A 55,389-nucleotide genomic window follows, 5' to 3' on the forward strand; every position below is an offset into this window, starting at 1 on the left:
GTGGAAGAAGCGGAACCTTCTGGACAAGCGCGGTAACAAGACGCGCAACTTCACCTGATCCATGCGCACTGTTCTGAACATTTCCAAGCATGACGCAACCGGACGGAGATTCAACAATCTGGATGCCCGTCCGGGCTTTCTTGCGCATAATTGGGACGCGAAGTTTGCCTGCTGGACACCTCGCACGGAACCGGAGGAATACGTTCAGCAGGCAGGTTCGAGCTTGACCCGCAACATGACGCCGATGCTGTCGAAGCTGGGGCGTCGTACCGGCAACGTGAACGGCTATTACCGCAACGCATCGGCGATCACGAATCTCGATTTCTATCGGGAGGCCGATCTGCTGCACTTTCATATCGTCCACGAGGAATTCCTGTCGGTGCGCGACTGGGTCGAGATCGCCGCTGACAAGCCGCTGGTCTGGACTTGGCATGACCCTTACATGCTAAGCGGTCACTGCATTTATTCACTGGATTGCAACGGCTTCGAATCCGGCTGTATCCGCTGCCCGAATCTCAATTATCATTTTCCGATCAAGCGGGATCGCAGTGCACGCAATCTCGAGGAAAAGCTCGCGGCGGTGAAGAAGCTCGATCCGATGGTGATTCTGGCGTCGGAATACATGCGTGAGCTGGTGGCGCGCTCGGTATACGAAAACCAGATCCGCGTTCGCGTGGTGCCGTTCGGCGTCGAAATGGGCTCGGGGCTCAGCCAGGCCGACGCCAAGCGGGCGTTGGGCATTCCGGAAGGTAATATCGTGGTCGGGTTCCGGGCCGTGTATTCGGAATACAAGGGGATGACGCTGATCCTCGCCGCGCTGCGCCGGTTGTCGGCGCGTTATCCGGGCCTGCCGATCACCGTGATCGCTTTCCAGGAGACGGGCTGTTGTCGTGGCCTGTCCAGCCGTTATCAGATCATCGACACGGGCTGGATCAAGGACGCGGAGATCGCCACGTATTACAGCGCGATGGACTACTTCTTCATGCCGTCGAAGGCGGAAGCGTTCGGGCTGATGGCCATCGAGGCGATGGCTGCCGGCGCGACGCCGATCGTGACGGTCGGCACCGCGTTGCCTGCGCTGGTCGGTGCGCCGATCTACGGCCTGTGCAGCGAGCATTCTGACGACGCGTATGCGGATGTCGTCGAGACGGCCGTTCTTCGCGCGGATCGCAATGCCGAAGGGCGTGCGGCTCGCCAGCAGTTTGCGCGTGACCATTACAGCATGGATGTTTTCTGCAAAGAACTCTCCGGAATTTACGATGAAGAAGTTGAGTATTCCCATAGTGTCCGACGTGCCGCCTGATTCCAGCTATACGGCTGGGCAGGTGTTGCACCGGATCATGTCGTCGATACCCGACGCCCGATTCGAATTCTTCTGGGTCAATCACTCTGGTCTTCCGGGGCACATCGCCGTTCCGGAGAATTGCATGATCGCCCGCGTGTTCGGCTTCCAGCTGGGCGGCATCTGGCTGCGGATCGCCCGCCTGACGAAGCGACTCGGCGAGCGTTCGGCGCTGCTGCACCGTCTCGGGCTCGTCGTGCGCATGATGATGTGGATGACCAAGACGGTGTTGATCGGCGTGCGGCTCGGCCTCAACCTCCGCAATTCGCCGTCGCGCGTGGTCTGGTTCGTCGTGCAGGGCGAGAAGACCGTGCTGTGCTATACGGTCGCCGCGTGGGTGTCCGGCAAGCAATTCATCGTTCACCAGTGGGATCCGCTCGCGTGGTGGATGACGCACCGTGGCCATCCGCGGCAGCTTCACGGCCTGATGCGCAGGCTGCTCGACCGGCTCGAGCGGCGCGCGGTCCTGAACGTGGTGCCGAGCGACGCGTGGAAAGCGCGGCTGACGAGCGAAGGCAAGCACAGCATCCGTATCGACAACTTCTTCGACGATCCCGTCGACGACACGCAGGATCTCGTCCTGCTGTCCGATCCGAAGGCGGTGCATGCGGTGTTCGTCGGTCAGTTCTATTCGAATGCGGAACTGGATGCGTTGCTGAACCTGCTGTCGCGCACGTTGCTCGCGATGGGCAAGTCGCTGGTGCTGCATTATTTCGGCTACGGTAATCCGTCCACGACGAATCCTGGCTATCAGCTGATCGCGCATGGCGCGCTGCCGCGCGACGAACTCGTCACGCGAATCGCGAAATGGGATCTCGCGTTGCTGCCGTATCCGACGGAAGAGCGCTTCATCGAGACGTCCACGCTGTCGTTCCCGTCGAAGTCGCGCGTCTACCTCGCGGCCGGCCTGCCGATCATGTCGTGGGCCCGGGAAGGCGCTTCGCCGGACGTGTTCTATCGCGAGCACTACGGCGCGCATTATCACAACGGCTCGGTCGCGGAAGGGAGCGACGCATTCATCCGGTCGATCATGGAGGCCACGCCCGCGCACCGGCGGCAGCGCCATGAAGCGGCGCGGAAGATCCTCGGCGAGCAATTCTCGTATTCATCCGAACTCGTTCCATTTCGTGACTTTCTGGTGCAACACGTATGAGCAACATGACCCTGGAATCCCTGGTTGTAGAAAACAAGATCCTGAAGAATCAGGCCAACCAGCTTCGATACTTCCTCGGTGGCTCGCGGATCGACGTCCGGACGGTGAACGATGTCGAATACGGGCAGACGCTCCATTGCAGTCATGACGCGCTGCATCGCGTGGCGACCAGCCTGCTGAAGCCGGCGGATGTCTGCCTCGACATCGGGCCGGGCGTGCGCCCGCAACGGATGCTCGACTGCTCGGTCCATGTGCTCGTCGAACCGCATCGCCCGTATGCCGAGAAGCTCGTTGCCAGCTACCCCGACAAGGTCGTGTATTGCGTCGACGGTCTCGAATACTTCAAGGGCGCGCTCGACAAGAGCACGGACACGGTCTTCATGCTCGACGTGATCGAGCACCTGGAAAAGGAAGACGGCCAGAAGCTGCTGGACCAGGCGCTGCGGGTCGCGCGCAAGCAGGTCGTGATCTTCACGCCGCTGGGCTTCATGCCGCAGCACTACACGGAATCCGTGTCGTGGGAGGGCGTTCCGCATTCGGAGCTGCAGAATCACCGGTCGGGCTGGGAGCCGCACGAGTTCGACAACGCGATGCACGTGGTGTGCGAGAACTATCACTCGTCGGGTTCGAAGGTGTACGGCGCGTTCTACTCGATCATCGACGCATCGGTGGAGCGCCAACCGCGGCTCGTGCTGATTTCCGACGGCGTGCCGAACGACTTCGCGTTCCAGGATGGCGACGTCATCATCGCGGACGTGATGTTCTCGGAGCTCAGCTGGAAGATCAATTACGTGCCCAAGCGCAACATGATCGTCGTGCCGCTCCAACTGATCGCCGAAGAAAGCCTGACGCCGCCCGAGATCCTGCGCAACTCGATCATCAACTTCGGTGCGCTCGAAAACTACCTGCGCCGTTTCGACAATGTCGTCGCGGTCGGCGCGTCGGCGGAGGTCGTGCTGCAACGCCACCGCAACGGCTGGTCCTGATCCGGATCAACGACCCGCGCCGCGCACCGGTTATCGTTTGACGAATCGGTGTGCCGCGCGCGGCGTCGGCGGGCCGGGCGCTGCTGCGGACCTGAATCGGGGTTCGAGCACCTTTCTTCAACGTGCTGGCCCGCTGCGATACCGCGCGTGATGAAGCGCCGGAACGCGTTTTAAATTAGGGCTCTATCCTCTATACTGCGGTGCCCACGTGATGTTGCATTTTGTAGCATCCGGGGGTTGCCAATGATGAGAGACTTCCGTTTTGCGATACAAGTCGCAATACGCGGTCGCGCACCAGCTTGCCGGCGGCCGTACCGCCCAGCGCAATCGGGGCGGGTCGAGGCCCGACATGCCGACACATCGCGTTCCCGAGCCGTCGTCGCGGCACCCAAGACCGGGCCGCTGGCCGACGGCGCATGCGCCCGATCGAGCATCGGCCCGGGAGCGCCTGAACATACAAGCTTGGAACGCCTTGCCAATCGTGACTGACACGCTTTCTACCTCGCCTGTGGCCCGAAACGCCGCACCCCAGTCGGCCACAGTCGTGGTCGTCGTGCCCGTGTACCGGGATTGTGAATTGACGCGAGCGTGCCTGGCATCCGCGATGCCGGCCGTGATGCGCCATCCCGATGCCCGGCTCGTCGCCATCAACGACGCATCGCCGGATGCCGACATGGACGACACGCTGGCGAGCGAGGCGCGGCGGTGGGGCGAGAAACTCGTGGTGCTTCGCAACGAAGTCAACCTGGGTTTCGTGAAGACGGCCAATCGCGGCATTCGCCACGATGCCCGGGCGGACGTCATCCTGCTGAACAACGACGTGATCCTGCCGGATCAGTGGCTCGAACGGATCGTCGAGGACGCGCAGGCGCTCACCGATGCGGGCACCGTGACGCCGCTGTCGAACAACACCACGATTTCGTCGTTCCCCAATTTTGTCGCCGACAACGCGAGCCCGCTGCAGCTCGATCTCGATAGCATCGACGAAGCCTTCCGCACGGTGCGCCTGAACCCTGTCGACGCGCCGACCGGCGTCGGATTCTGCATGTACATCAAACGCCGGTGCCTGGACGAGGTCGGCGAGCTGGACGAACAGTCATTCGGCACCGGCTACGGCGAAGAGAACGACTTTTGCCAGCGCGCGCTGCACAAGGGCTGGAAAAGCTATATCTCGCCCAATCTCTACGTCCACCATCGCGGGGGTGTGAGTTTCGGCGATCAGCGAACGACGCGCATCCGCCATGCGGATCAGACGCTCGATCGCCGTTATCCGAACTACCACGCCGACGTTCAGACCTTCGTGGCGAAGGACGAGCTGCGCGCTGCCCGGCTGCAACGCTATGTCGACCTGATGCGTGTCCGCGGGCTTCCGGTCGTGCTGCACGTGTCGCATGGCCTGGGCGGCGGCGTCGAGCAGCACATCAAGGATCTGGCGCAGCGCAGTGAAGGGCGGCTCGTGTCGCTCGTGCTCCGGCCGGAAGACGGCGGGCGGCTCGTGTCGATCGGCGCGTGGGATGCCGATTCGTCGATGCGCATCTCGGTCGACGCGCAGCAGGGCTTCGCGTTGCTGGTGCCGTTCCTGAAGGCGGTCGGGGTCGATCTGGTCCATTACCACCATGTGCTCGGCTTGTCCGGCGACTACCTGTCGCTCGGCGCGTCGCTGGGTGCCCGCCAGATTTTCACGGTGCACGACTTCTATCTGGTCAACGGCAATCCGACGCTGACGGACGAGCGCGGCATGTTCGATCCCGCCGAACTGGACAAGGCACACAACCCGCTGTACCCGTTACCGAAGGGCATCACCCTCGATGCGTGGCGCGAACGGTATCGCGGCTTCCTGGCCGCGTGCGAGCGGGTGATCTTTCCGTCGCATTCGACGTTCGCGCTGTTCGGGCGCTTCTTCGAGATCCGCCAGCCGCTGCTGGCCTACCATCCCGAGGACCTGGCGCAGCAAGACCTGCCGCAGCGGCCCTTCGTCCGCAAGGAAAAGTACACGATCGGGGTGCTCGGCGCGCTGAGCCGTGAGAAGGGGGCCGACCTGCTCGAAGCCGCGGCCGCGCTGGCGGCGTCCCGGCAGTCGAAGGCCGCGTTCACGTTGATCGGCTATGCGTATCGTCCGCTCCAGGGCGTCAGGACCACCGGACCCTACGACAGCGCGCGCATCGGCGAGTTGATCGACAGCGAGTCGTGCGACCTGATCGCGTTCCCGGCACAGTGGCCCGAGACTTACAGCTACACGCTCAGCTCCGCGCTGGCCAGCGGGCTGCCGATTGTCGCACCGGGCATCGGCGCGTTTCCCGAGCGCGTTGCCGGGCGCGAGCAGACGGCGCTGTTTCCGCATCCGCCGACGGCCGACGCATTCCTGTCGGCTATCGAGACGCTGCTGACCACACTCGAGCAAGGCGGGCCGTCGCGCGCGCCGGGGTTTGACGGTGAGCTGCCGTCCGCGGACCACTACGAGCAGCGGTACGTGCACGACGCGGGCCCGGCCAGAGGGCAGGCGGATCGCACGGAGCTGGTCGCGGCGCTCGATGCGTTGCTGGCCGTGCAGGAAATCGTCGTCCAGGGCGTGCGCGAACGTGTCCTGCGGGTTCTGTGGGGCATTTATACGAATCCGCGTACGCAAGCGGTCTCGCGGCTGATCCCGCACCGGTTAAAACGTGCGGTCAAGCGTTTGCTGTCGAAGCGACCGTTGCACGAAGTGATTCGGCGCTGATGATCGTTTGAGTTTTCGTCATGCCGGACACCATGTTTGACGGCGCGATATTGCGCCGCGACATGCCGGCCTGCATTGCGTTTCAAGCGTCTCGTCGTGTTTTGCGCCGAGGCGCGGTTCGATCGGTGCCGTGGCACGGGGCGGTGTCTTGGAGTGCCGGGTCGTTGACGGCATAATGGTCGCCGTGTGACCACCTCGGCGTGCCCGCCATGCTGGCGTAGCGCGCGGTTTTTCGATCGGCCGGTATTTGTTCGGCGCTGTTCGACGTCATGGGCCCGGGTGGCCGGTGCGTCGGCGAGGCAGCGCCGCAAAATTTCTTCGAGGTCTCGTCGATGTTTCGTTTCAAGGCGTCGTGGCAGTCGTTGAGCGCTTTTCTGTTCGACCTGATTGCGGTTGCAGGCGCTTGGCTGACTGCTTACGTAGTTCGATTCAACGGAATCGTCCCCGCCGACTTTCTTACGGGCGCGTTCGACGCGCTCGCGTGGGTGCTGCCAATCTACGGGCTGATGTTCCATTGTTTCGGCCTGTATCGCGGGCTGTGGGTATTCGCGAGCCTGCCGGATCTCCTGCGCATTTCGAAAGCCGTGATCGGCGGCGGCCTGATCGTCATGATCGGCGCCGTGATGCTGCAGCCGACGCCCATCATTCCCCGTTCCGCGCTCGTGCTGTCGCCCGTGCTGCTGTTCCTGGCCATGGGCGGCGCGCGCGCACTGTATCGCGCGAGCAAGGAGTTCTACCTGTACGGCGGGCTCGTCGGCAAAGGCAAGCCGGTGCTCGTGCTGGGCGCCGGGACGGCCGGTGCCAGCCTCGCGCGCGAACTGTCGCGCTCGGGCGAGTGGCGGCTGGTCGGCCTGCTCGATGACGACCCGGCCAAGCGCGGGCGTGAAATTTACGGTTACAAGGTGCTTGGCGCGATCGGTGAATTGAATCACTGGGCCGAGTTCACCAAGGCGGAGCACGCGATCATCGCGCTGCCTTCCACACCGGTCGAGGTGCAGCGCCGGGTTGCGACGCTGTGCGTGCGCGCCGGCGTGAAGGCAATGGTGCTTCCGGCGCTGACCGCACTGATGCCGGGGCAGGGCTTTCTGTCGCAGGTCCGGAACATCGATCTCGAAGACTTGCTCGGCCGCGATGCGGTGACGATCGATACGCCGCACGTCGAGGCGCTGCTGCACGGCAGGGTCGTGATGGTGACGGGGGCGGGCGGCTCGATCGGCTCCGAACTGTGCCGGCAGATCCTGCGTTTCTCGCCGGCGCAACTGATCGCGTTCGACCTGTCCGAGTACGCGATGTACCGGCTGACGGAGGAGTTGCGCGAGCGCTTCCCCGATCAGCAGGTCGTGCCGATCATCGGCGATGCGAAGGATTCGCTGCTGCTCGATCAGTTGATGTCGCGCCATGCGCCGCATATCGTGTTCCATGCGGCCGCGTACAAGCATGTGCCGCTGATGGAGGAGCACAACGCGTGGCAGGCGCTGCGCAACAACGTGCTCGGAACCTATCGCGTCGCGCGCGCGGCGATTCGCCACGACGTGCGCCACTTCGTGCTGATCTCGACCGACAAGGCCGTCAACCCGACCAACGTGATGGGCGCAAGCAAGCGTCTCGCCGAGATGGCCTGCCAGGCCCTTCAGCAGACGAGCCATCGCACACAGTTCGAAACCGTGCGGTTCGGCAACGTGCTAGGCAGCGCGGGCAGCGTGATTCCGAAGTTCCAGCAGCAGATCTCGAAGGGCGGCCCGGTGACGGTCACGCACCCGGAGATCACGCGATTCTTCATGACGATCCCGGAGGCGTCGCAGCTCGTGCTGCAGGCATCGAGCATGGGGCGCGGCGGTGAGATCTTCATCCTCGACATGGGGCAGCCGGTGAAGATCGTGGATCTCGCCCGCGACCTGATTCGCCTGTACGGTTTCTCGGAAGAGCAGATCCGCATCGAGTTCACCGGGTTGCGTCCCGGCGAAAAGCTCTATGAGGAACTGCTCGCGGACGACGAGACGACCACCCGCACGCCGCACCCGAAGCTGCGGACCGCGCGTGCGCGCGAGGTGCCGGACAACCTGCTCGACGAACTGCTGCCGTGGCTGATGCAGCATCGCGTGCTGAGCGACGACGAAGTGCGGCGCGATTTGCGGCGATGGGTCGCCGAATACCAGTCGTCCAGCGCACCGCTCCTGCAGAGCGTACCCACGCGTGCCGCGTCGCGAGGTTGACGATCGGCCGGGAAAGTCGTGATGCGCCGGCAGCCGCGCATTGTCGAACGCGCATCGCACATGACGACGCGACCTGCACGCAACGCGGTGCAGGTCGCGTTTTTCTTTGGCGGGTGTCCGCGGCGGCGCGTGCTCAGATCACGGCGCGAAGCGGCCGGCGGAGTGGCGGAATCCAGCGCAGGAACGCAATGATCGCGAGCGCCGTGCCGAAGATCAGCAGCGTGGCCAGCACCGGATCGATCAACGGCCATCCGGTCAACTGGAGCAGTCCGAAGCGTTTCGCAAACGGATCGATCAGGAACGGATGCAGACCGTAGACGCCGAGCGTGCATCCGGAGACGGTATTCAGCAACGGCGACGACTGGCCCGCGGTCATGCCCATGAACGCATGGAACAGGCCGCATGCGGCCGCGATGACGAGCGGCGACAGGTAAAGCTGGAAGAAGGGGTTGGGTATCCCGTGGACGCGTGATTCCCAGATCGTCGCAAACACGGTGGCCACCACGGAGGCGGCGAAGACCGACAGGCCCGCGGCAACGTTCCCCTTCAGGTCGGCAAGATACGCACCGAGAACCAGGAAGCCTGCATACATCCCGTAGTACGACGCATCGTATACGCTCCCGGTCCCCCATTTGGCGATCAGGTCATCCTCGCGCCCGGCGAACAGTGCATGCAGGGTCGGGTAGAGCGAGGCGGTCAGGAACCACACGGCCAGCAGCCACAGTCGTTCGGATGGCGATGCGTTCTGATAGAAGCGGCGCATGGCCGGCACGACCAGGTAGATGCCGAAGATCACGTAGAAGAACCACAAGTGAAACATCGTCGGCCCGGCGACGATCGCGCGAAGCCAGTTCCCGGTGTGCACGTTGTTGAAGCTGAGCCACCATAGATAGAACGTGGACCAGAACACGAGCGGGGGAATCACGCGTAGTACCCGCTTCGACAGGAACATGCCGAGCGGTTCGGATTTCCGCAGCAGGTTGGCGCCGGAAATCATGAAGAAAATCGGCACGCACGCGCGTGACAGCGATTCGTACCAGTTCGATGCACTCCACGCGGCGCCGTATTTCACGAAGCTTTCACTGGAGACGTGCAACAGCACGACCAGAAAGCAGGCAGCTACGCGCAATGCGTCTACTCGTCTATCCATCCCGATAGTGTCTCCGCGCCCTCGGGCGTCGTGTCAGCGGGTCATGTTAGACGATGTCAGGTATTTGTGGGATTGTGGAAATCCACCATTCTCAGGTGCGTCGCAGTACGGACGATCAGCGATGCCGGTGCTTGCGCACCACCATCCACCGCGGCGCACGGAACCGCACGATGCTCAGATAGAGCCACACGTAGGTCAACGCGAACAGCACGACGAACACGAACAGGTGCACCGTATGCCGCCAGAACAGCGTCGCGGGTATCACCGCGACGAGGCACAGCAGCCACAGGTACGGCGACGTCAGCGAATTGCGGCGCGTCAGGTCGTGCGCGTGCTTCGTGCCGACGGCCCAGCGCATCAGCCGCTTGTACACGAGCATGTGCAGGTGCACGCCGTCCGGAATGCCGGGCGACATCCCGCGGATGAATTTCTTCCGGTAGATCGAAAAGCAGGTCTCGAAGATCGGGTACATGAACAGCAGCACCGGGTACCACGCGGACACCTCGCGGTTGCGCATCACGAGCAAGATCGCGAGCTCCGCAAGCATGAAGCCGATGAAATACGCGCCACCGTCGCCGAGGAAGATCAGCCCGGCCGGGAAGTTCCACAGGAAGAAGCCGAGCACGGCGCCCATCATGATGATCGACGCGGACATGACGACCGGATCGCCGACCTGGAACGCGACGTATGCGAGCGACGCGAACATCATGAAGCTGACCATCGACGCGAGCCCGTTGAAGCCGTCGATGATGTTGACTGCATTCGCGAGCGCCGCGACCGCGAGCACGGTGACGAACGCCGAAATGGCGACATAGCCGAGCAGGAAGTCGAGCGGCGGCACGCTGATGCGCGTGACCGCGATGTTCATCAGCCAGAACGCGAGCGCGGCCGCGCCCATCGTACAGAGCAGCCGCGCGCGCGGCGACACGCGCTTGGTCAGGTCCTCGACGAGGCCGGACAGGAAGGCTGGCAGCCCGCAGGCCACGATGCCGAGAATGCTGCCGGCGATCGTCGGGTAGCGCTGCGTGAGCAGCAGCGCCGATGCGACGACGCCCGCGAGGATCCCGATGCCCCCGACCCGCGGCACGGGCCGCACGTGGAATTTCTGCACGCCGGCCAGGTCGCTGTCGATCGAGAATTTCTCGTGAAGGTGCGCGTAGCGCACGATGAACAGCGTGACGAGCAGGGAGACGATGAAGCCGGACGCGAAGCTGAGCATGGGATCGCTCGAAAAATGGACAGCGGATTATACAAAACCGCGCGGGTTCCCCTCCTGCCATCGCCAGTGATCGGCACACATTTCCTCGATACCGAGCGCGGCACGCCAGCCGATGATGTCGGCCGCGGCCTGCGGATTCGCATAGCACTCGGCGATGTCGCCCGGGCGGCGCGCGACGAGCTCGTACGGCACCGGGCGGCCCGACGCCTTCTCGAACGCGCGGACGACTTCCAGCACGCTGTAGCCTTGGCCCGTGCCGAGGTTCACGACGAAGCTCGCGTCGCGCTTCGCGAGCGCGTCGAGCGCGGCGATGTGCCCCTTCGCGAGATCGACGACGTGGATGTAGTCGCGCACGCCGGTGCCGTCCGGCGTCGGGTAGTCGGAGCCGAACACGCGCAGCGTTTCCAGCTTGCCGACCGCGACCTGCGCGACATACGGCATCAGGTTGTTCGGGATGCCGGCCGGGTCCTCGCCGATCAGCCCGCTTGCGTGCGCGCCGACCGGGTTGAAGTAGCGCAGCGTCGCGATTCGCCACGACGGATCGGAAACCTCGAGATCGCGCAGGATCTGCTCGGCGATCAGCTTCGACTGGCCGTACGGATTCGTCGCGGACAGCGGGAACGATTCGTCGATCGGCGAGCGCTCGGGCACGCCGTATACGGTCGCGGACGAGCTGAACACGAACTGCCTGACGTTGCGCTCGCGCATGACCTTGAGCACGGCGAGCAGGCCGCCGAGGTTGTTCTGGTAGTACTCGAGCGGCTTCGCGACCGATTCGCCGACGGCCTTGAGCGCCGCGAAATGAATCGTGCCGGTGATCGGGTGTGCGTCGAACACCTTGGCGAGCGCGGCTTCGTCGCACACGTCGACCTGATGGAACGCGGGCGACTTGCCCGTGATCCGCTCGATGCGGCGCACGGATTCGGCCTTGCTGTTGACGAGGTTGTCGACGATCACGACATCGTAGCCGTTGTCGAGCAGCTCGACGGCGGTGTGCGAGCCGATGTAGCCCGCGCCGCCGGTAACGAGGATGGTGCCTTTAGCGGTCATTGCTGATGCGCTCCTTCAGAGTGTGAACCCGGTCAACGAATGGATGGTTTCCCTGTAGCGCTCGACGACCTGTTGCTCGTCGAACTCCGCCACGACCTTTTGCCGGCCGCGTGCGCCCATCGCCACCCGGCCTTCCGGTCCGAGCGCGATCATGCGATTCAGTTGCTCCGCGAGGCTCGCGCTGTCGCGCACGCGGCACAGATAGCCCGTTTCGCCGTCTGCGACGACGTCCCGGCAGCCCGGCACGTCGGTCGCGACGATCGGGCGGCCCATTGCCGACGCTTCCATCAGCGTGCGCGGTACACCTTCGCGGTACGACGGCAGCACGACGCAGTCGGCCGCCGCGATATGGGGGCGCACGTCGTGCGCCTCGCCGAGATACTCGACGACGCCTTCGCCGACCCACGCATCGACATCCGCGCGGCCGATCGCGCTCGGATTGTCGACGCCGAGCGGCCCGAGCAGCTGGAAGCGCGCGTTCGGGAAGCGCGCGCGCACGATGCGTGCGGCCTCCACGTATTCGCGCACGCCCTTGTCCCACAGCAGGCGGCCGATCAGGATGAAGACGGGCGCGTCGCCGGCGGGCAGCGGCACGGGCGCGAACTGTTCGAGATCGACGCCTTCGCCGTGCAGCAGCCGTGCACGATCGGGATGCGCGAGCAACTGCTCGTCGGTGAAGGTCGCGAGATCGTCGCGATTCAGGAACCACACTTCACGCGGGAAGCGGAACGCGAACCGGTACAGGCGCTTCGCGACGCTCGCCGCGCGGCTTTTCTGGATGAAGACGTAGCCGAGCCCGGTCGTCACCGCGATCGACGGCACGCGTGCGAGCCACGCGGCGACCGAGCCGTAGATGTTCGGCTTGATCGTGTAATGGAACACGAGATCGGGCTGCAGCGCGCGGTAATGACGCACCAGCGCGGCGAGCGTGCCGAGATCCTCGCGCGGGCTCGTGCCTTTCGATGCAACCGCGAGCGGCACGTAGCGGCAGCCCATCTGCTCGAGCAACGGCACCGTGCGGTCGTGCGGCGCAATCACGAGAACCTCGGCGCCGCGCGCGACGAGCGCACGGATCAGCCCGTGGCGATACGTGTGGATCGCCCAGGCCGTGTTGCAGACGAGCGCGATGCGCAGCGGGGAGGTGGCGGACATGAAAAAAAGAATAAATAAAGCGTCGTAAATGCCGGATACGCCGAATGAAAGGGCGTCACGCGGACGGCCGGGCGGCGAACAGCGTCTGCTTGATCCGCTGCAACGTCCGGTACGGCGTCACGAAATGCAGCAGGTTCTTGGCGAGGCCGGCCCAGTCGTACGGGTTCAGCACGTTGAAGTGGCTCAGCAGCAGCGTGAGCGTCGACACCAGCTGACGCCGGCGCTTGGTCGCACTGATCCCGCCCTCGTTCAATTCGTAATAGAGGCCGAGTTCCGGCAGGTTCGCGCAATCGTAGCGTTGCATTAACCGTAAAAAAAGATCGAGATCCTCGGCCGCACGGTATTTCGCACGATAGTTCCCCACTTCCCGCACGGCGTCGATGCGCAGCATGACCGACGGGTGCACGAGCGGCGAGCGCAGGAAGCGCGTGCGGCGCAGCGTGCGCGGATCGGCGGGCGGCGTCAGCATGAAGCGCGGCTCGCCGGCGCGCGACACGACCTGGGTCCACATGCCGACGCAGGCCACGCGCGGATGGGCGCCGAGATACGCACGCTCCTTCGCAAGGCGCTGCGGCGCGGCGAGATCGCCGGCGTCGATGCGCGCCGCATAGCGGAAGCCGCGTGCGGCGAGTGCGTCGATGCCGGCCGCGAGCGCGCGCTCGATGCCGCCGTTCTGCGGCATGCGCAGCACGTCGATCGTGAGGCCGGGCAGGTCGGGCGCGACGATCGGCGGCGTGCTGCCGTCATCGACGATCAGCACGTGCACGGGCGTGTCCTCGCGAAACGATGCGAGGGTCCGAACGACGTCGTCGTGCCCGTTGTAGGCCGGCATCAGCACGGCCACATCGTCGAGCGGGGGCGGGCAATCAGGGGACGTCATGGTCGCAGCTTGAAACGGATGTAATAAAAATTAACGGCGGCGGCGGCCAGATAGCCGGCCGCCAGCCCGACGAGCGCGCCGTACAGGCCGAGCCGCGGGATCGCGAACAGGTTGACGAGTGCGGCGATCGCGAGCGCGAGCAGCCATTTCGACAGCAACACGAATTTTGCTTGATATTTGAGAACGATAAGATTGCCTATCGCCTCGATGCCGGCCGGCACCGACAACCAGACCGCCCAGCGAAAGATGTCGACCGACGCCTCGTAGCCGTGGCCGAACACCTTGCCGACGATCAGCGGCGCGGCGGCGTCGAGCACGAGCGCGCCGGCCGTCATCAGGCAGGCCGTCATCGCGATCAGCCGGACGATGTTGCGGCGCAGCCGCGCGACGTCCGACACGCGGTAGACGAAGGCGGGCGCGATCGTCTGCGCGAGCATCAGCGCGAGCGTGATCCAGTTCTCGTTGAGCTGCTGCGCGGCCGAGTAGCGGCCGAGATCGGCGAACGACACGTGACGCTCGAGCATCAGGCGGTCGAGCTTCAGGAACAGGTACATGCAGATGAGGCCGAGCCAGAACACGGTGCCGGCCGACGCAAAGTGCCTGAACAGCGGCTTGTCGAACGTCCAGCCGAGCGCGCCGCCGTTACGATGCCGGTAGTACAGCATCAGCGCGAGGCCGATCGCGGCGGCCTCGAGCGCCCACAGCCACGCGAAGCGGGCGGGGCCCGCGGCCGCGCGGACCAGCAGCCAGACGAGCAGCGCCTTCGCCAGCGCGGTGACCATGCTGGTGACGAGCTGCGGCTTGCTGTAGGTCATGCTCTGCAGCCACGCGTTGATGACGCCGACGAAGGGTTCGCGGAACACCATCGTGACCGCGAGGCCCGCGAGCATCGCGCCGACCAGCGGATCGAACGCGCCCGCGGCAATCGCGATCCAGGTCGCGACGAGCGCGGCGGCGGAGACGGCGATGCGCAGCGCGAACGCGCTGCCGAGCACCGCGCCGAGCTGGGCGGGCGGGCGCTGGACGATGGTCGGGACGAGGATTTCCGCGCCGCACACCCAGGTGAGCGGCGCCAGTACCAGGAGAAGCGTATTCGCATACTGCCATTTGCCGAACACATCCGGCCCGAAATAACGGGCCAGCAGGCCGCTGATCGCGATCGCGACGCCGATCTGCGTCAGCCGTTCGAGCCCCAGCCAGACGAGATTCGCGACGGCTTTCGCGACATCCGGGTTGCCGAAGCGCTTCAGCATGCGCGGCAGCGGCATGCGCGCAAGGCGGCCGGCAGGGCGCCGGGGGGCAGCAGGTTGGCGGGACGGCTAGGCATTAAAATGGGCGGTATGCGCGTCATCAAAACCCGCGATTATAAGTGGGATCGGGGTGGCTCCCGCCGTTCCGCACCAACGGTTACGCCCCATGCCGGGCCAGCATGTATCATGCGCGGCACCGGCGAGCGGCGGCCAGGCAAGCCAGACAATTTTCCATGCACGCAACTGAGAGAAGAGAATCGATGATCTCCCAATCCATCTTCAAGGCATATGACATTCGTGGCGTGGTCGGCAAGACGCTCGACACCGACACCGCGCGCGGGATCGGCCGGGCATTCGGCAGCGAAGTGCGCGCGCAGGGCGGCGATGCGGTGGTCGTCGCGCGCGACGGCCGCCTGTCCGGGCCGGACCTCGTCGGCGCGCTGGCCGACGGCCTGCGTGCGGCGGGCGTCGACGTCGTCGACGTCGGCATGGTGCCCACGCCGGTCGGCTATTTCGCGGCGAACGTCCCGCTCGCGCTGAAGGGCGGCGAGCGTCGCGTCGATTCGTGCATCGTCGTCACGGGCAGCCACAACCCGCCCGACTACAACGGCTTCAAGATGGTGCTGCGCGGCGCGGCGATCTACGGCGAGCAGATCCAGGCGCTGTACCAACGCATCGTCGACGAGCGCTTCGAGACGGGCAGCGGCTCGTACGAGCAGTTCGACGTGGCTGATCAATACATCGCGCGCATCGTCGGCGACATCAAGCCGGCCCGCCCGATGAAGCTCGTCGTCGACGCCGGCAACGGCGTGGCAGGCCCGCTCGCGACGCGCCTGTTCAAGGCGCTCGGCTGCGAGCTCGTCGAGCGCTTCACCGACATCGACGGTACGTTCCCGAACCACCACCCCGATCCCGCCCACCCGGAAAACCTGCAGGACGTGATCCAGGCGCTGAAGGACACCGACGCCGAGATCGGCTTCGCGTTCGACGGCGACGGCGACCGCCTCGGCGTCGTCACGAAGGACGGCCAGATCATCTATCCGGACCGCCAGCTGATGCTGTTCGCGGAAGAGGTGCTGTCGCGCAACCCGGGCGCGCAGATCATCTATGACGTGAAGTGCACGCGCCACCTCGCGCAATGGGTGAAGTCGAAGGGCGGCGAGCCGCTGATGTGGAAGACGGGCCACTCGCTCGTGAAGGCGAAGCTGCGCGAGACGGGTGCGCCGCTCGCCGGTGAAATGAGCGGCCACGTGTTCTTCAAGGATCGCTGGTACGGCTTCGACGACGGTCTCTACACGGGCGCACGCCTGCTCGAGATCATCGCGAAGACGGCCGATCCGAGCGCGCTGCTGAACGGGCTGCCGGACGCGATGAGCACGCCCGAACTGCAGCTGTGGCTCGACGAAGGCGAGAACTTCCGCCTGATCGACAAGCTGCAGAAAGAGGCGAAGTTCGACGGCGCCGAGGAAGTCGTGACGATCGACGGCCTGCGTGTCGAGTACCCGGACGGCTTCGGCCTCGCGCGTTCGTCGAACACGACGCCGGTCGTCGTGATGCGTTTCGAATCCGAGACGCAGGAAGGGCTCAAGCGCATCCAGGAGGACTTCCGCCGCGTGCTGACGGCCGCGAAGCCGGACGTCAAGCTGCCGTTCTGAGCCTCGGCGGCCTGCGGGCCGCCAACGGCGCGATGGTGAGTCCGATCGTCGCGCCACCCCCGAAAAGCGGCGCACGCTACACGCGTGCGGCCGCTTTTTGTCTGTCTGGGCCTCCGGGCGCGATAAAATCGCTCCTTTCTGCTTGTCGCCGGCTGCCTGCCGGCGTTTTTTCAGCGTGCAAAAGATCCTGATCGTGCGCGTGTCGTCGCTGGGCGACGTCGTGCACAACATGCCGGTGATCGCCGATATCCGGCGCCGCCACCCCGATGCGCAGATCGACTGGCTCGTCGAGGAAAGCTTCGTCGACCTGGTCAAGCTCGTCGACGGCGTGCGCAACGTGCTGCCGTTTTCGCTGCGCCGCTGGCGCAAGAAGCCGTTCTCGGGCGCCACGTGGCGCGAGATCCGCGCCTTCCACCGGCGTCTCGCGGCCGAGCAGTACGACCTCGTGATCGACTGCCAGGGCCTCATCAAGACGGCCTGGGTCGCGAGCTGGGCGCGCGGCCCGCTCGTCGGGCTCGGCAACCGCACCGACGGCGCCGGCTACGAGTGGCCCGTGCGTTTCTTCTATCGCAAGCGCGTGCCGATCGCGCCGCGCACGCACGTCGTCGAGCGCTCGCGGCAACTCGTCGCGGCCGCGCTGGGCGACCCGGTGCCGACGCCGGCCGATCCGGTCGACTTCGGCCTCGATACGCGCGCGGCGGCGCTCGCGGTGGCCGCGCTCGGCCTGAACCTGCCGGTGCCGTACGTGGTGTTCGTCCATGCGACGTCGCGCGCCGACAAGCAGTGGCCGGACGCCGCGTGGATCGAGCTCGGCCAGGCACTCGTGCGGCGCGGCGCGTCGCTCGTGCTGCCGTGGGGCAACGACGCGGAGCGCGCGACCAGCGAGCGGCTCGCGAAGGAGTTCGGCGCGGCGGCGATCGTGCCGCCGCGGCTGTCGCTGCCGGCCGTGGTCGGGCTGATCGACGGCGCGGCCGCCACCGTCGGGGTTGATACAGGTCTGGTTCACATCGCGGCCGCGCTGAAGCGGCCGACGGTCGAACTGTACAATTTCGCGACGGCCTGGCGGACCGGCGGCTACTGGTCGCCGAACGTCGTCAATCTCGGCACGGCGGGGCAACCCCCGTCGATCGCGCAAGTGAAGTCGGCGCTCGCGGGCTTCGGTCTCCTGTAACGCTGTCACACGCGCGAACCCACGCGAACCGAACATGAGCGAATCCCAGATCATCGAAGTCCCGTCCGCCGACTGGAGCGGACACAACCTGTCGGCGCCGCGCGAGCAGCTGCTGGCCGCCGTCGAGGAAGGCAAGGTGCTGTATTTCCCGCACCTGCGCTTCGCGATCGAAGGCGGCGAGGAAGCGCTGCTCGATCCGGCGCTCGCCGATCCGAAACGCAAGAACATCAGCCTCGCGCCGAACGGCGGCGCGCTCGCCGGCGTGCTCGGCGACAGCGTTACGCAGTCGGCGGTGCGCGCGCTGGTCGCGCGCTTCCAGCAGCAGGCCGGCACGCTCGTCGACGGCCTCTTTCCCGAGTATCGCGGCAAGCTGCGCGTCGCACCGACGAGCCTGCGGCTGATGCAGGTCGAGACGCGCCAGACGTCGTGGCGCAAGGACGACAGCCGGCTGCACGTCGATGCGTTCCCGTCGCGGCCCAACTACGGCGAGCGCATCCTGCGCGTGTTCACGAACGTGAACCCGGCCGGCGTGCCGCGCGTGTGGCGCGTCGGCGAGCCGTTCGAGGACGTCGCGAAACGCTTCCTGCCGCACATCAAGCCGCAGTTGCCGGGTGCCGCATGGCTGCTGAACCTGCTGCACGTGACGAAGTCGCCGCGCAGCGCGTACGACCACCTGATGCTGAACCTGCACGACAGCATGAAGGCCGATCTCGACTACCAGAAGACGAGCCCGCAGGAGACGATGCCGTTTCCGCCGGGCTGCGTGTGGATATGTTTCTCGGATCAGACTTCGCACGCTGTGATGTCCGGCCAGTTCATGCTCGAACAGACCTTCTTCCTGCCGGTGGATGCGATGGTCCGCCGCGAATGCGCGCCGCTCGGCATTCTCGAACGCCTGAAGGGCAGGGCGCTGGTTTGAGCGCGCCTCTTCTCCGAAGCAACACGAGGGCCGCTGCATGCTGAGGGTGATCTATCGCGCGCTGTGGTGGCTCGTCGCACCGATCGCCGTCATCCGGCTTTACGTGCGCTCGCGCAAGGAGCGCGGCTATCGCGAACACATCGGCGAACGTTTCGGCCACGTGGCGGGCCGCTCGCGCGACGACCGCGCGCCGCTGATCTGGGTGCATGCGGTATCGGTCGGCGAGACGCGCGCGGCGCAGCCGCTGATCGACGCGCTGATGCACGCGCGCCCCGATGCGCGCATCCTGCTCACGCACATGACGCCGAGCGGGCGTGCGACCGGCGAACAGATCTTCGGCGATCGCGTGCTGCGCTGCTACCTGCCGTACGACATGCCCGGCGCGGTGCGGCGCTTCCTGCGCGCGTGGCGGCCGACGCTCGGCCTCGTGATGGAAACCGAGGTGTGGCCGACGCTGATCGACGAGTGCCGCCGCGCGGACGTGCCGCTGGTGCTGACCAATGCGCGCATGTCGGCGCGTTCGTTCCGGCGCGCGGGGAAGTTCGGCGCGGCGACGCACGACGTGTTCGGCGGCTTCTCGCGCGTGCTCGCGCAGAGCCCGGCCGATGCGGAGCGGCTGACGTCACTCGGCGCGCGCAACGTGGCCGTGCTCGGCAACCTGAAGTTCGACATGACGACGCCGCCGGAACTCGCGGCGCGCGGCCATGCATGGCGCGACGCGATCGGTTCGCGGCCGGTGTGGGTCGCCGCGAGCACGCGCGAGAACGAGGAGGCGCTGGTGCTCGAGGCATTCGCGGCGATGCGCACGCCCGGCGCGCTGCTGGTGCTCGTGCCGCGCCATCCGCAGCGTTTTGCCGAGGTCGAGGCGCTCGTCGAGCGCAGCGGGCTCAAGTGCGTGCGACGCTCCGTCTGGGCGGCCGACACGACGGCGCTCGCGGCCGGCCGGCCGGCCGCCGGGTCGCTGCCGGACGACGTGACGGTGCTGCTCGGCGATTCGATGGGCGAACTCGGCGCGTATTACGCGGCCGCCGACATCGCGTTCATCGGCGGCAGCCTGTTGCCGCTCGGCGGCCAGAACCTGATCGAAGCGTGCGCGGTCGGCGTGCCGGTGCTGATCGGGAAGCACGTGTTCAACTTCACGCAGGCGACCGCCGACGCGGTCGCGGCCGGCGCGGCGCTGCAGGTCGAGGATCCGCTCGATCTCGCGCACGTGCTCGACGCGCTGTTCGCCGACAAGGCGCGCCGCATTGCGATGGGCGCGGCCGGCGCGGCATTCGCGTCGCGTCACCGCGGCGCGACCGCACGCACGGTCGACGTGCTCGCGGCCCTGCTGCCGCCCGCCGAGCGTGGCGTGCGCGCGCGGCAGGACGCGCAGGACACGTCCGACGAATAGACAAAGGCGGCGCAATGCCGCCGGGAGTACGCGTGGCGGCACCGTAGGGCGCCGCCGCGCCGCTCAGATCGTCAGCAAACCCTTCTTCTCGATGAACGCGATCACGTCCGCGACGCCTTCGAGCGCCTTCAGGTTCGTCATCACGTAAGGCCGTTCGCCGCGCATCTTCTTCGTGTCGGACGCCATCACGTCGAGGTTCGCACCGACCAGCGGCGCGAGATCCGTCTTGTTGATCACGAGCAGGTCGGACTTCGTGATGCCGGGGCCGCCCTTGCGCGGAATCTTCTCGCCGCCCGCGACGTCGATCACGTAGATCGTCAGGTCCGACAGCTCGGGGCTGAAGGTCGCCGCGAGGTTGTCGCCGCCCGATTCGATGAACACGATGTCGGCATCGGGAAAGCGCGACAGCATCCGGTCGACGGCCTCGAGGTTGATCGACGCGTCCTCGCGGATCGCCGTGTGCGGGCAGCCGCCCGTCTCGACGCCCATGATGCGTTCCTCGGGCAGCGCGCCCGCGACCGTCAGCAGCCGCTGGTCTTCCTTCGTATAGATGTCGTTGGTGATCGCGACGAGGTCGTACTTGTCGCGCATCGCCTTGCACAGCATTTCGAGCAGCGTGGTCTTGCCGGAGCCGACGGGGCCGCCGATGCCGACGCGCAGCGGCGGCAGTTTCTTCGTGCGGCGGGCGGAGGAGGGAGCAGGTGCGTTCATGGCGGGTAGCGTCGGGTTCAGGAGCGGAACAACCGCGAATACTGGGTTTCGTGCCGCGCGGACAGGATGCCGAGCTGCGGCGCGAACGTGTTGACGGCGTCGGGCGGCGTCGCGAGCGCGCGGCGCACGGCCGCGTCGATCGCGCCGCGCAGCGCAACGATGATGCGTTGCCCGGCGAGCTGGCCGAGCGGTACGGCCTTCAGCGCGGCGGATGTCTGGTTCTCGACCCAGCCGAATGCGTATGCGGCGAGCACCGCGTCGGCGCTCGCGTCGTGCGCGGCGGCTGCGTACGCGAACGCAGTGGGGAGCGCGATCGGCTTGATCGTTGCGAGTGTCGCGCGGCGCGCGGCATCGCCCCATTCGAGCGACGCGCAGAGCTGCGCGAGCGACCAGCCCATCTGTTCGGTCTCGCGTCGCAGTTCCGCCGATTCGCGGCTCGCGATGAACCACGCATTTTCGGCGGCGAGCGCCGGTGCGTCGTGCGCGTGCCAGCGCGCGAGCTGGTGCGCGAGGAACGGCAGCTCGCCGTGCGCGAGCACGTCGGTCAGGCCGCTCGCGATCCAGTCGCGCGCGGTATCCGCGTCGTGGATCAGGTTCGCGTCGAGCGCCGCTTCCAACCCCTGCGAATAGCTGAACGCACCGATCGGCAGCGCCGGCGACGCAAGGTGCAGCAGCGCGACGAGTTCAGTGGTGGTCATGGCCGTGCGCGCAACCGGGACCATGCTGATGATCGTGATCGTGATCGTGATCGTGATCGTGATCGTGATCGTGCGAATGCGAGTGGCCGTGATGCTCGCCGAACACCTGCTGCGCGATCGCGTAATCCTCGGCGAACGTCGCATCGTGCCCGTGCTTGTGGCCGCCGCCGTACGCGCCGGCTTCCGGCTGGAACGGTGCAAGGGTCTCCTCGACCTGCGTGCCGAGCCGGCGCAGCATGTCCGCGAGCACCGGATCGGCTTCGAGCTTCAGGTAGCCGTCGCCGATCTCGACCGGCGTGTGACGGTTGCCGAGGTGGTACGCGGCGCGCATCAGCGTGAGCGGATCGGCGGCGCGCACGCGCAGCACGGTCTCGGGCGCCGCGGCAACGCGCACGAGTGCGCCGTCGTCGGCGACGAGCACGTCGCCGTCGCGCAGGATCGTGCCGCGCGGCAGCAGGACCGCGACGTCCTCGCCGGTGTCGAGCGTCGCCGCGAGGCGGCTCTTGCAGCGGGCGTCATAGGCGAGCGTGAGCGTCGGTGCGCGCGCGACGAGCGACGCGGCGAGTTTCACGTTCGGGGCAATGCGTTTGTCGAGGGTGCGCATGAATCGAAGACCGGCAATCGGATCAGAACAGGAAATAGCGCTGCGCCATCGGCAGCACCGTGGCTGGCTCGCAGGTGAGCAACTGGCCGTCGGCGATCACGTCGTAGGTTTCGGGATCAACGCTGATCGACGGGCGCCACGCGTTGTGGATCATGTCGGCCTTCGTCACGTTGCGGCAGTTGCGCACGGGCACGATCCGCTTCGCGAGGCCGTAGCGTTCCGCGATGCCCGCATCGGCGGCCATCTGCGACACGAAGGTCAGCGACGTGCGCGCGAGCGCACCGCCGCGGGTGGCGAACATCTCGCGATAGTGGACCGGCTGCGGCGTCGGGATCGACGCGTTCGGGTCGCCCATCTGCGCCATCGCGATCATCCCGCCCTTCAGGATCATCGACGGCTTGATCCCGAAGAACGCAGGCTCCCACAGCACGAGGTCGGCCCACTTGCCGGGCTCGATCGAGCCGACTTCGTGCGCAATGCCGTGCGTGAGCGCCGGGTTGATCGTGTACTTCGCGACGTAGCGCTTCGCGCGGAAGTTGTCGTTGCGCGTGCTGTCTTCCGGCAGCGCGCCGCGCTGCACCTTCATCTTGTGCGCGGTCTGCCAGGTGCGGATGATCACCTCGCCGACGCGGCCCATCGCCTGCGAATCGGACGACAGCATCGACAGCGCGCCGAGATCGTGCAGGATGTCCTCGGCCGCGATCGTCTCGCGGCGGATCCGCGATTCCGCGAACGCGAGATCCTCGGCGATCGACGGATCGAGGTGATGGCACACCATCAGCATGTCGAGATGTTCGTCGAGCGTGTTGATCGTGTACGGGCGCGTCGGGTTGGTCGACGACGGCAGCACGTTCGCCTCGCCGCACACCTTCAGGATGTCGGGCGCATGGCCGCCGCCCGCACCTTCGGTGTGGTACGTGTGGATCGTGCGGCCCTTGAATGCGGCGACCGTCGATTCGACGAAGCCGCCTTCGTTCAGCGTGTCGGTGTGGATCGCGACCTGCGTGTCGGTGTCGTCGGCGACGGAAAGACAGTTGTCGATCGCGGCGGGCGTCGTGCCCCAGTCCTCGTGCAGCTTCAGCCCAATCGCACCGGCCGCGATCTGCTCGACGAGCGGCTGCGGCAGGCTCGCGTTGCCCTTGCCGAGAAAGCCGAGGTTGATTGGCCAGCCGTCAGCGGCCTGCAGCATCCGCTCCATGTGCCACGGGCCCGGCGTGCAGGTCGTCGCGTTGGTGCCGGTGGCCGGCCCCGTGCCCCCGCCGAGCATCGTCGTGATGCCGGACGCGAGTGCCTCGTCGATCTGCTGCGGGCTGATGAAGTGGATGTGCGTGTCGATGCCGCCGGCCGTTACGATCAACCCTTCGCCGGCGATCACCTCGGTCGCGGCGCCGATCGCGATCGTCACGCCCGGCTGGATGTCGGGATTGCCGGCCTTGCCGATTGCGGCGATGCGGCCGTGCTTGATCGCGATGTCGGCCTTCACGATGCCCCAGTGATCGAGGATCACCGCGTTCGTGATGACCGTGTCGGGCACGTCGGCGGCGACACGCTGCGACTGGCCCATGCCGTCGCGGATCACTTTCCCGCCGCCGAATTTCACTTCCTCGCCGTAGGTCGTGAAGTCGCGTTCGATCTCGATCAGCAGTTCGGTATCGGCGAGCCGGACGCGGTCGCCCGTCGTCGGCCCGAACATTTCCGCGTACGCGCGGCGGCTCAAGCGTAGTGTCATGTTGCTGTTCCTGAAGAGCGGGGCGCGGCTTACAGCGGCCCCATCACCTTGCCCTGAAAACCGTAGACGGCGCGATCGCCCGCGAGGGCGACCAGTTCGACGGTGCGCGTCTGGCCGGGCTCGAAGCGCACCGCGGTGCCGGCCGCGATGTTCAGGCGAAAGCCGCGCGCGGCCGCGCGATCGAACGACAGTGCGTCGTTGACTTCGAAGAAGTGGTAGTGCGAGCCGACCTGCACCGGGCGGTCGCCGGTGTTCGCGACGACGAGCGTCAGCGTCGCGCGGCCCGCGTTCAGTTCGTGTTCGCCGTCGTCGGTGAGGATTTCGCCGGGGATCATGCGGGGCCTCACGGAATCGGGTGATGGACGGTCACGAGCTTCGTGCCGTCGGGGAAGGTCGCCTCGACCTGGATGTCGGGAATCATCTCCGGCACGCCGTCCATCACGTCGTCGCGCGTGAGCAGCGTCGTGCCGTAATGCATCACCTCGGCGACCGTCTTTCCGTCGCGCGCGGCTTCCATCAGCGCGGCGGTGATGAAGGCGACCGCCTCCGGATAGTTGAGCTTCAGGCCGCGTGCGCGACGGCGCTCGGCCAGCAGCGCCGCCGTGAAGATCAGCAGCTTGTCCTTCTCGCGGGGAGTCAGTTTCATGAAGGCAAACGTTCAGGAAAACGTAATTTTTATCGGTGCGTGCGCAATGGCGCGAACGCGCGGTTCATCGTAGCACCGCGCTGTTTTGCGTGCGCCGTGTATCGGTTATGTAAGGAGCAAGGCGCGTGCCATGTGCATGGAACGCAGTGAGATGCGCGCTCGTGGTGCGCGATGCATGGGCAACGTGCAGCGCCCGCCGCGACGCTGCGCCGAAACGGTGCGTGGCGCGACCGCGCTCAGGTTTGCCAGAGGCGCAGCGGCCGTGCGTCGACGCCGTGCACGATCGGCCGCAGATGCAGCCAGCAGTCGGTGAAGTGGCGCTGCAGCGCTTCCATCGATGTCGACAGTGCGCGAACGAGCACGACGCCCGGTGTCATGCAGGTCACGCCCGCGCGCAGCGTGGTGTCGAACGGCATCCGTGCGGCAAGCGATTCGGCGAGCGTGGCGTCGCACGCGGCGCCGGCGGCCCACAGCGTGCCGTACGCGGGAAAACCGGCGAGGCCCTGCAGCGCGCCGCGCAGCGGGTCGTGCGGATCGAGCAGCGCGCGTTCGGTCCACAGCGGCTGGCCGTCGGCATCGACAAGCGCGGAGGTCGACGCGATGCGGCCTGCCGACCAGGTTTCGCCGGCCGCCTGCCGGCCGAGCTGCGACGCGTCCCAGCCGATCGCACTGGCGCCCGCGCCGAGCTTGACCGTGAAGTCGAGCGACGCGTGCGCCGCGTCGAAGAACAGGTTGTTCTGCGGCAGCCAGTCGAGTTTCGCGTGCTCGCCGACCGTGATGCCGATGCGCTGCGTCGCGTCCAGCCCGTTCGACTTGTACCACTTGGTCGCGCCGGGTGTCGTCAGCACCGCGTGCGTGCCGTCGCCGAGCGCGATGTCGATGTCGAGCCGGTCGCCGCCCGCGACGCCGCCCGGCGGGTGGACGATCACCGCGTGGCAGATCGCATCGCCTTCCGGGTACAGCGGACGCTGCACGCGCAGCGGGCCGTCGTGCAGCCGGTGAGCGAGCGTCGTGCGCGCGCCGTGCCGCTCGAAGCCGAGTTCGAGGCGGCCGTGCCACGACTTGGCGACGGCGGGGCGGGACAGCGGGGCATGGGAATCGGGGGCGGACATCGGCGGGAAGCAGGGGACGGGCGCGGGGAACGAGGATGCTACCGCAACAATATACGCTTCGGTGCCCGCGTTGCGGGACGCGGCAACGCGGCTCTCGCGCCGTGCCGCACATCGCCGGCGTGAGCTCGACGTGTGCTGTTCGACGAGACGCCGGATTGATGGCCGGAAGCGACGCCGCTTCGCGCCACCTTGCCGGCTACACCGCGATCAGCTCGCGCACGCCGTTCGCTTCCATGTCCTGCGCGTCGCCGCCCGCGACGATCTCGCCGCGGCTCATCACCCAGTAGCGGTCGGCGATCGATTGGGCGAAGTCGTAATACTGTTCGACGAGCAGCACGGTCATCTTCGATTCGTCGACGAGCTGGCGCAGCGTGCGGCCGATGTCCTGGATGATCGACGGCTGGATGCCTTCGGTAGGCTCGTCGAGGATCAGCAACTGCGGCTCGCTCATCAGCGCGCGGCCGATCGCGAGCTGCTGCTGCTGGCCGCCCGACAGGTCGCCGCCGCGCCGCGCGCGCATGTCCTTCAGCACCGGGAACAGGTCGTAGATGCGGTCGGGCACCCTGGACGGTGCTTTCCGGCTCGCTGCACCGACGAGCAGGTTCTCCTCGACGGTCAGGCGCGGAAAGATGTCGCGGCCCTGCGGCACGTACGCGAGCCCGGCCGCGACGCGCGCATACGGCGGCATCGCGCCGAGCGCCGTGCCGCGCCACGACACGCTGCCGCTTTTCGCGGCGACGACGCCCATCAGGCAGCGCAGCAACGTGCTCTTGCCGACACCGTTGCGGCCGAGCAGCACGGTGAGCTTGCCGTCGTCGGCGGCGAGGCTCACGTTGCGCAGGATATGGCTGCCGCCGTAGTACTGGTTCAGTGCATCGATCTTCAGCATCGCATCATCGTCCAAGGTAAGACTCGATCACCGCGTCGTCGCGCTTGACCTGGTCGAGCGTGCCCTGCGCGAGTACCGCGCCCTCGGCCATCACCGTCACGCGGCCCGTGTCGCCCGCGAGCGCCGCGACGAATTCCATGTCGTGCTCGACGACCATCATCGAGCAGGTGCCGCGCAGTGTGTTCAGCAGCTCGGCGAGTTCCATCGTCTCGTGGTCGGTCATCCCGGCTGCCGGCTCGTCGAGCAGCAGCAGCGCGGGGCGCTGCATCAGCAGCATGCCGATCTCGAGCCGCTGCTTCTGCCCGTGCGACAGCTCGCCGGCCGCGCGGAACGCCTGGCTTTCGAGGCCGATCAGCGCGAGCGTCTCCTCGATCTTCGCTTGAGCGGGGCGGTCGAGCCGCGCGCGCAGCGACGCGAGCCAGCCCTTGTCGGTCTGCATCGCGAGCTCGAGGTTCTCCCACACCGGATGCTGTTCGAACACGGTCGGTTTCTGGAACTTGCGGCCGATGCCCGCGCGCGCGATCTCGGGCTCGTTCATCCGCGCGAGGTCGAGCGTCTGGCCGAGAAACACCTTGCCCGCGTCGGGACGCGTCTTGCCGGTGATCACGTCCATCATCGTCGTCTTACCCGCGCCGTTCGGGCCGATCACGCAGCGCAGCTCGCCCGCGTCGATCGCGAGCGACAGCTTCTTCAGCGCGCGGAAGCCGTCGAAGCTCACCTCGATATCCTCGAGGTAGAGGATCGTGCCGTGCGACGTGTCGATGCCGGGCGGCACCACGCGCCCCATCGATGCGGTACCGCTGACGGCCAGCAGTTCGTCCTCGGGCGGCGGCGTGAATTGGTAGAGGGCCGTTCCGTTCATGCGCGTTTCCCCTTCGCGAGCACGGTTTCGACGAGGCCCATGATCCCGCGCGGCAGCAGCAGCGGCACGAGCACGAAGATCAGGCCGAGGAAGAACAGCCAGTATTCGGCGAAGTACGCGGTAAACAGGCTCTTCGCGCCGTTCACCGCGAACGCGCCGACGATCGGCCCGATCAGCGTGCCGCGCCCGCCCACCGCGACCCAGATCGCCATCTCGATCGAGTTGCCGGGCGACATCTCGCCGGGGTTGATGATGCCGACCTGCGGCACGTACAGCGCGCCTGCGATGCCGCACAGCACGGCCGACACGGTCCACACGAACAGCTTGTACGCGAGCGGGCTGTAGCCGAGGAACATCAGACGCGTCTCGCCGTCGCGCACCGCGGTGACGACGCGCCCGAGCTTGCTCGTGACGATCGCGCGCGCGGCGATGAACGCGAGCACCAGCGTCGCGAACGTCAGCAGCAACAGCACCGTGCGCGTGCCGGGCGACGTGATCGCGAAGCCCGCGATGCGCTTGAAATCGGTGAAGCCGTTGTTGCCGCCGAAGCCGGTCTCGTTGCGATAGAACAGCAGCATCGCGGCGAATGTCATGGCCTGCGTGATGATCGACAGGTACACGCCCTTCACGCGCGAGCGGAACGTGAAGAAGCCGAACACCCACGCGAGTACGGCCGGCACGAGCACGACGAGCGCGAGCGCCCACGCGAGATGCTGGGTGCCGCTCCAGTACCACGGCAACTGGTGCCAGTCGAGGAACACCATGAAGTCGGGCAGGTCGCTGCTGTACTTGCCGTCACGGCCGATCTCGCGCATCAGGTACATGCCGATCGCGTAGCCGCCGAGCGCGAAGAACAGCCCGTGGCCGAGGCTCAGGATCCCGCAGTAGCCCCACACGAGATCGAGCGCGAGCGCGGCGATCGCATAGCACATCAGCTTGCCGGTGAGCGTCATCGCGTACGCGGACAGATGGAACGCGCTCGACTCGGGCGCGACGAGCGCGGCGAGCGGCACGCCGATGCCGATCGCGACGCACAGCGCGATCAGCGCGAGCCACGCACGCCGCGACAGCAACGCGGGGCGAGGCGGCAGGCCGAGCGCGAAGCCGTCTGCCGCGCGGGCGGCAGCGGCCGGCTTCGGCGAATCGGCGACGGGATTGGACAACGAATTGGTGAATGAAGTCACGTCAAGCCTCCGCACTGCGGCCCTTCGGGGCGAACATGCCCTGCGGACGTTTCTGGATGAACAGCACGATCATCACGAGCACCGCGATCTTCGCGAGCACGGCGCCCCAGAACGGCTCGATCGCCTTGCTCGCGAGGCCGAGCCCGAAGCCGCCGAGCACGGTGCCGGCGATCTGCCCGACCCCGCCGAGCACGACCGCCATGAACGAATCGATGATGTAGTTCTGGCCGAGGTCGGGGCCCACGTTGCCGATCTGCGACAGCGCGCAGCCGCCGAGGCCCGCGATGCCCGCGCCGAACGCGAACGCATACGCGTCGACGCGCGCGGTCTTCACGCCGACACACGCGGCCATCCGGCGGTTCTGCGTGACGGCGCGCACGAACAGGCCGAGCCGCGTCTTCGTCAGCACGGCCCACGCGATGAAGACCACCGCGAGCGCAAAGGCGAGGATCGCGAGCCGGTTGTACGGCAGGATCAGGTTCTGCATCACGGTCACGCCGCCGCTCATCCACGACGGGTTCACGACCTGCACGTTCTGCGCTCCGAACAGCATCCGCGTTGCCTGGATCAGGATCAGGCTCACGCCGAAGGTCGCGAGCAGCGTCTCGAGCGGGCGGCCGTACAGGTGCCGCAGCACGAGCCGTTCGAGCACGATGCCGATGAGCGCGGCCGTCACGAACGACACCGGCACGGCGACGAGCGGATACCAGTCGAACGCGCCGGGCGCATAGCGCTGGATCAGCGTCTGCACGACATAGGTTGCGTACGCGCCGATCATCAGGAATTCGCCGTGCGCCATGTTGATCACGCCGATCAGCCCGTACGTGATCGCGAGGCCGAGCGCGGCGAGCAGCAGCACGCTGCCCAGCGACAGGCCGGCGAACAGCGTGCCGGCAATCTCGCCGCGGCGCTGCAGCGAATGCAGTGCGTCGAGACCTTGCTGCGCGGCGTCGCGCACGCGCGCATCGGGCTCCGTATAGCTGCCGTCGGCGTTCTTCGCGACGAGCGGGCGCAACTGCTCGATCATGTCGAGGTCCTCGCGCGCGGCCACCACCTGCACGGCTTCGAGGCGCTTCGCCGGATCGGCATCGTGCAGCGCGGCGATCGCCCACAGTGCGTCGAGTCGGCGCTTCAGCGCGGGATCGGTTTCCTTTGCACGCGCGCGGTCGATCATCGGCTTGAGTGCCGGGTCGGGCGATTTCAGCAGCGCGTCGATCGCGTCGCGGCGCGCGGCGACGTCGGGCGACGCGAGCGCGAGCCCCGACAGCGCGCCCGTGATCTTCGTGCGCAGCAGGTTGTTCAGCATCACGGGCTGCGCGTCGCCGGCCGGCGTCGCGGCCTGCGTGAGCGCGTCGTGCGCGGTGTCGCCGGTCTGGATCAGCAGGCGGCCGTCACCGGTCGCGAGCGCGTCGCCGGTCGACAGCGCGTTGAGCACCGCGACGGCGCGCGGATCGGAATCGGCTGCGAGCCGTTCGACCGCGGCCGTCTTCGCGTCGAAGTCGTCGCCGGCGAGCGCGGCGGTATCGGTAGCCGTCAGCGCGAACGCGGCGCGCGGCAGCCCGCCCGCGAGGGCGGCGCACGCGACGATCGCGACGGCGGCTCGGCGAAAGCGTGTAGGCATCGGGAAATCCTGTCGGGCGTGGGGAAGCGGATGCAGGTGGCAATGCGCGCTCGCGTGCCGTTCATCACGGCAAGCGCGGCCTCCGCATCGATATCGGCACCGGCGTGCGAGCGGCACGTCGCGCGTGAAGCGCGACGTGCCGCCCTGCATCAGGCGAGCGCCGCGCGCTGCCGGCGCAGGAAGGCCGGGATCGACGTGACGATGTCCGGCTTGCCCTGGTTGCCCGCGATGAACGGGCTCCACGGTTGCGCGCGCACCGCGGTCTTGGTCTTCCACACGACGTTGAACTGCCCGTCGCCGCGGATCTCGCCGATCATCACCGGCTTGTGCAGGTGATGGTTACCGTCCATCGCGAGCGTGAAGCCCGACGGTGCGGCGACGGTCTGGCCGATCATCGCGACGCGTACCTTGTCGACGTCGGTGCTCTTCGCCTTCTCGACGGCCTGCTTCCACATGTGGATGCCGACGTAGGTCGCTTCCATCGGGTCGTTGGTCACGCGCTTCGCGCCGCCCGGCAGGTTGTTCGCCTTTACCCACGCGGCGAACTGGTCCTTGAACTTCGTGTTGGTCGGGTTCTTCACCGACATGAAGTAATTCCACGCGGCGAGGTGGCCGACGAGCGGCTTCGTGTCGATCCCGCGCAGCTCTTCCTCGCCGACCGAGAACGCGACGACCGGCACGTCGGTCGCCTTGATCCCCTGGTTGCCGAGCTCCTTGTAGAACGGCACGTTCGAGTCGCCGTTGATCGTCGAGATCACGGTCGTCTTGCCGCCTTGCGAGAAGTTCTTGATGTTCGCGACGATGGTCTGGTAGTCGCTATGGCCGAACGGCGTGTAGACCTCCTGAATGTCGGCGTCCTTCACGCCCTTCGATTTCAGGAACGCGCGCAGGATCTTGTTGGTCGTGCGCGGATACACGTAGTCGGTGCCGAGCAGGAAGAAGCGCTTCGCACCGCCGCCTTCCGCGCTCATCAGGTACTCGACGGCCGGGATCGCCTGCTGGTTCGGTGCGGCGCCCGTATAGAACACGTTGCGCGACATTTCCTCGCCTTCGTACTGCACCGGGTAGTAGAGCAGCCCGTTCAGTTCCTCGAACACCGGCAGGACGGATTTGCGCGACACCGACGTCCAGCAGCCGAACACGCACGCGACCTTGTCCTGCGTGAGCAACTGGCGCGCCTTCTCGGCGAACAGCGGCCAGTTCGACGCGGGATCGACCACGACAGGCTCGAGCTTGCGGCCCATCACGCCGCCGCTCTTGTTGATGTCGGCGATCGTCATCAGCGCGGTGTCCTTCAGCGACGTCTCCGAGATCGCCATCGTGCCCGACAGCGAGTGCAGGATGCCGACCTTGATCGGGCCGGTGCCCGCATCGGCCGCGTGTACGAACGGGCTCTTGCCCGCGAGCGCGAGTGCGCCGGCCATCGAACCGAACTTCAACAGACTGCGACGTTTCATCGGGTTCCCCTTGACGTGTTGGATATGCGTGCGCCCTGAAGGCGTCGGCCAACGGGTAACGCAAGGCATGTGCCAAGTCGTGCGGATGCACGTCCGGCGTGCCTGCGCGGGGCAGTGCGCGGCGTCGGGACGGTGCGCATGACACGTCGTGCAGCATGCGCGGTCCGTCGCGGTGCAGGGTCACGGGCGCAAATGGTGCACGTTCGGGGTTCCCCGTTCCGGTGCCTGCACCTGCACGCGGTGCGGGAACCGTCGTGCACCATGACTTCGCGCCACGCGGGCACGGCACGGCACGGCGCGGTGCCGCTGTCGGTCATCGAGACGACGCTGAAGTGATTAACCGGAGCGGAAAAGAGAAACGGGCACGCGATGCGTGCCCGTTCGGGGGATCGGTGCGACCGGCGGCAGTGTGCCGATCGGCGAGGCGGCGCGCGATGCGCCGCCGGAAAGGTCAGTAACGCGGCACGGACGGATCGACGTCGCGCGACCACGCGTCGATCCCGCCTTGCAGGTTGTACAGCTTCGTGAAGCCGCGCGATTCGAGGAACATCGCGACCTGCGCGCTGCGCATCCCGTGATGGCACACGCAGACGATTTCCGCTTCGTCGTCGAGCTCTTCGCTGCGGGCGGGAATCTGCTGCATCGGGATCGACACGCTACCGGCGATGTGCGCGGTCGCGATTTCCCACGGTTCGCGCACGTCGAGCACGACCGGGGCGGGGCGCGCCTTGTCGCCAAGCCATTCCGCGAGCATCGCGGCCGTCAGGATCTGCATGGGGGCTCCGCCGTTCAGAACTTGAAGCGCGACGGCTCGATCGCGTTGACGAGGTGGTCGATGTACGTTTCGAACACGTCGGCGACGCGGTACTGCTTGTCGTCGATGCGCGTGATGATCTGCGCCTTCATCACCGGACGGCCACCGACGAATGCCGCGAGGCGGCCGCCGACCTTCAGCTGTTCGAGCATTTCCTGCGGCACGACGGGCAGGCCGCCCGCGACGCAGATCACGTCATACGGTGCCTTGCCGGCCCAGCCGCGCGAACCGTCGCCGAGGACGACTTCCGCGTTGGTCACGCCGTCGTTGCGCAGGTTGTCTTCCGCGAACTTCGCGTTGGTCGGATCGATCTCGACGGCCGTCACGTGTTGTGCGCGGTGCGCGAACAGCGCAGCCAGGTAGCCCGAGCCGGCGCCGATGATGAGCACGTTCTCGTGCTTCTTGACCGTCAGCTCCTGCAGCACGCGCGCTTCGACGCGCGGGAACAGCATCTTGCTGTTGCCGCTCGGCAGCGGCAGTTCGAGGTCGACGAACGCGAGATCGCGGTATTCGGCCGGAACGTAGTTTTCACGCTTGACGATCGACAGCAGGCCCAGGACGTCGAGATCCAGCACGTCCCACGGCCGGATCTGTTGTTCGATCATGTTGAAACGCGCGTTTTCGATATTCATGGTGTGGTCACGCAGCCTGGTCGGCCATCAGCGGGGATAGAGAAACTTCGTGATTGTACCAAACGGGGCGGCCGCGAAGCCTTCAGGCGGCCTGCAACAGACCTTTACCCCTTGCTCTTCTTGATCTGCGCCTCGAACGCGAGGTCGAGCTTGCTCGCCTTGCGCGGCTTTTTGGGGCCGAATTCGTCGACGAACTTGACGAACTCGTCGAGCGGCAGCGGCTCGCAGCGCTTTTCGGCGGTGCCGCCGGAGCGGTCGACGAGATAGAACAGGCCGCCCGCCATCGCGACGGCCGCGAATTGCGGGTTGCCGGAGCGGGTCTTCAGGCGTTCGACCGCGTGGGTCGCTTTGGTGGTGCGCATCGTGCGGATTCTGGCGGGGCGTAAGCCCCATACTGTATCAAACCGGCCGCCCGCGCGTGACCGGCCGGGGCCCGCCGGGCTCAGACCGTGCGCGAGTAGCGCTGCTGCGGCGTCTGACCGAGATACGCGTCGAACGCCATCGCGATGTTGCGCACGACCATCCGGCCGGCCGGATGGATCGTCAGGCGGTCGGTTGCGATCGACAGCAGCCCGTCACGCTCGAACGGGCGCAGCGCGTCGAGTTCGCGCGCGAAATGATCGGCGAAGCGGATGCCGTGGGCGGCCTCGACATGCGAGAACGGCAGTTCGAGGTTGCACATCAGTTGCGTGATCACGTCGCGGCGCAGCCGGTCGTCGGGCGTGAGCCGCACGCCACGCGCGATCGGCAGCCGGCCCGCGTCGAGCGCGGCGCCGTAGGCGGGCAGGTCTTTCGCGTTCTGCGCGTAGACGTCGCCGACCTTGCCGATCGACGACACGCCGAATCCGACGAGGTCGGTGTCCGCGCGCGTGCTGTAGCCCTGGAAGTTGCGCTGTAGCGTGCCGTTCTTCTGCGCGCGCACGAGTTCGTCGGACGGCCGCGCGAAGTGGTCCATCCCGATGTACACGTAGCCGGCCGACGTCAGCATGTCGATCGCGAGGCCGAGCAGCGCGATGCGCGTTTCCGGCGGCGGCAGCGTCGCGTCGTCGATCTGACGCTGCATCTTGAACAGGTGCGGCATGTGCGCATAGCCGAACACCGACAGCCGGTCGGGCGCGAGTTCGATGATCGTTTCCAGCGTGCGCGCGAAGACGGAGACGGTCTGGTGCGGCAGCCCGTAGATCAGGTCGACACTCACCGAATGAAAACCCGTCGTGCGCGCGGCGGAGAGCAGGTCGGCCGTCATCGCGAGCGGCTGGATGCGGTTGATCGCCTGCTGCACGACCGGATCGAAATCCTGCACGCCGAGGCTCAGCCGGTTGAAGCCGATGGTGCGCAGGTGGACGAGCGTCGCGGGCGTGACCGTGCGCGGATCGATCTCGATCGAGAACTCGGCGTCGGCGTCCGGCGCGAGCGCGAAGTGCTCGCGCGTGGCCGCCATCAGCTCGGCCGTTTCGTCGTTGGACAGGAAGGTGGGCGTGCCGCCGCCCCAGTGCAGCTGCGTGACCGGGCGCGCCGGATCGAACAGCGCGGCCTGCAGCGCCATCTCGCGCTTGAGCTGGTCGAGATACGGACGCGCGCGGCGGCGGTTGTTGGTCGCGATCTTGTTGCAGCCGCAGTAGAAGCACGCGGTGTTGCAGAACGGGATGTGGAAGTACAGCGACAGCTCGCTCGACGACGCGCCGGGGTCGCTCGCCGCACGCACATAGTCGGCCGGGTCGAAATCGTCGCGGAACTGCAGCGCGGTGGGGTACGACGTATAGCGCGGCCCGTTCGCGCCGTATTTCGCGAGCAAATCGGGACGGAACAATGAGTCGGCAGAACCGGAACGCATGATGGTCTCGCGCTTTTTAGATGCTTTCGAGTATATAAACGCGCGATTCGGCTGCATTGCGTAATAACGTCGCAGCCGGGGATGGCACAATGCGGGGTGGGGCTGCCGGCACCGCGTCCGGTTGCCGCACCGTTTTTTGTTGTTCGTTCGAGAGAGCCGAGTGTCCGTCGAATTGCCTGTCCGCCCGGCGTCAGCCGTCCCGCCGCCGCATGCGTGCCGCGAGGGCTGCGGCGCGTGCTGCATCGCGCCGTCGATTTCCAGCCCGATTCCGGGCATGCCCGACGGCAAGCCGGCCGGCATGCGCTGCGTGCAGCTCGGCGACGACCTGCGCTGCCGGATCTTCGGCCGCCCCGAGCGGCCCGCGTGCTGCTCCGGGTTGCAGCCGGCCGCGGACATGTGCGGCGCGTCGCGCGACGATGCGCTCGCATGGCTCACGCGTCTCGAGGCCGCGACGCGGCCGTCGTAACCAGGAGAGTGTTCAGCATGACCGCACCTTGCGCGCCCGGCCGGCGCCGTTTTCTTGCCGCAACCGTCGGCGCCATCGGCGTGACGCTCTCGCTCGCCGCGTGCGCGTCGACGTTCCCGTTCATCCCCGATCACTACACGTTCTCGCGCGGTGACGTGCAGAAAGCTGTTGCGCGCAAGTTCCCGTACCAGAAGACGGTCGCGCAGGTCGTCGACGTGTCGCTCGCGAACCCGGCCGTCAACCTGCTGCCCGACCAGAACCGCGTGGCCGTGCAGCTCGACGCGCATTTCGTGAGCCCGTTCCTGCGTGCGCCGGTCAGCGGCAAGTTCACCGTGTCGGGCCAGCTCGCGTACGACGCGCCGAGCCGCTCGGTCGTGCTGAAGTCGCCGGCCGTCGACAGCCTCGCGCTCGACGGCGACGCGCAGATGTACGCGCAACAGGTCGGCGCGGCCGCCGGCCTGCTCGCGACGCAGTTGCTGACCAACTATCCGATCTACACGTTCAAGCCCGAACAACTGCAATTTGCCGGGGTGAACTACGAACCCGGTACAATTACGATTCTTACAAACGGCATACGTGTGGCGATCGTCGAAAAGTGACGACGAACCGCGCTCGGCCGGAGGGGGGCCGCGCGCGGAAGAGTGGCCCATTCATTCGACCATTTCGGAGTTGGGCCACGGATGGACTGGATCCTGATCTGCAAGGCTTTGATCCTCGGCGTCGTCGAGGGGCTGACGGAATTCCTGCCGGTGTCGAGCACCGGTCACCTGATCGTCGCGGGCAGCTTCCTGAATTTCAACGATTCGCACGCGAAGACTTTCGACGTCGTGATCCAGTTCGGTGCGATCCTCGCGGTCTGCTGGGAATACCGGCAACGGATCGCATCGATCGTGTCCGGGCTGCCTAGCCGGCCCGATGCGCGGCGCTTCACGCTGAACGTCGTGATCGCGACGATTCCCGCGATCGCGCTCGGCCTGCTGCTCGAGAAGAAGATCAAAGCGGTGCTGTTCTCGCCGGTCCCCGTCGCGTTTGCGCTCGTCGTGGGCGGCGCGATCATCCTGTGGGCCGAGGCGCGGCAGCGCGAGCGCAGCGAGCCGCCGCGCGTGGTGTCGGTCGATGCGCTGACACCGCTCGATGCGCTGAAGGTCGGCATCGCGCAGTGTTTTGCGCTGATTCCCGGCATGTCGCGCTCGGGTTCGACGATCATCGGCGGAATGCTGTTCGGCCTCGACCGGCGTGTTGCCACCGAATTCTCGTTCTTCCTCGCGATCCCGATCATCTTCGGCGCGACGCTCTATGAAACCGTCAAGGACTGGCACGCGTTCACCGTCGATTCGCTCGGCCTGTTCGCGCTTGGCCTCGTCGCGGCGTTCGTCAGCGCGTTCGTGTGCGTGCGCTGGCTGCTGCGCTATGTCGCGACGCACGATTTCACGGTGTTTGCGTGGTACCGGATCGCGTTCGGGCTGTTCGTTTTGCTGGTCGGGTATAGCGGTTGGCTGAACTGGGCGTGACGCGAACAAGAAGGCTGCCCCGCCTCGCATGAAAAAAGCCCGATCGGCAGAGGCCGGTCGGGCTTTTTCTTGTCCGGAGCGGGGCGGCGTATGCCGCCGCGAGAGGGATCAGCCTGCGCGCTTGCGGAACACCAGGTCCCACACGCCGTGGCCGAGCCGCAGCCCGCGCCGTTCGAACTTCGTCACCGGGCGGTAGTCGGGGCGCGGTGCGTAGTCGGCGGCCGTGTTTTCGAGCGTCGGCTCCGCGCCGAGCACATCGAGCATCTGTTCCGCGTAGTTCTGCCAGTCGGTCGCGCAGTGAATGTACGCGCCCGGCTTCAGGCGCGACGCGAGATGCGCGACGAGCGGCGGCTGGATCAGCCGGCGCTTGTGGTGGCGCGCCTTGTGCCACGGGTCGGGGAAGAAGATGTGCACGCCGTCGAGGCTTTCCGGCGCGAGCATGTGCTCGAGCACCTCGACCGCGTCGTGCTGGATGATGCGGATGTTCGACAGATCCTGCTCGCCGATCAGCTTCAGCAGCGCGCCGACGCCCGGCTCGTGCACCTCGACGCCGAGGAAGTCGTCGCCGGGGCGGTTCGCGGCGATTTCCGCGGTCGATGCACCCATGCCGAAGCCGATCTCGAGGATGCGCGGAGCGCTGCGGCCGAACACTGCGTTCCAGTCGGGCAGCTCCGGCGTATAGGGCACCACGAAGCGCGGGCCGAGTTCGTCCATCGCGCGGCGCTGGCCGGTCGACACGCGCCCGGCGCGCGTCACGAAGCTGCGGATGCGGCGGTGGTGCAGCGGATTGACTGCGTCAGTGCCTTCGGCGGCTTCGTCGGGAATGGCGTCGTCGTGCGGCGGCAGGCCGGCTTCGTTCGGATCGTCGTGCATCATCGGTGACAGAGAAAGGCTCGGTTGCGGGCGAGGGCCCGTTGCGCGCAGCAGTGCGCCGGGGGAACCGGCACATGGTACAAAAAAGCCGCCTTCGACGAGGCGGCTTATGCGCAGGCTGCGATGCAGCCGGAAAGTGGAGCGGGCGATGGGAATCGAACCCACGTCATCAGCTTGGGAAGCTGAGGTAATGGCCATTATACGACGCCCGCAGAACGCGCAATTCTACAGGGTTTGGCCGAGATGTGGCAAGTGGGCTGTTTTGGCCCCGCTGACTTCGAGGTCGGCACGACGCGAGGGAGGTGCGGTGGCGCCGCCGGGAATGGTCTCCAAAAAGGGTTCGGCCGGAAGTGACCCATCGGCGCAACGCTGAGCCGGACGAACCGGCGGCGCGCCCGCCCGCAAGCCGGTGTCGAAAATAGACGAGTCGGTGTCGGAAGCATGCAAGCCCCGCCGACGCTTTCGAACTAACGTGACAGGCCTCTTATACGATCGTTAGTCTGGAGCCGACATGTCCGATTTCATCACCGTTCTGCGCAAAACCTGCCCGACCCCCGTCCTTGACGCGACCAAGTGGAAGCGCATCGGCGGCGATCCGCACACCGTGAACCTGAACGCCTACCTCTCGAAGGACGGCAGCAAGATCATGGGTACCTGGATCTGTACGCCGGGCAAGTTCGAAGTGAACTACGAGAAATGGGAGTACTGCCACTTCCTCGACGGCTACTGCATCATCACGCCGGAAGGCGAGGAGGCGGTGCACCTGAAAGCCGGCGACGTGTTCGTGATCGAACCCGGCATGAAAGGGACGTGGGAAGTGGTGGAAACGGTGCGCAAGTACTTCGTGTTCGCCTGAGCGAGTCGATCGGTTCGGCCTGCGCAAAGGCACCGGTCGTGCAGACGCATTGAGCCGCCCCCTTCAGCCGATACCAACGAGCCGGGATTGCCGCCGGGATGACCCGCGAGGGATTCCGGCTCAATAGAATTCGTTCCGGTTCGGAAACAACTCGCCGAGCGTGGTCGCACGTTCGGCCGGCTCCGCCATCCCGCCGATCGCGCCGGGTGCTTGCCGTTCACGATAGGCGCTCGGCGACATACCGTACGCGCGCCGGAACTCACGCCCCAGATGCGACGCATCGGCAAATCCGCAGGCTGCCGCGATTTCGGAAATGTTCTTGTCCAGATGCATCAGCATCCATGCGGCCGTGCGAATCCGGATCGCCCGGTAGCAGGCGGCCGGCCCGCCACCGGTCGCTTCCCTGAACAGCCGTTCCAACTGTCTCGATGAAACGTCCAGCCGGCGCGCCAGCTCGTCGATCGTAATCGAGTGGCTGATGTGTTGCTCCATCAGCAGGATCGCGCGCTTCACCTTCGGATGCGCGTTGGGCGCGACGCCGGGCGGATGCGGTTGCGGCGCGCTGACCGTTTCGCGCCCGTCAACCAGCAGGATCCGGAGCGCCTTGTAGACGATCGACGGCTCGATGTGCCGCACCAGGATCGCGGCCGCGACGTCGATCGACGCGCGCCCGCCGGAGCAGGTCACGCGCCGTCCATCCAGCACGTAGAGGCGATCGGACACCACGAGCTTCGCATCGACGGACGGAAACCGCTCGATGAAGTCCCAGTAGTGAAACCAGCTGATGCAGATCCGGTGTCCGGCCATCACGCCCGCACGTGCCAGCGCGAACGCACCGGTGCAGATGCCGACCAGCATCGCGCCGGCCGAGGCGGCCGCGCGAATGAATTCCAGCGTGGCCGCGTCGGGTTCCGAGCGGACATGCAGGAGCCCGCCCACGACGACCACGTAGTCGTATTCCTGACGCGCATTCAACGACTCCCACGCCGGGACCTGGATCCCGCAGCTAGCGCGAACGGGGGAGGCCATGTCGCCGAGGATCGTCCACGACAACCTGACCGGCCGGCTGTTGTCGCCCTCGTCGGCCGCGAGCCGCAACACGTCGACCATGCCCGAGAACGCCGTCAGCGTGAAATTCGGCAACAGGACGAAGCCGAACCGGATACGTGCCGGCGTGTCGGGTTCCGGCGGGCTTGCGACAGGTGCTGCATGACTCATGATGATGCGCGGATAAGGCAACTGCTCGCGCAGATGCGAAACAACGAAGGCCGGCGCGATCCTTGGCGAATCGCACCGGCCGGCCAATGTGGGCCGCAGCCCCGGGTTGCCGTACAGACGGATGTCGTGAACGGCGCGGCCCGGACATCACCGTCCGGGCCGCGCCGGAAACATCGCTGTTGCACGGCAGGCGTCGGCGAAACGCGCGAGGCATTCGCAGTACGCGAAGCCCGACCCGATCGACTCGCCGGCAGCGGCAACCGCGCGCCTGCCAGCGCGCGTCGATTCGTCTTCAGGCCGACGATGCGCCGCGGCGTCCGAGGCTCGACTGCGCATCGCGGCTGCGCTGGTTGATGCGCGCCGCGAGCAGCACGAGCGCGGCAAGCACGCCGGTCGCCGCGACTTCCATCCGGTGGCCGTCGAGGAACAGCATCGTGACGAGCGTCCCGCAGATGAACACGATGACCGCCCACGTCAGCCACGGGAACATCCACATCCGCAGCGTCAGCGTCGAACCGCTCACGTCGAGCATGCGGCGCATCCGCAATTGCGACACCGCGATCACCAGGTACACGAGCAGTGCGATCGCACCGGACGTCGCAATCAGCACGTTGAACACCTGTTCCGGCACCACGTAGTTCGCGATCACGGTCAGGAAGCCGAACGCGGTCGACGCGAGCACGGCCGCGCGTGGCGTGCCGGTCGAATCGGTACGCTGCAGGAACGCCGGGGCATCGTTGCGCTTCGCGAGCGAGAACAGCATCCGCGATGCCGTATACAGCGCCGAATTCAGGCAGCTCGCGACCGACACGAGCACGATCACGTCGATGATCGCCTTCGCATGCGGGACGCCGAGCAGTTCCATCACGCGCTGGTACGAGCCGTGCGCCGGCAGCAGCGGGTCGTTCCACGGCACGATCGCGGTGACGAACAGGATCGAGCCGAGATAGAACAGCGAGATGCGCCAGATCACCGAATTCGTCGCGCGCACGATCTGCCGCTCCGGATGCTCGGATTCGGCCGCCGCGATCGTCACGATCTCGGTGCCGACGAACGAGAACATCGTCATCAGCATGCCGGCGAACACCGCGCCGATCCCGTTCGGCATGAACCCGCCGTGCGCGACCAGGTTCGAGAAGCCCGACGCGTGGCTGCCCGGCAGCAGGCCGAACACGGCCGCACCGCCGATCGCGATGAACACGGCGATCGCGACGACCTTGATCAACGCGAACCAGAACTCGAATTCGCCGTAGTTCTTGACGGAGAAGAGGTTGGTCACCGTCAGCAGCAGCGTGACGCCGAGCGCGAAAATCCAGGTCGCAATGCCCGGGAACCACGCGTTGAGGATGGTGGCCGCCGCCGTCGCCTCGATCGGGATCACGAGCACCCAGAACCACCAGTACAGCCAGCCGATCGTGAAGCCGGCCCAATGGCCGATCGCGCGATCGGCATAGGTGGAGAACGAGCCGCTGTCCGGATGGGCGACGGCCATTTCGCCGAGCATGCGCATCACGAGGACGACGAGCGCGCCCGTCAGCGCATAGGCGATCAACGCCGCCGGCCCCGCTGCCGCGATCGCGTGGCCGGAGCCGACGAACAGGCCCGCGCCGATCACGCCCGCGATCGACAGCATCGTGACGTGGCGTTGCTTCAGGCCTGTCGCCAGGCCCGTATGACTACCCTTCATGTCGTCCTCCAATCCCTGTATCCAGTGTCTGGCTTGTTGTTCAATGAACTGCGCGTTGCAGGCAGCCATCGCGGTGCTTCGGCATGCGTTGACCTGCCTGGCGACATGTATCTTCTCGGCACAAAACCGCGCGATCTAGAAAATATCCGACCGCAACCCATAACAAATGCGACGCGCGGTTAACCGGCAGCGACATTTTTCGCGGGTGATGCCGATCGAAGCGGCGATGCGACGGGGCCTACGCGGATTGCGGGGCGCGATCGGATATCGGCAAGCGCTGCGGATATCGGGCGTGGATGACATGGAGGTACGCGTGTAACACGTGGCGGAGCCGATGCGGTGCGGCGCGATTCGGGCGCTGCCGATCGGGGTACTTGACGGTCGCAGGTCGGCAAGACAACGCGCAAGCACCTAATATGCAGCGATCCGCCAGTCGCGCCGGCCGCCGTGCGTGCATCACCCGCGACCACCGAACGTTTTCCCGGAACCCCGACCATGCGCATCACCGCGATTCACGAACAAGCGATTCCCGTGTCCCGCTATGCCGATCCAGCGATCCTGTCCGGCGGCCTGACGACGAGCGTTGTCGCGGTCGTCACCGATGTCGTGCGCGATGGCTGCCCGGTGATGGGCTATGGCTACGCGTCGGTCGGACGTTTCGCGCAGGGTGGCCTGATTCGCGAACGGTTCGCGCCGCGCCTGCTCGCTGCTGCCGATACGCTTGCCGACGAAGCCGGCACGAACCTCGATCCGTTCCGCGCATGGCGCGCGATGATGGCCGGTGAAAAGCCGGGCGGGCACGGCGAACGATGCGTCGCGGTCGGCACGCTCGACATGGCGATCTGGGATGCCGCCGCTAAAATCGCCGGCCTGCCACTCCATCGATTTCTTGCCGACCGGCTTGAACGCACGGCCGCACCACGCGTGCGGGTGTACGCAGGCGGCGGCTACCGCTATCCGCATGACGATCTCGCGCGCCTGTCGGACGAGATGCGCCGGATCACCGATCTCGGCTACACGCACGCGAAGATCAAGATCGGCGGCGCGGATTTCGATCAGGACCGCAGGCGCATCGAAGCTGCCGCCGCGCAATTGGCGGACAGTTCGCATCTCGCGGTCGACGCGATGAACACATACGACGCGACGACCGTCGACGCCGCCGCCGCGATGCTCGCGCCGTTTGACCTCTGGTGGTTCGAGGACATCTGCGATCCGCTCGACTTGCCGCTCCAGGCGGATCTCGCCACGCGTTACGCACCGCCGATCGCGGCCGGCGAGGCGCTGTTCTCGCTTGCAGAAGCGAAGCTGCTCGACCGCTACGGCGGGTTGCGCCCCGAGCGCGACGTGCTCGTGTTCGATCCCGTGCATTGCTACGGGCTGCCGGGCTATCTGCAGATCGTCGAGCACTTCGCGTCGCGCGGCTGGCGACGCGACGCATTCTGGCCGCACGGCGGCCACCTGTTCTCGCTGCACGTCGTCGCGGCGCTCGGGCTCGGCGGTGCGGAAGTCAGTCCGTTCGCGTTCCATCCATTCAGCGGACTGGCCGATGGCGCAAGCGTCGACGCCGGATATGCACGCGTACCGCAGGCACCGGGCATCGGCTTCGAGCAACATGCCGGTGCGCACGACGTGTTTCGCACGTTATCGAGCCGCTGACGCCTGAAGCGCGTCGATCGCGAAACGCACCGCGAAGCCGAGCATCATCGCCGCGACGAAGAAATCGAGCACGCGCCACGTAAGCGTACGGGCAAACCATGCGCGGCACGCGCGTGCGCCATAGGTGAGCATCAGGAACCACGCGAGCGACGCCGTCATCGCGCCGATCGCAAACGGCGCACGTGCGGCGGGCGTGTGGCTCACGATCACGGTGCCGAGCAGCAGCACCGTGTCGATCCATGCATACGGATTGAGCAGCGAGACGGCGGCGGTCGCGAGCACCGTGCGCGAGAGTGTGGGCTCACTACCCGCGTGTGGGCCATCGACGTGCCCGGGCTGTCGTCGCCGGATCGCCGAGCGCAGCGCAAGCAGGCCGTAGCCGGCGAGATATGTGATACCGGCCCACAGCGCGGCCGACACCACGCCGGGATGGCGCGACAGCAACGACGACAACCCGTGCGCGCCGAGCGCGATCAGCAGCGCGTCGCTGCCCGCACAGACGAGGGCGATGGAAAGCAGATGGGGGCTCGAGATCGAGCGCTTGATGACGAAGGCGTCCTTGGGGCCGACGGACGTGAACAGTCCGGCGCCAAGCAGCAGGCCTTCGACGAAGGCAGAGGTGTCGAGCACGAGCGGGCCGACAACCTCTTAAGCTGAACCGGTGATGGTTACGATGAACGAAACGTTAAGGGGCGCCCGGGGGCATTGTCAATGCCCCGCCTGGCGCCCGACGCCGATCAGTGAGCGGCCGCCTCGCCGAGGTTGAGCGCGACGAGCGCGCAGACGGTCAGCGCGATGCCGGCGAGTTTCAGCGGCGACACCGATTCATCGAAGCAGACGATGCCGATCACGGCCGTGGCCGCGGTGCTGGCGGCGGCCCAGCTTGCATACGCGAGCCCCATTTCGAGCCGCTTCGTCGCGAGCGCCATCAGCCAGACAGCGCAGGCATAACAGGCGACGGTAAGCGCGGACGGGAGCGGGCGGGAAAAGCCGGCGGAGTATTTCAGTCCGACGGAGCCGAGCACTTCGGCGAGGACACTGACGCCCAGCAGAAGCCAGGCAGACTGGAGCGGGGACACGAAGGGCCTCCTTCCCCCGACGCTTATACCGAGCGGCGAGGAGAAGTGGAGGCGTCAGCGGTACCCAGGATGAACGGAGCTTAGTCCGCGCGCCGTTGCAGCACAAGGCACAACGCACGCGGTGCCCCGGTCACGCACCGTCGGCCTGGCCGGCCGCCCACTCGGGCCGCTGCCCGAGCGCGTCGAACAGCCGGACGATCTCGGCTTTCACCTTCTGCACCGCGTTGCTGACGAGCGCCGTGTCGTGCCAGCACAGCGACAGGTCGCGCGCGAACAGCCGGTGCGCGACCGTCGACAGCTTGAGCTTGCGCTCCTCGATCTCGACGTGCGCGGCCGTCCACGGCAGGATCGTCACGCCGAGCTGCGCCATCACGGCCGCGAACAGCAGCCCGGTCGAGCTCGCCTCGAAACTGATCTCGTACGACAGCCCGGCCTCGCGCATCGCCCAGTCGACGCGGTTGCGGATCGTGTTCGGCGCGCTCGGCAGCACGAGCGGCATCCGCGCGATCGCGTCGAGCGGCACGGGATCGTCCGGCACCGGGAACCCGGGCCACGTGATCAGGTACAGCGTTTCCGTCAGCAACCGGTGGATCGCGATGCCGCGCGTGTCGACCGCATCGACGACGATCGCGAGATCGAGCCGCGCGCGTTCGAGCAGCGTGTCGAGATCGGCGCTCGGCGCCTCGATCAGCTCCAGCATGATGCCCGGGAAGCGGTCGCGCACCGCGCGGGCGAGCGGAATGGCCAGCACGCGCGCGGTGCTCGACGGCATCCCGACCGTCACGCGGCCCTGCGGTGTCTCGGCATCGCGGCGCAGCAGTTCGCGCGTGCCGTCGGCCTGGCGCAGCAGATCGAGCGCGTGCTGATACAGCGTGCGGCCGGCGGCGGTGGGCGCGACGCCGCGCACGCTCCGTTCGAGCAACTGCATCCCGAGATCCTGTTCGAGATTGCGCATCTGCTGGCTGACCGCCGGCTGCGCCACATGCAGCGCCTCGCTCGCATGCGTGACGTTGCCGCATTCGACGACCTTCACGAAATAGCGCAACTGCCTCAAGTCCATCGCCGCCCCCTCCCGATTCGAGCCATAAGCCAATCCGATCGAGCAAGATGAATATCATATTTTTCTGCGATCGCTGAGGTTTCTATACTCGTCTCACAAAAGAGCCAGCCTGCCGGCCATCCCGGACCGGACGCGGCAAAAGCGCCGGCCCCGCCGGCAAGGAGACGAAGATGTTCAAGGCGATCGACGCGCCGGCGGCCGGCGCGAAGCCGCGGCGCACGCCGCTCACGCGCGAGCAGGTCAAGGGCTTCTGGGCCGTATATGCGGGCTGGGTGCTCGACGGCGTGGATTCGGTGATCTACGCGCTCGTGCTGATTCCGGCGTTGACCGAACTGCTGCCGGCGTCCGGCATCGCGGCGACGCCCGCGAATCTCGGGATGTACGGCTCGATCCTGTTTGCGCTGTTCCTGATCGGCTGGGGGCTGTCGTTCATCTGGGGGCCGCTCGCCGACCGCTTCGGCCGCGTCCGCACGCTCGCCGCGAGCATCCTGATCTACTCGGTGTTCACCGGCGCGGCCGCGTTCGTGCACGACGTGTGGGCGCTGGCCGCGTGCCGGCTGATCGCCGGGATCGGCGTCGGCGGCGAATGGGCGCTCGCGGGCACCTACGTCGCCGAAAGCTGGCCGGAAGACCGCCGCAAGATGGGCGCCGGCTACCTGCAGACGGGCTACTACTTCGGCTTCTTCATCGCGGCGTGCCTGAACTACACGATCGGCGCGACCTACGGCTGGCGCGCGATGTTCCTGTGCGGCCTCGCGCCTGCGCTGCTCGCGGTGTTCACCGTGATGCGCGTGAAAGAGCCCGGCCAGTGGCGCCGGCATGACGCACGCGACGGCGACGTGGCCGACGCGCGGCGCGCCCATCCGCTGCGCGAGATCTTCGCGCCGGCCTTCCTGCGCCGCACGCTGACGAGCGCGAGCCTCGTCGGCGTCGCGATCGTCGGGCTGTGGGCCGGCTCCGTCTACGAGGCGAGCGCGGTCAGCACGCTGGCGGCGCGCGCGGGCATCGACCACATCGGCGCGATGCGGCTCGCGTCGATCGGCGCGGCGATCCTGTCGTGCGCGACGATCGCCGGTTGTCTGGTTGCGCCGTGGCTCTCCGAACGGCTCGGCCGGCGCACGGCGCTCGGCGTGTATTTCGCGGGGATGGCCGGATCGATCGTGTTCGCGTTCGGCTGGGCGTTCTACCAGCCGAACGGGCTCGCGGCGTTCATGGTGTCGCTCGCGTTCCTCGGTTTCTTCGGCGGCAATTTCGCGATCTTCTCGCTGTGGCTGCCCGAGCAGTACCCGACGCGCGTGCGTGCGACAGCGTTCGCGTTCAACGCGTCGGTCGGCCGCTTCATCGGTGCGGGCGTGAACTTCCTGCTCGGCGCCGCGATTCACGGTTACGGATCGCTCGGCGTGCCGGTCGCATGGACCGCGGCCGTATTCGGCCTCGGCATCCTGATCCTGCCGTTCGCGGTCGAAACGCGCCACCAGACGCTGCCCGAATGAGCGGCACGCCGCGATCGTTCGGAAACACGCTACACCCAGTCATCAATATCAGGAGTCCGGAATGCAGGCATTACAAGGAATCAGGGTCGTCGATCTGAGCCGCGCGCTGTCGGGGCCGTTCTGCTCGATGGTGCTCGCCGATCTCGGCGCCGACGTGATCAAGGTCGAGTCGGGGCCGCACGGCGACATGAGCCGCGCATGGGGGCCGTTCGATCGCGGCGTGAGCACGTACTACCTGTCCTGCAATCGCAACAAGCGCGGCATCTGCGTGGATTTCCGGCAACCGGCCGGCCTCGACGTCGTGCGCCGGCTGATCGCGCAGGCCGACGTCGTGATCGAGAATTTCAAGGCGGGCACGATGGACACGATGGGGCTCGGCTATGCCGCGCTGAGTGCACGCGATCCGCGGCTCGTGATGGGCAGTGTCACCGCGTTCGGCCCGCGCGGCCCGTTGCGCGACTGGCCGGGCTTCGACCAGATCGCGCAGGGCTGTGCGGGGCTGATGAGCCTCACCGGCTTTCCCGACGGCGAGCCGACCCGCACGGGCACCGCGATCGGCGATCTCAGCTCGGGGATGTGGGTCGCGACCGGCGTGCTGGCCGCGCTGTACGAGCGCGAGCGCACGGGGCGCGGGCAGCATGTCGGCACGTCGCTGCTCGAAAGCCTTGTTTCGCTGCTGAGCGTGCACGGGCAGCGCTACCTGAGCCTCGGCGACGTGCCGCGCCGCACCGGCAATGCGCATGCGGTGATCGCGCCGTACGGCGTGTTCGAGACGGCCGACGGGCCGCTCAACCTCGCACCGATCACGACCGACATGTGGCTGCGGTTGTGCCAGTTGCTGGACCTGCCCGAGCTGCCGGACGATCCGCGCTTCGCGACCAACGACGCACGCGTCGCGCACCGCGACGAACTGAAGGCGCTGCTCGAAAGCCGCTTGCGCATGCGCGGCAAGCGCGAATGGACGCAGCGTTTCGTCGACGCCGGGCTGCCGGCCGGGCCGATCAACACGCTCGACGAAGTGTTCGACGATCCGCAGCTTGCGCATTGCGGGCTGGTCGAGCCGGTCGCGCATCCGACGCTCGGCACGCTGCGCCAGGTCGTCACGCCGCTCGGCGGGATGGGTGACGAGGTGCCGGCGCCGCGCACGCGCCATGCGCCGCCGCTGCTCGGTGAGCATACGGTCGACGTGCTGCGCGAAGCGGGCTACGGCGACGACGCGATCGACGCGCTGCTGGCCGGGCGCGCGATCTTCCAGGCGGAAGCGGTGGCGGAGGCCGTGCAATGAGCGACACGACGAAACACGACAGCGCGTCGCGCGTGACGGTCGACATGGTCGGCGAACGGATCGCACGTGTGCGGTTTGCGAATCCGGCGCGACGCCATGCGCTCGACGCGCCATTGCTCGATGCGCTCGTCGCGCGCCTCGACGCGCTGGCCGAACACCGTCCGCCACCCGTCGTGATCCTGTCGAACGACGGCAGCGGCGACGTGTGGAGCGCGGGGCACGACCTGCGCGAACTGGCAGACGATCGCGACCCGCTCGCGTATGGCAAGCCGCTCGAACGGGCGCTGCGGCGGGTGCGGACCTATCCGGGCGCGGTGATCGCGGCGGTGTCGGGTTCGGCGTGGGGCGGGGCGGTCGATCTCGTGATGAGCTGCGACCTGGTGGTCGCGGCGCGCGACGCGCGTTTCTCGATGACGCCCGCGAACATCGGCCTGCCGTATTCGACGAGCGGCCTGCTGCGCTTCTACGACAACCTGCCGATTCACGTGCTGAAGGAGATGTTCTTCTGCGCGCAGCCGCTCGATGCGGAGCGCGCCGAACATCACGGGCTCGTGAACCGGCTGGCCGACGCGGGTGGGGTCGACGATGCGGCGCTCGACGTCGCGCGCACGATCGCGGCGAAGGCGCCGCTCGCGGTACACGCGGTGAAGGAGCAGTTGCGCGTGCTGCAGGACGCACGGCCGTTGCCGGCCGACGCGTTCGAGCGGATTGCCGAGCTGCGCCGGCAGGCTTGCGAAGGCGTGGATTTTGCCGAAGGGCTGCGCGCGTTCGCGGAGCGGCGCACGCCGGCGTTTCGCGGCGTCTAGGCGATGGGTTGTACGAGCCGGGCGAACAGGCGGCGAAAAGCGCGCGGACGTGCTCGCGCCGTTGCGCGGATATCGGATGCTTTGTTCGCAGCCGCCACCGCCACCGCCACCTTCGCCTTCGCGAGCGCGTCGCCGCGTTTCACATGCCGAGCGCGTGCACGCCGACGAGCAGCAGCGCGCCGATCGCGATCAGCAGCAGCGCGTGAATGCGCGTATACATCACGCACAGCGTCGACGCGGCCGCGATCGCGCGCGCGGCCCAGCCGCCGTCGAGCGCCTGCAGCAGCACCCACACCGACGCGAGGATCATGCCGGCCGCGACCGGGCGCAGGCCGGCCTCGAGCGCGATCTGCCAGCGCGCGCCCTGATGCCGCCGCCACAGATGCGCGACGCCGTAGATCAGGAACGCAGTCGGGCCGAACAGCGCGAGCGTCGCGATCACCGCGCCCCAGAAGCCGGCCACCTGCCAGCCGATCAGTGTCGCCAGCAGCGAGCCGGGGCCCGGCGCCATGCGCGCGATCGCGAAATCGTTCACGAATTGCGTGGCGGTCATCCAGTGATGCACGTCGACCACCTGCCGCTGGATGTCGGCGATGATCGCCTGTCCGCCGCCGATCGTCGCGATCGACAGCGGCGCGAACACGCCGAACAGCGCGGCGTAGCGTTGCGATGCGGTCATGGCGAGTCGTTCCCGGCCGGTGTTGCGGCCGCGCGGCGGTATTCGAGCGCGACGCTCAGCGTGCCGCCGATCAGCACGGTCCATACGAGCGGCCAGTGCAGCACCGCAACCGACACGAAGGTGAGCGCCATCACCGCGAACGGCAGCGCGCGGCGCGGCAGCCGGCGCACGGCGGTGATCGCCATCGAGATCGACAGCCCGATCGCCGCGGCCGCGGCGCCGGCGAGCGCGACATGCGTGAGCGGAAAGCGCGTGAGGGTAGAGAAGCCGATGCCGAACAGCACGATCAGCACGGCCGGCGGCGCGATGATGCCGGTGAAGCCGGCCACGGCGCCGCGCCATCCGGCGAGCCGGTAGCCGATCCAGATCGCGAGGTTCTTCACGTTGACGCCCGGCAGCGCCTGCGACAGCGCGAGGCCGTTGAGGAACGCCTCCTCGTCGAGCCAGCGCCGCTCGTACACGAAGTCGCGCATCATCCGGCCGCTGAGCCCGCCGCCGAAGCTGGTCAGGCCGATCTGCGAGAACACGATGAACAGCGCGAGCACGCCGGGCGGTGGTGCATCGCCAGCAGGCGGCGCAGGCGAGGTGGTGGCGGAGGGCGGCGGCATCGGGCGGGCGGCGCGTGGCGGTTGGACGGTCGCTCATGTTAGCAAGCGGACCCTGTCAGCCCGCTGACATGGGCTCGGCGGCGACGCGATAAAAGCCCGCCGCCGAGTCGACGGGCGCGTTCAGGCGCATCCGGCAAACCGGCACACCCAGCAAACCCGCACACCCCGCACATCCGCAAATCCGCAAATCCGCAAATCCGCAAATCCGCAAATCCGCAAATCCGCAAATCCGCAAATCCCTCGCGGGCGTACCCCGTCGCCGCTACGCGCGCACGACCGTCACCCCAGCCGCCTCGATCGGCTTCGTCAGCGCGGCGTCGGTTTCCTTTTCGACCACCACGGTATGCGCCAGCGTGATTTCGCCGATCACGAATTGCGACGCCGCGCGCAGCTTCGACTGCGACGCGAGCACGACCGTCTCGGCCGCGCGTTCGGCCAGCGCGCGCTTGATCGCCGCTTCCTCGAAATCGCCGGTGCTGAGCCCCGCGACCGGATGCACGCCCGTGACGCCCATGAAGTACAGGTCCGCATGGATGCGTGCAATGCCCTCCATGGCCGCCGCGCCGACGGCGACGATCGAATGCTTGTAGAGCCGCCCGCCGATCAGGATCACGTCGATCGACGGATGCGCCGCGAGCGCGACCGCGACACTCGGGCTGTGCGTGACGATCGTCGCGCGCAGGTCGGCCGGCAACTGGCTGACGAGTAGCGCCGAGGTCGTGCCGCCGTCGACGATCGCCACCTGCCCCGGCGCGATCATCTCCGCGGCCCGCCGCGCGATGCGCCGCTTTTCGGCCGTCTCGAGCGCCTCGCGCTGCGCGAACGGCGCAACGGCCGGCGACGCCGGCAGCGCGCCACCGTGCACGCGCTGCAGCAGGCCTTCGGCCGCAAGCTCGCGCAGGTCGCGGCGGACCGTGTCTTCGGACACGCCGAATTGCACGCTCAGCTCCACCGCCAGCACCTGGCCGTCGCGCGCGAGTGCGTCGAGGATCGCTTTCTTGCGTTGTGTCGTCAGCATCTGATTTGCACGAATTTTCTTGAAATTGCACGAATATGCACGTTACCATGGGCGCCGTCTTTTGTCGAACCGGAGGCTGGAATGGCTGCAACGCGGGACCGTGTCCGCATCGTCGATACGACGGTGCTGTCCGATGACTGGTATGTGCTGAAGAAGGTGACGTTCGATTTCCTGCGCCGCGACGGAACGTGGCAGCGCCTGAGCCGCGAGACCTACGATCGCGGCAACGGCGCGACGATCCTGCTGCGCAACGCCGAGACGGGCGACGTGCTGCTGACGCGGCAGTTCCGGATGCCGGCATTCGTCAGCGGGCACGACGGCATGCTGCTCGAGGCCGCCGCCGGCCTGCTCGACGACGCGACACCCGAAGCGCGCATCCGCGCGGAAGCCGAGGAGGAAACCGGCTTTCGCGTGCGCGACGTGCGCAAGGTGTTCGAGGCGTTCATGAGCCCGGGCTCGGTGACGGAGAAGCTGCATTTCTTCGTCGGCGAATACGATGCGTCGCTGCGCACCGGCGACGGCGGCGGCGTCGCGGAAGAGGGCGAGGATCTCGAGGTCGTCGAGATGCCGCTGCAGGCTGCGCTGGACGCGGTCGAGCGCGGCGAGATCGTCGATGCGAAGACGATCATGCTGCTCCAGTACGTCGCGCTGCGGGAAACCGCCGGCGCGCGCCTGGCATGACGCCGCTGCTCGTGCTGGTCGCCGGCCCCTATCGCAGCGGCACGGATGGCGACCCCGCGCGCATCGCCGCGAACCTGGGCCGGCTGGAGGAGGCTGCGCTCGCCGTGTATCGCCGCGGGCACATGCCGATGATCGGCGAGTGGGTGTCGCTGCCGCTCGCCGTCGCGGCCGGGTCGCGACAGGTCGGCGACGCGATCAGCGAGGCGTTCCTGTATCCGGCCGCGCACCGGCTGCTGCGCCGCTGCGATGCGGTGCTGCGTATCGATGGCGCGTCGCGTGGGGCGGACATGGACGTCGGTCTTGCAAGGCAGCTCGGCAAGCCGGTCTATTTCGCGGCCGAAGAAATTCCGGTCGCGCAGGACGATTCGGATAGCTGAGCAGGCGGGGAGGCGTCTGGCCACGGCCGCACCGGCGGCTCCCCGCATCGCTAGGCCGCCTGCATTGCCCGCGGCTGTGCAAGCATCACGTCATGCCGTTGCATCGCGCATGCCGCGCTGCGCGCCAACCGGCGTATGATCGCGACGCCACCCGCGCACCGCTCGACGCTACCGCCGCCTCATCATGTCGTTTTCCGATTCCGCTGACTCCACAGCTGCTGCCGCCGCTGCGCAACTACCCGCCGATCTTGTCGCCTCCGCCGTTGCTGCGCTCGCGCGCGCCGACGCATTGCTCGTGACGGCCGGCGCCGGTATCGGCGTCGATTCCGGGCTGCCCGATTTTCGCGGCACGGACGGGTTCTGGCGCGCGTATCCGGCGCTGCGCCATGAGCGTTTCGAATTCCACGAGATCGCATCGCCGCACGCGTTCCGAGCGCGCTCGCCTCTCGCGTGGGGCTTCTACGGGCACCGTCTCGCGCTCTACCGAGCGACGGTGCCGCATGCGGGCTTCGCGATCCTGCGCCGCTGGATCGACGCGATGCCGAACGGCGGCTTCGTGCTGACGAGCAACGTCGACGGCCAGTTCCAGAAAGCCGGCTTCGATCCGGCGCGGATCGTCGAGATCCACGGTTCGATCCATGTGATGCAGTGCCTGCGCCCCTGTTCGGACGATACGTGGGATGCGGCGCCGTTCGTGCCGGACGTCGACGAAGCCACCTGCCGCCTCGTCGGCGACATGCCGCGCTGCCCGCACTGCGGTGGCCTCGCGCGGCCGAACATCCTGATGTTCGGCGACACCGGCTGGCTCGGTGCGCGCTACGACGCGCAGGAGCGCGCGCTGGAAGACTGGATCGCGCAAGCCGGGCGGGTCGCCGTGGTCGAGATCGGCGCCGGCACCGCGATTCCGACCGTGCGCCTGCTGAGCGAACGGCTCGGCGCCGACGTGATCCGCATCAACGCACGCGAAGCGCATGCGCGCCGTGCGGACGTGATCGGCTTGAAGGGCGGCGCGCTCGCGACACTGAGTGCGCTCGATCTCGCCTGGCACGGCGACTAAGCACCGCGCCACTGGCCGACCGGCGACGACCGCGCAGTTACGGTTGCGCGACGAGCGCCTGCACGAGCGCCGGCGCGATGGGTGAACCGAGGCCGGTCACGTAGTCGTAGCTGCCCGCTGCGCTGCAGATGCTGCCGCAACTGCCGTTGGACCCGGTCGTCACGTCGTGAAAGTTGCTGCCGTACGCGTTTTTGCCGACCGTATAAAGCGCGTCGTAGGTACCGTTCAACGATTTCTTGCCGGCCGCCGTGCGCAGCGAATTGGCGATCGCGACGAGCGCCGACCATTGCGGCGCGCCTGCGCTCGTACCGCCGACCTCGAACCAGCCGGCCTGCCCCTGATAGGTGACCGAGTCGTACACGGCGAAGCCGCTGGACGGATTCGCGTCGTAGCTGACGTCGGGCACGCCGCGCTTGCCGGCCACCGGAATCGGCCACGCGGTCTGGCCGGCCGGCTCGGCCTCGGTCGTGCTCACGCCGCCGCCGCTGCCGCTCCATGCGGCTTCGCCGACATAGTTGCCGGCAGCATCGGACGACAGCGTCGTGCCGCCGACCGACATCACGTAGGGCGATGCCGCCGGGTACTCGGTCCCGGTGCCGCTGTCGCCGGACGACGCGACGAACGTGACACCCGCGACGTTGAAGTGGCTGTCGAAGCCGGCCTCGCTGCTGAATTCGTTGCCGCCGAAACTCATCGACACGACCGACGCGCCGCGCTTCACCGCGACGTCGACTGCGGCCAGCAGGTCGCTGAAGCTGGCAGATGCGGCCTCGACGAGCACGATTTTCGCCTTCGGCGCGATCGCATGCACCCATTCGACGTCGAGCGATATCTCGAGCGACCAGCCCGAATCCGCCTTGGGCCGCGTACCGTGTGCGTATACCTTGGTGAAACAGCCGTTCGACGACGTGCAGGCCGGCAGCGAGAACGCGTTGCTGAACACGCCGAGATCGGACTCGATCTTCGGGTCGTCGTATGCGTCGACGATCGCGACGGTCATCCCGTCGCCCTGGTTGGCGATCGCGTCGAAGCCGTAGGCATGCCGGGTGAGTGCCGGCGTGAGGCCGGCGATCGCGGCCGTGCTCGCACGCGGCTTCGTGTGGAACGGCGGGCGTGCGAAACCTTTCGGTGCACGATTGCCCTCGACGTAGGACGGTGGCCCGTTGCCGTCGGCGAGTGCGACGCCCGATGCGAGCAGCGACGCGCACAGCGCCGGAATCAACATGGATGACAGGCGGATATTGTTCATTTTTCGAGTCTCCATGTCGATGGAGTGGATTGGCGAAATAATTCTACGAAATCAACTGAGTCAATTGCACGGAATATCGGCCGGCTGCGGGAATGTCTGATAAGGGAAAGTACGTGGAGCACGCCTTTCTTAAGGGTTAGTCCGCGCCGGATCGAATCGCTTTATCGATTTTTGAAAAGCCGATAAATATTCGGTCGATTCAAAATGGATTCGTAATGTCAGATGTAATTGTTTGGAAAATATCGACGTGCGGTGCACGCATGGAAATAATGAAACGCATCGCGCTATGGCGACACGATCCGGCGCTCGCGGGCCCGGCGCGCCGGCATTGCCGGCGTGGCGCGATTCCGCATACAGTTCAGCGTAGGCCGCGTCCGCTACGCGGCGGCGCCAGTGAGGAGTGCCCTTGTTCTATTCGATCGTCGCGATCTTCGTCGGCGCCGGGCTCGGCGCGTTGCTGCGCTGGTTCCTGAGTCTCGCGCTCAACGAATTCTTTCCCGCCGTGCCGCTCGGCACGCTCGCCGCGAACCTGATCGGCGGCTACGTGATCGGTATCGCCGTCGTCGTGTTCACGACCCGCGTCGGGTTGCCGCCCGAGTGGCGGCTGTTCGTGATCACGGGCTTTCTCGGCGGCCTCACGACGTTCTCGACCTATTCGGTCGAAGTGATGACGCATGCGGTGCAGGGC

54 protein-coding genes and 1 tRNA gene (2 of these 55 cut by a window edge) are annotated in these 55,389 nt (G+C 67.0%); 22 read left to right on the top strand and 33 right to left on the bottom strand.

Features of this window, described 5'->3' with window-relative positions; genetic code table 11:
- The 6 genes from BCO18175_RS36205 to BCO18175_RS36230 form a co-directional block, all read left to right on the top strand.
- A protein-coding gene (locus tag BCO18175_RS36205) for a 2OG-Fe(II) oxygenase (protein ID WP_174988203.1) crosses the window boundary here: on the top strand, positions 1 to 58 show its 3' end. Its footprint begins 728 nt before the window's first position; 58 of the gene's 786 nt are visible here — the last part of the coding sequence; its start codon lies beyond the left edge, outside the window; it ends in the stop codon at positions 56 to 58.
- 3 nt (positions 59 to 61) lie between these two features.
- Positions 62 to 1,303 (top strand): glycosyltransferase, encoded by a 1,242-nt coding sequence (locus BCO18175_RS36210; RefSeq protein WP_174988207.1) that lies wholly within the window; start codon positions 62 to 64, stop codon positions 1,301 to 1,303.
- A gap of 124 nt (positions 1,304 to 1,427) precedes the next feature.
- Positions 1,428 to 2,495, top strand: coding sequence for a hypothetical protein (locus BCO18175_RS36215; protein ID WP_174988210.1), 1,068 nt, complete (start codon positions 1,428 to 1,430; stop codon positions 2,493 to 2,495).
- Between the two features lie 5 nt (positions 2,496 to 2,500).
- Positions 2,501 to 3,481 carry a hypothetical protein gene (locus BCO18175_RS36220; RefSeq protein WP_174988213.1) on the top strand — a complete coding sequence of 327 codons (981 nt, stop codon included), beginning with the start codon at positions 2,501 to 2,503 and terminating at the stop codon, positions 3,479 to 3,481.
- 349 nt (positions 3,482 to 3,830) lie between these two features.
- The gene (locus tag BCO18175_RS36225; RefSeq protein WP_302480665.1) at positions 3,831 to 6,197 is read left to right on the top strand and encodes a glycosyltransferase; all 2,367 of its coding nucleotides are present in this window, start codon (positions 3,831 to 3,833) and stop codon (positions 6,195 to 6,197) included.
- Between the two features lie 332 nt (positions 6,198 to 6,529).
- Positions 6,530 to 8,410 (top strand): nucleoside-diphosphate sugar epimerase/dehydratase, encoded by a 1,881-nt coding sequence (locus BCO18175_RS36230; RefSeq protein ID WP_174988218.1) that lies wholly within the window; start codon positions 6,530 to 6,532, stop codon positions 8,408 to 8,410.
- Positions 8,411 to 8,543: 133 nt separating this feature from the next.
- Here BCO18175_RS36230 and BCO18175_RS36235 read toward each other — a convergent pair whose 3' ends face one another.
- The 6 genes from BCO18175_RS36235 to BCO18175_RS36260 all read right to left on the bottom strand — a co-directional run bounded on the left by BCO18175_RS36235 (position 8,544) and on the right by BCO18175_RS36260 (position 15,114).
- Positions 8,544 to 9,560, bottom strand: a complete 1,017-nt coding sequence (locus BCO18175_RS36235; protein ID WP_174988220.1) for an acyltransferase — start codon at positions 9,558 to 9,560, stop codon at positions 8,544 to 8,546.
- 115 nt (positions 9,561 to 9,675) lie between these two features.
- On the bottom strand, positions 9,676 to 10,779 hold the full coding sequence (locus BCO18175_RS36240; RefSeq protein WP_174988223.1) for an MraY family glycosyltransferase: 1,104 nt from the start codon (positions 10,777 to 10,779) through the stop codon (positions 9,676 to 9,678).
- Between the two features lie 27 nt (positions 10,780 to 10,806).
- Positions 10,807 to 11,829 carry a UDP-glucose 4-epimerase GalE gene (gene galE, locus BCO18175_RS36245; RefSeq protein ID WP_174912988.1) on the bottom strand — a complete coding sequence of 341 codons (1,023 nt, stop codon included), beginning with the start codon at positions 11,827 to 11,829 and terminating at the stop codon, positions 10,807 to 10,809.
- Between the two features lie 15 nt (positions 11,830 to 11,844).
- The gene (locus BCO18175_RS36250) at positions 11,845 to 12,981 is read right to left on the bottom strand and encodes a glycosyltransferase family 4 protein (protein WP_174988226.1); all 1,137 of its coding nucleotides are present in this window, start codon (positions 12,979 to 12,981) and stop codon (positions 11,845 to 11,847) included.
- Positions 12,982 to 13,036: 55 nt separating this feature from the next.
- Positions 13,037 to 13,861 (bottom strand): glycosyltransferase, encoded by an 825-nt coding sequence (locus BCO18175_RS36255; protein ID WP_174968473.1) that lies wholly within the window; start codon positions 13,859 to 13,861, stop codon positions 13,037 to 13,039.
- Positions 13,858 to 15,114: a lipopolysaccharide biosynthesis protein gene (locus BCO18175_RS36260; RefSeq protein ID WP_174988486.1), complete on the bottom strand. Its 1,257-nt coding sequence runs from the start codon at positions 15,112 to 15,114 to the stop codon at positions 13,858 to 13,860. Before BCO18175_RS36260 ends, BCO18175_RS36255 begins: the two co-directional genes overlap by 4 nt.
- Before the next feature lie 257 nt (positions 15,115 to 15,371).
- On the opposite strand from BCO18175_RS36260, the gene BCO18175_RS36265 reads away from it, so the two are divergent.
- From BCO18175_RS36265 to waaA, 4 genes are all read left to right on the top strand, one after another.
- Positions 15,372 to 16,766, top strand: coding sequence for a phosphomannomutase/phosphoglucomutase (locus BCO18175_RS36265; protein ID WP_174968474.1), 1,395 nt, complete (start codon positions 15,372 to 15,374; stop codon positions 16,764 to 16,766).
- Positions 16,767 to 16,941: 175 nt separating this feature from the next.
- Positions 16,942 to 17,937, top strand: a complete 996-nt coding sequence (waaC, locus tag BCO18175_RS36270) for a lipopolysaccharide heptosyltransferase I (protein WP_174988229.1) — start codon at positions 16,942 to 16,944, stop codon at positions 17,935 to 17,937.
- Positions 17,938 to 17,971: 34 nt separating this feature from the next.
- Positions 17,972 to 18,856: a Kdo hydroxylase family protein gene (locus BCO18175_RS36275; RefSeq protein ID WP_085039638.1), complete on the top strand. Its 885-nt coding sequence runs from the start codon at positions 17,972 to 17,974 to the stop codon at positions 18,854 to 18,856.
- Positions 18,857 to 18,893: 37 nt separating this feature from the next.
- A complete protein-coding gene (gene waaA / locus BCO18175_RS36280; protein WP_174988232.1) occupies positions 18,894 to 20,249 on the top strand; it encodes a lipid IV(A) 3-deoxy-D-manno-octulosonic acid transferase in 1,356 nt (451 codons plus the stop codon).
- A gap of 63 nt (positions 20,250 to 20,312) precedes the next feature.
- Here the strand turns inward: waaA and ureG are convergent, their stop codons facing one another.
- The 16 genes from ureG to hemN form a co-directional block, all read right to left on the bottom strand.
- On the bottom strand, positions 20,313 to 20,960 hold the full coding sequence (ureG, locus tag BCO18175_RS36285) for an urease accessory protein UreG (protein WP_174988234.1): 648 nt from the start codon (positions 20,958 to 20,960) through the stop codon (positions 20,313 to 20,315).
- A gap of 17 nt (positions 20,961 to 20,977) precedes the next feature.
- Positions 20,978 to 21,658, bottom strand: a complete 681-nt coding sequence (locus BCO18175_RS36290) for an urease accessory protein UreF (RefSeq protein WP_174988237.1) — start codon at positions 21,656 to 21,658, stop codon at positions 20,978 to 20,980.
- Complete coding sequence (gene ureE / locus BCO18175_RS36295; RefSeq protein WP_174988240.1) at positions 21,645 to 22,262, bottom strand: urease accessory protein UreE; 618 nt, start codon at positions 22,260 to 22,262, stop codon at positions 21,645 to 21,647. The genes BCO18175_RS36290 and ureE overlap by 14 nt, the downstream gene beginning before the upstream one ends.
- A 22-nt stretch (positions 22,263 to 22,284) precedes the next feature.
- Positions 22,285 to 23,991 carry an urease subunit alpha gene (ureC, locus tag BCO18175_RS36300; protein WP_174988243.1) on the bottom strand — a complete coding sequence of 569 codons (1,707 nt, stop codon included), beginning with the start codon at positions 23,989 to 23,991 and terminating at the stop codon, positions 22,285 to 22,287.
- A 29-nt stretch (positions 23,992 to 24,020) separates the two neighbouring features.
- Positions 24,021 to 24,326, bottom strand: a complete 306-nt coding sequence (locus BCO18175_RS36305) for an urease subunit beta (protein ID WP_046545089.1) — start codon at positions 24,324 to 24,326, stop codon at positions 24,021 to 24,023.
- Between the two features lie 8 nt (positions 24,327 to 24,334).
- Complete coding sequence (gene ureA, locus BCO18175_RS36310) at positions 24,335 to 24,637, bottom strand: urease subunit gamma (RefSeq protein ID WP_006406310.1); 303 nt, start codon at positions 24,635 to 24,637, stop codon at positions 24,335 to 24,337.
- Between the two features lie 236 nt (positions 24,638 to 24,873).
- The gene (locus tag BCO18175_RS36315) at positions 24,874 to 25,749 is read right to left on the bottom strand and encodes an urease accessory protein UreD (protein ID WP_174988245.1); all 876 of its coding nucleotides are present in this window, start codon (positions 25,747 to 25,749) and stop codon (positions 24,874 to 24,876) included.
- A 196-nt stretch (positions 25,750 to 25,945) separates the two neighbouring features.
- Complete coding sequence (gene urtE / locus BCO18175_RS36320; RefSeq protein ID WP_174988247.1) at positions 25,946 to 26,638, bottom strand: urea ABC transporter ATP-binding subunit UrtE; 693 nt, start codon at positions 26,636 to 26,638, stop codon at positions 25,946 to 25,948.
- Positions 26,639 to 26,642: 4 nt separating this feature from the next.
- A complete protein-coding gene (urtD, locus tag BCO18175_RS36325; protein ID WP_174988250.1) occupies positions 26,643 to 27,500 on the bottom strand; it encodes an urea ABC transporter ATP-binding protein UrtD in 858 nt (285 codons plus the stop codon).
- Complete coding sequence (gene urtC / locus BCO18175_RS36330; RefSeq protein ID WP_174988253.1) at positions 27,497 to 28,684, bottom strand: urea ABC transporter permease subunit UrtC; 1,188 nt, start codon at positions 28,682 to 28,684, stop codon at positions 27,497 to 27,499. Before urtC ends, urtD begins: the two co-directional genes overlap by 4 nt.
- A 1-nt stretch (position 28,685) precedes the next feature.
- A complete protein-coding gene (gene urtB / locus BCO18175_RS36335) occupies positions 28,686 to 30,305 on the bottom strand; it encodes an urea ABC transporter permease subunit UrtB (protein WP_174988255.1) in 1,620 nt (539 codons plus the stop codon).
- A 149-nt stretch (positions 30,306 to 30,454) separates the two neighbouring features.
- A complete protein-coding gene (gene urtA, locus BCO18175_RS36340) occupies positions 30,455 to 31,762 on the bottom strand; it encodes an urea ABC transporter substrate-binding protein (RefSeq protein ID WP_046545094.1) in 1,308 nt (435 codons plus the stop codon).
- Positions 31,763 to 32,213: 451 nt separating this feature from the next.
- Positions 32,214 to 32,537, bottom strand: a complete 324-nt coding sequence (locus BCO18175_RS36345) for a rhodanese-like domain-containing protein (protein ID WP_011351193.1) — start codon at positions 32,535 to 32,537, stop codon at positions 32,214 to 32,216.
- Between the two features lie 14 nt (positions 32,538 to 32,551).
- Positions 32,552 to 33,208: a protein-L-isoaspartate O-methyltransferase family protein gene (locus BCO18175_RS36350; RefSeq protein WP_174988258.1), complete on the bottom strand. Its 657-nt coding sequence runs from the start codon at positions 33,206 to 33,208 to the stop codon at positions 32,552 to 32,554.
- A 104-nt stretch (positions 33,209 to 33,312) separates the two neighbouring features.
- The gene (locus tag BCO18175_RS36355) at positions 33,313 to 33,570 is read right to left on the bottom strand and encodes a hypothetical protein (RefSeq protein WP_006488573.1); all 258 of its coding nucleotides are present in this window, start codon (positions 33,568 to 33,570) and stop codon (positions 33,313 to 33,315) included.
- An 80-nt stretch (positions 33,571 to 33,650) separates the two neighbouring features.
- The gene (gene hemN / locus BCO18175_RS36360; protein WP_174988261.1) at positions 33,651 to 35,042 is read right to left on the bottom strand and encodes an oxygen-independent coproporphyrinogen III oxidase; all 1,392 of its coding nucleotides are present in this window, start codon (positions 35,040 to 35,042) and stop codon (positions 33,651 to 33,653) included.
- A 160-nt stretch (positions 35,043 to 35,202) separates the two neighbouring features.
- Here hemN and BCO18175_RS36365 point away from each other — a divergent pair, with 160 nt between their 5' ends.
- The 3 genes from BCO18175_RS36365 to BCO18175_RS36375 all read left to right on the top strand — a co-directional run bounded on the left by BCO18175_RS36365 (position 35,203) and on the right by BCO18175_RS36375 (position 37,019).
- Positions 35,203 to 35,508: a YkgJ family cysteine cluster protein gene (locus tag BCO18175_RS36365; RefSeq protein WP_254608227.1), complete on the top strand. Its 306-nt coding sequence runs from the start codon at positions 35,203 to 35,205 to the stop codon at positions 35,506 to 35,508.
- A gap of 17 nt (positions 35,509 to 35,525) precedes the next feature.
- Positions 35,526 to 36,107, top strand: coding sequence for a DUF1439 domain-containing protein (locus BCO18175_RS36370; RefSeq protein ID WP_011351198.1), 582 nt, complete (start codon positions 35,526 to 35,528; stop codon positions 36,105 to 36,107).
- An 81-nt stretch (positions 36,108 to 36,188) separates the two neighbouring features.
- Positions 36,189 to 37,019: an undecaprenyl-diphosphate phosphatase gene (locus BCO18175_RS36375; RefSeq protein ID WP_174988263.1), complete on the top strand. Its 831-nt coding sequence runs from the start codon at positions 36,189 to 36,191 to the stop codon at positions 37,017 to 37,019.
- Between the two features lie 108 nt (positions 37,020 to 37,127).
- On the opposite strand, the gene trmB is transcribed toward BCO18175_RS36375, so the two are convergent.
- Together trmB and BCO18175_RS36385 are read right to left on the bottom strand one after the other, a co-directional pair.
- A complete protein-coding gene (trmB, locus tag BCO18175_RS36380; RefSeq protein ID WP_174988266.1) occupies positions 37,128 to 37,895 on the bottom strand; it encodes a tRNA (guanosine(46)-N7)-methyltransferase TrmB in 768 nt (255 codons plus the stop codon).
- A 134-nt stretch (positions 37,896 to 38,029) separates the two neighbouring features.
- Positions 38,030 to 38,104, bottom strand: a tRNA-Gly gene (locus BCO18175_RS36385).
- Between the two features lie 299 nt (positions 38,105 to 38,403).
- Here BCO18175_RS36385 and BCO18175_RS36390 point away from each other — a divergent pair.
- Positions 38,404 to 38,748, top strand: coding sequence for a cupin domain-containing protein (locus BCO18175_RS36390; protein WP_014897840.1), 345 nt, complete (start codon positions 38,404 to 38,406; stop codon positions 38,746 to 38,748).
- Between the two features lie 120 nt (positions 38,749 to 38,868).
- On the opposite strand, the gene BCO18175_RS36395 is transcribed toward BCO18175_RS36390, so the two are convergent.
- Both BCO18175_RS36395 and gabP read right to left on the bottom strand, forming a co-directional pair.
- The gene (locus BCO18175_RS36395) at positions 38,869 to 39,966 is read right to left on the bottom strand and encodes a GlxA family transcriptional regulator (protein ID WP_241020337.1); all 1,098 of its coding nucleotides are present in this window, start codon (positions 39,964 to 39,966) and stop codon (positions 38,869 to 38,871) included.
- Between the two features lie 292 nt (positions 39,967 to 40,258).
- Positions 40,259 to 41,653, bottom strand: a complete 1,395-nt coding sequence (gene gabP, locus BCO18175_RS36400; protein ID WP_174988269.1) for a GABA permease — start codon at positions 41,651 to 41,653, stop codon at positions 40,259 to 40,261.
- 495 nt (positions 41,654 to 42,148) lie between these two features.
- Here gabP and BCO18175_RS36405 point away from each other — a divergent pair, with 495 nt between their 5' ends.
- Positions 42,149 to 43,309, top strand: coding sequence for an enolase C-terminal domain-like protein (locus tag BCO18175_RS36405; RefSeq protein ID WP_174988271.1), 1,161 nt, complete (start codon positions 42,149 to 42,151; stop codon positions 43,307 to 43,309).
- Here BCO18175_RS36405 and BCO18175_RS36410 read toward each other — a convergent pair.
- From BCO18175_RS36410 to BCO18175_RS36420, 3 genes are all read right to left on the bottom strand, one after another.
- Complete coding sequence (locus BCO18175_RS36410) at positions 43,295 to 43,939, bottom strand: LysE/ArgO family amino acid transporter (RefSeq protein WP_174988274.1); 645 nt, start codon at positions 43,937 to 43,939, stop codon at positions 43,295 to 43,297. The genes BCO18175_RS36405 and BCO18175_RS36410 overlap by 15 nt on opposite strands.
- A 107-nt stretch (positions 43,940 to 44,046) precedes the next feature.
- Positions 44,047 to 44,388, bottom strand: coding sequence for a DMT family transporter (locus BCO18175_RS36415; RefSeq protein ID WP_174988276.1), 342 nt, complete (start codon positions 44,386 to 44,388; stop codon positions 44,047 to 44,049).
- A gap of 130 nt (positions 44,389 to 44,518) precedes the next feature.
- Entirely contained in the window at positions 44,519 to 45,448 is a 930-nt protein-coding gene (locus BCO18175_RS36420) for a LysR substrate-binding domain-containing protein (RefSeq protein WP_174968492.1), read from the bottom strand.
- Positions 45,449 to 45,618: 170 nt separating this feature from the next.
- On the opposite strand from BCO18175_RS36420, the gene BCO18175_RS36425 reads away from it, so the two are divergent.
- From BCO18175_RS36425 to scpB, 3 genes are all read left to right on the top strand, one after another.
- On the top strand, positions 45,619 to 46,941 hold the full coding sequence (locus BCO18175_RS36425) for an MFS transporter (RefSeq protein ID WP_174988279.1): 1,323 nt from the start codon (positions 45,619 to 45,621) through the stop codon (positions 46,939 to 46,941).
- A gap of 61 nt (positions 46,942 to 47,002) precedes the next feature.
- Positions 47,003 to 48,226, top strand: coding sequence for a CaiB/BaiF CoA transferase family protein (locus BCO18175_RS36430; RefSeq protein ID WP_174988281.1), 1,224 nt, complete (start codon positions 47,003 to 47,005; stop codon positions 48,224 to 48,226).
- Positions 48,223 to 49,032, top strand: coding sequence for a methylmalonyl-CoA decarboxylase (gene scpB / locus BCO18175_RS36435; protein ID WP_174988284.1), 810 nt, complete (start codon positions 48,223 to 48,225; stop codon positions 49,030 to 49,032). Before BCO18175_RS36430 ends, scpB begins: the two co-directional genes overlap by 4 nt.
- 139 nt (positions 49,033 to 49,171) lie before the next feature.
- Here scpB and BCO18175_RS36440 read toward each other — a convergent pair whose 3' ends face one another.
- From BCO18175_RS36440 to BCO18175_RS36450, 3 genes are all read right to left on the bottom strand, one after another.
- Positions 49,172 to 49,711 (bottom strand): chromate transporter, encoded by a 540-nt coding sequence (locus tag BCO18175_RS36440; RefSeq protein ID WP_174988287.1) that lies wholly within the window; start codon positions 49,709 to 49,711, stop codon positions 49,172 to 49,174.
- A complete protein-coding gene (locus BCO18175_RS36445; protein WP_174988290.1) occupies positions 49,708 to 50,319 on the bottom strand; it encodes a chromate transporter in 612 nt (203 codons plus the stop codon). The genes BCO18175_RS36440 and BCO18175_RS36445 overlap by 4 nt, the downstream gene beginning before the upstream one ends.
- Before the next feature lie 262 nt (positions 50,320 to 50,581).
- A complete protein-coding gene (locus tag BCO18175_RS36450; RefSeq protein ID WP_174918232.1) occupies positions 50,582 to 51,337 on the bottom strand; it encodes a DeoR/GlpR family DNA-binding transcription regulator in 756 nt (251 codons plus the stop codon).
- A gap of 81 nt (positions 51,338 to 51,418) precedes the next feature.
- Here BCO18175_RS36450 and BCO18175_RS36455 point away from each other — a divergent pair, with 81 nt between their 5' ends.
- The 3 genes from BCO18175_RS36455 to BCO18175_RS36465 all read left to right on the top strand — a co-directional run bounded on the left by BCO18175_RS36455 (position 51,419) and on the right by BCO18175_RS36465 (position 53,452).
- Positions 51,419 to 52,018 (top strand): NUDIX domain-containing protein, encoded by a 600-nt coding sequence (locus BCO18175_RS36455; RefSeq protein WP_174988293.1) that lies wholly within the window; start codon positions 51,419 to 51,421, stop codon positions 52,016 to 52,018.
- On the top strand, positions 52,015 to 52,395 hold the full coding sequence (locus BCO18175_RS36460; RefSeq protein ID WP_174988296.1) for a DUF4406 domain-containing protein: 381 nt from the start codon (positions 52,015 to 52,017) through the stop codon (positions 52,393 to 52,395). Before BCO18175_RS36455 ends, BCO18175_RS36460 begins: the two co-directional genes overlap by 4 nt.
- 184 nt (positions 52,396 to 52,579) lie before the next feature.
- Entirely contained in the window at positions 52,580 to 53,452 is an 873-nt protein-coding gene (locus BCO18175_RS36465) for an SIR2 family NAD-dependent protein deacylase (protein WP_174988299.1), read from the top strand.
- A gap of 37 nt (positions 53,453 to 53,489) precedes the next feature.
- Here the strand turns inward: BCO18175_RS36465 and BCO18175_RS36470 are convergent, their stop codons facing one another.
- Entirely contained in the window at positions 53,490 to 54,701 is a 1,212-nt protein-coding gene (locus BCO18175_RS36470) for a S53 family peptidase (protein ID WP_174988302.1), read from the bottom strand.
- A gap of 406 nt (positions 54,702 to 55,107) precedes the next feature.
- Between BCO18175_RS36470 and crcB the strand changes: the two genes are divergently transcribed.
- Positions 55,108 to 55,389: the 5' portion of a fluoride efflux transporter CrcB gene (gene crcB / locus BCO18175_RS36475; RefSeq protein WP_174988305.1), read on the top strand. Its footprint extends 105 nt past the window's final position; only the first 282 of its 387 coding nucleotides appear in the window; it begins with the start codon at positions 55,108 to 55,110; the stop codon falls past the right edge of the window.

This window comes from Burkholderia lata (assembly GCF_902499335.1).
Classification (GTDB): Bacteria; Pseudomonadota; Gammaproteobacteria; order Burkholderiales; family Burkholderiaceae; genus Burkholderia; species Burkholderia lata_B.

Excerpts from the sequence above, each read along its gene's own strand:
- BCO18175_RS36210 (WP_174988207.1), top strand. The coding sequence starts at position 62 with ATGCGCACTGTTCTGAACATTTCCAAGCATGACGCAACCGGACGGAGA.
- BCO18175_RS36215 (WP_174988210.1), top strand. The coding sequence starts at position 1,428 with ATGATCGCCCGCGTGTTCGGCTTCCAGCTGGGCGGCATCTGGCTGCGG.
- BCO18175_RS36220 (WP_174988213.1), top strand. The coding sequence starts at position 2,501 with ATGACCCTGGAATCCCTGGTTGTAGAAAACAAGATCCTGAAGAATCAG.
- BCO18175_RS36225 (WP_302480665.1), top strand. The coding sequence starts at position 3,831 with ATGCCGACACATCGCGTTCCCGAGCCGTCGTCGCGGCACCCAAGACCG.
- BCO18175_RS36230 (WP_174988218.1), top strand. The coding sequence starts at position 6,530 with ATGTTTCGTTTCAAGGCGTCGTGGCAGTCGTTGAGCGCTTTTCTGTTC.
- BCO18175_RS36235 (WP_174988220.1), bottom strand. The coding sequence starts at position 9,560 with ATGGATAGACGAGTAGACGCATTGCGCGTAGCTGCCTGCTTTCTGGTC.
- BCO18175_RS36240 (WP_174988223.1), bottom strand. The coding sequence starts at position 10,779 with ATGCTCAGCTTCGCGTCCGGCTTCATCGTCTCCCTGCTCGTCACGCTG.
- galE (WP_174912988.1), bottom strand. The coding sequence starts at position 11,829 with ATGACCGCTAAAGGCACCATCCTCGTTACCGGCGGCGCGGGCTACATC.
- BCO18175_RS36250 (WP_174988226.1), bottom strand. The coding sequence starts at position 12,981 with ATGTCCGCCACCTCCCCGCTGCGCATCGCGCTCGTCTGCAACACGGCC.
- BCO18175_RS36255 (WP_174968473.1), bottom strand. The coding sequence starts at position 13,861 with ATGACGTCCCCTGATTGCCCGCCCCCGCTCGACGATGTGGCCGTGCTG.
- BCO18175_RS36260 (WP_174988486.1), bottom strand. The coding sequence starts at position 15,114 with ATGCTGAAGCGCTTCGGCAACCCGGATGTCGCGAAAGCCGTCGCGAAT.
- BCO18175_RS36265 (WP_174968474.1), top strand. The coding sequence starts at position 15,372 with ATGATCTCCCAATCCATCTTCAAGGCATATGACATTCGTGGCGTGGTC.
- BCO18175_RS36275 (WP_085039638.1), top strand. The coding sequence starts at position 17,972 with ATGAGCGAATCCCAGATCATCGAAGTCCCGTCCGCCGACTGGAGCGGA.
- waaA (WP_174988232.1), top strand. The coding sequence starts at position 18,894 with ATGCTGAGGGTGATCTATCGCGCGCTGTGGTGGCTCGTCGCACCGATC.
- ureG (WP_174988234.1), bottom strand. The coding sequence starts at position 20,960 with ATGAACGCACCTGCTCCCTCCTCCGCCCGCCGCACGAAGAAACTGCCG.
- BCO18175_RS36290 (WP_174988237.1), bottom strand. The coding sequence starts at position 21,658 with ATGACCACCACTGAACTCGTCGCGCTGCTGCACCTTGCGTCGCCGGCG.
- ureE (WP_174988240.1), bottom strand. The coding sequence starts at position 22,262 with ATGCGCACCCTCGACAAACGCATTGCCCCGAACGTGAAACTCGCCGCG.
- ureC (WP_174988243.1), bottom strand. The coding sequence starts at position 23,991 with ATGACACTACGCTTGAGCCGCCGCGCGTACGCGGAAATGTTCGGGCCG.
- BCO18175_RS36305 (WP_046545089.1), bottom strand. The coding sequence starts at position 24,326 with ATGATCCCCGGCGAAATCCTCACCGACGACGGCGAACACGAACTGAAC.
- ureA (WP_006406310.1), bottom strand. The coding sequence starts at position 24,637 with ATGAAACTGACTCCCCGCGAGAAGGACAAGCTGCTGATCTTCACGGCG.
- BCO18175_RS36315 (WP_174988245.1), bottom strand. The coding sequence starts at position 25,749 with ATGTCCGCCCCCGATTCCCATGCCCCGCTGTCCCGCCCCGCCGTCGCC.
- urtE (WP_174988247.1), bottom strand. The coding sequence starts at position 26,638 with ATGCTGAAGATCGATGCACTGAACCAGTACTACGGCGGCAGCCATATC.
- urtD (WP_174988250.1), bottom strand. The coding sequence starts at position 27,500 with ATGAACGGAACGGCCCTCTACCAATTCACGCCGCCGCCCGAGGACGAA.
- urtB (WP_174988255.1), bottom strand. The coding sequence starts at position 30,305 with ATGCCTACACGCTTTCGCCGAGCCGCCGTCGCGATCGTCGCGTGCGCC.
- urtA (WP_046545094.1), bottom strand. The coding sequence starts at position 31,762 with ATGAAACGTCGCAGTCTGTTGAAGTTCGGTTCGATGGCCGGCGCACTC.
- BCO18175_RS36345 (WP_011351193.1), bottom strand. The coding sequence starts at position 32,537 with ATGCAGATCCTGACGGCCGCGATGCTCGCGGAATGGCTTGGCGACAAG.
- BCO18175_RS36350 (WP_174988258.1), bottom strand. The coding sequence starts at position 33,208 with ATGAATATCGAAAACGCGCGTTTCAACATGATCGAACAACAGATCCGG.
- BCO18175_RS36355 (WP_006488573.1), bottom strand. The coding sequence starts at position 33,570 with ATGCGCACCACCAAAGCGACCCACGCGGTCGAACGCCTGAAGACCCGC.
- hemN (WP_174988261.1), bottom strand. The coding sequence starts at position 35,042 with ATGCGTTCCGGTTCTGCCGACTCATTGTTCCGTCCCGATTTGCTCGCG.
- BCO18175_RS36370 (WP_011351198.1), top strand. The coding sequence starts at position 35,526 with ATGACCGCACCTTGCGCGCCCGGCCGGCGCCGTTTTCTTGCCGCAACC.
- BCO18175_RS36375 (WP_174988263.1), top strand. The coding sequence starts at position 36,189 with ATGGACTGGATCCTGATCTGCAAGGCTTTGATCCTCGGCGTCGTCGAG.
- trmB (WP_174988266.1), bottom strand. The coding sequence starts at position 37,895 with ATGATGCACGACGATCCGAACGAAGCCGGCCTGCCGCCGCACGACGAC.
- BCO18175_RS36390 (WP_014897840.1), top strand. The coding sequence starts at position 38,404 with ATGTCCGATTTCATCACCGTTCTGCGCAAAACCTGCCCGACCCCCGTC.
- BCO18175_RS36395 (WP_241020337.1), bottom strand. The coding sequence starts at position 39,966 with ATGAGTCATGCAGCACCTGTCGCAAGCCCGCCGGAACCCGACACGCCG.
- gabP (WP_174988269.1), bottom strand. The coding sequence starts at position 41,653 with ATGAAGGGTAGTCATACGGGCCTGGCGACAGGCCTGAAGCAACGCCAC.
- BCO18175_RS36405 (WP_174988271.1), top strand. The coding sequence starts at position 42,149 with ATGCGCATCACCGCGATTCACGAACAAGCGATTCCCGTGTCCCGCTAT.
- BCO18175_RS36420 (WP_174968492.1), bottom strand. The coding sequence starts at position 45,448 with ATGGACTTGAGGCAGTTGCGCTATTTCGTGAAGGTCGTCGAATGCGGC.
- BCO18175_RS36425 (WP_174988279.1), top strand. The coding sequence starts at position 45,619 with ATGTTCAAGGCGATCGACGCGCCGGCGGCCGGCGCGAAGCCGCGGCGC.
- BCO18175_RS36430 (WP_174988281.1), top strand. The coding sequence starts at position 47,003 with ATGCAGGCATTACAAGGAATCAGGGTCGTCGATCTGAGCCGCGCGCTG.
- scpB (WP_174988284.1), top strand. The coding sequence starts at position 48,223 with ATGAGCGACACGACGAAACACGACAGCGCGTCGCGCGTGACGGTCGAC.
- BCO18175_RS36440 (WP_174988287.1), bottom strand. The coding sequence starts at position 49,711 with ATGACCGCATCGCAACGCTACGCCGCGCTGTTCGGCGTGTTCGCGCCG.
- BCO18175_RS36445 (WP_174988290.1), bottom strand. The coding sequence starts at position 50,319 with ATGCCGCCGCCCTCCGCCACCACCTCGCCTGCGCCGCCTGCTGGCGAT.
- BCO18175_RS36450 (WP_174918232.1), bottom strand. The coding sequence starts at position 51,337 with ATGCTGACGACACAACGCAAGAAAGCGATCCTCGACGCACTCGCGCGC.
- BCO18175_RS36455 (WP_174988293.1), top strand. The coding sequence starts at position 51,419 with ATGGCTGCAACGCGGGACCGTGTCCGCATCGTCGATACGACGGTGCTG.
- BCO18175_RS36460 (WP_174988296.1), top strand. The coding sequence starts at position 52,015 with ATGACGCCGCTGCTCGTGCTGGTCGCCGGCCCCTATCGCAGCGGCACG.
- BCO18175_RS36465 (WP_174988299.1), top strand. The coding sequence starts at position 52,580 with ATGTCGTTTTCCGATTCCGCTGACTCCACAGCTGCTGCCGCCGCTGCG.
- BCO18175_RS36470 (WP_174988302.1), bottom strand. The coding sequence starts at position 54,701 with ATGAACAATATCCGCCTGTCATCCATGTTGATTCCGGCGCTGTGCGCG.